Genomic DNA, 55,951 nt, shown 5'->3' with positions numbered 1-55,951 from the left:
GCCCGGCGTCCTCGTAGGTCGTGAGGAGGTCGGCCTCCTCGCCGGCGGCCAGCACCATCCCGTTCGACTCGACGCCGAACAGTTCGGCCTTCTCCATGTTCGCGAGCACGACGACCTTCGTGCCGGGGAGGTCGTCGACGTCGTGGAGCTGTTTGAGCCCCGCGACGATGGTCCGCGTCTCCGCGCCGAGGTCGACGCGGAGCTTCAGGAGGTCGTCGGCACCCTCGATCCCTTCCGCCTCCTCGATCCGGCCGATCCGGATGTCGAGGTCCTGGAACTGGTCGAAGCTGATGCGGTCGTCGCTGAGGGGGTCGATGTCGGTGGAGTCGTCGTCGGTCATGGTGTCGTCTGCGTCGTCGTCAGTTGTGTCGTCGTCGGTTGTGTCGCCGTCGCCTTCTCCGCCCGCCTCCGCCTCGGCGACGCGGGCTTCGAGCTTCTCGTTCAGCTCCTCGACGCGGTCGTCCTCGATCTTCTCGAACAGCTCCGTCGGCTCCGCGAGGTCGCCGGCGGGCTCCTCGCGGGCCGCTTCGACGGTCACGTCGTGGACGGAGCCGTCCTCGCCGAGCTGGTTCCAGAGCCGCTCGCACTTCTCCGGGGCGATCGGCTCGAAGAGGACCGCGATCGCCTTCGCGATCGCGACGCAGTCGTGGATGACCCGCGCGGCCTCCTCGGGGTCGTCGTCGACGAGGTTCCACGGCTCGCTGCGCTGGATGTACTCGTTGCCGAACCGGGCGAGGTTCGTGACAGCGTCGCCGAGCGCGCGCACGGAGTAGTCGTTGACGGCGGCCTCGACGTCGGCGATCGCCTCGTCGATCCGCTCCGCGACCTCGTCGGTGGTGGCGTCCGCGATGGGCGCCGCGTCGTAGTTGCGGTGCGCGAAGAGGAGCGAGCGGTAGAGGAAGTTGCCGACGGTGCCGACCAGCTCGGTGTTCACGCGGTCGCGGAACTTCTCCCACGAGAAGTCCACGTCCTGTTGGAACCCGCCGTTCGTCGCGAGGTAGTAGCGCAGCGGGTCGGGGTGGAACCCCTCGTCGAGGTACTCGTCGGCCCAGACGGCGCGGTCGCGGCTGGTGGAGAAGCCCTTGCCGCCGAGGGTGACGAACCCGCTCGCCATGACGGCGCGGGGTTCGGTGTGATCGGTCGCCTCCAGCATCGCGGGCCAGAATATCGTGTGGTGCTGGATGATGTCGCGGCCGATCACGTGGACGATCTCGCCGCCCTCGGGGTGGTCGTCGCTCGCGCCCTCTTTCCACGCGGCCTCCCAATCGAAGGCGTCGGCGCCGACGCGTTCGGTGTACTGCTTCGTCGAGGAGATGTACTCGATCGGAGCGTCGACCCAGACGTATAAGACGAGGTCCTGCGGGTTCTCTCCCGGATAGTCGATCCCCCAGTCCATGTCCCGGGTGATACACCAGTCTTGGAGCCCCTGTTCGATCCACTCGCGGGGCTGGTTCCGGGCGTTCGAGGTGCCTTCGAGCCGGTCGAGGAAGCCGGAGAGGTACTCGGAGAACTCGGAGACCGCGAAGAACTTGTGAGTGCGCTCGCGGTACTCGGCGGGGTTGCCGGTGATCGTCGACTCGGGATCTTCGACCTCGCCGGGTTCGAGGTGGCGCTGGCACCCCTCGTCGCACTCGTCGCCGCGGGCGTGCGCGCCGCAGTACGGGCACGTCCCTTCGACGTACCGGTCGGGGAGGTACTGGTCGTCGACCGGGTCGTACGCGACCATGATCTCCTTCTCGTAGACGTGGCCGGCCGACTCGAGGTCACTGACGAGCTGTTGGGTGACCGCGGTGTTCGTCTCGTCGTGGGTGTGCCCGTAGTTGTCGAACTCGACGTTGAACTTCGGGAACGTCGCGGCGTACTGCTCGTGCCAGTCGAGCGCGAACGATTCGGGGGAGACGCCGGCCTGTTCGGCGTTGACCGCGACGGGCGTCCCGTGCATGTCGGAGCCGGAGACGAACGCCGTCTGCTGGCCGAGTCGTTCGAGCGCGCGGCTGTACACGTCGCCGCCGACGTAGGTGCGCAGGTGGCCGATGTGGAGGTCGCCGTTGGCGTACGGCAGTCCACAGGTCACCACCGCCGGGTCGTCCGTAGGGAAGTCCTCGTGGCTCATGCGGTGTGTATGTCGTGTGTCGGTCGATCGGGCCTAAAGCCCGCTGGTTCCGGGCCGTCCGGTTTCTCATCGGTGGCGGAAGGTTCGAGATCACCGGCGCCGACGTGGACGGACGGTAGATCCGACGTTCGGCGACACTCGGTCAACCGAGTAGCCCTCAGACGATGTCTCGAACGATCGCCGCCGCGTCGGCCGCCGTCGGCGCGAGCACGTACACGATCGGCTCGATCCCGACCGCGCCGGTCTGATAGAGGACGAGCGCGTCGGAATCGCCGTCGAGGTCCGCCTCGTCGATGGCGGCGGCGACGGCCTCCCGCGTCGGCCGTTCGGGGTCGAACTCGACGGTCGGGTGCGACGCGCCGAGCCGCTCGATCGTCTCGGGGTCGTAGCGGACGTTCACCGCGCCGCGGGCGGTCACACCGGCGGCGCGGGCGGCGAGCAGCACCGTGGCGACGTACTCGCTCACGCCGAACTCCGGCTCGCCGGGCACCATCGCCTGCCCCTTCACGTCGACGAGCCGCCCGGGCACCGCCGCCACGTCGTCGACGGTCCGGGCGCCGGCGAGACACTCGGCGACGTTCGCCCCGACGTTGGGGATGAGCGCGGCGAACCCCGAGGCGTTCGTCAGCGTCCGGAGGCCGCGACGGACCGAGCCGAGGACGCGCTCGCGCTCGCGGAGCCCGCTGTCCGGGTCGTGGACGGAGAACTCCACGTCGGCGTCGGCGAGCGCGGGCATCGCCTCCTCGTGAAGGTCGGCGAGCAGGTCCCCGTCCTCCAACTGGCGGATCAGCACCTCGATCTCGACGAGCGCCGCGATCGGACTCAGGTCGCCGTCGGCGAGCCCTTCGCCCACGCGCTCGACGAGGTCGCGGACGCGCTCGTCGGCGACGACCCGCTCGTGGCGAGCCACGTCGCCGTGGGCGTACTTCGACACCGCCGACTGGGAGATGCCGAGCGCGTCGGCGACCTCTCGCTGGGTGAAGCCGCGGTCGCGGAGGTCCTCCGCCAGCATCGAGCGAACGGTGGGGAGGAACTCGTCGACGACGACCTCCTCGATGAACTTCACGGCTCGACTCCACCGCCGTCGCCGCCGTCGCCGTCGTCACCGCCGTCGAACTCCGGATCGGAGCCGATCCGGGACGCCTGCGGCCCGTCCTGGTCCTGATACTTCGAGCCGCGTTCCGCGCCGTAGGGGCGATCCGCGGGCGACTTGAGCTCTGTGAAGGTGAGCTGGGAGACGCGCATCCCCGGCGAGAGCGCGACGGGCGCGGTGCCGAGGTTGGAGAGCTCGAGCGTGATCTGTCCGTGATACCCCGGATCGCACAGCCCGGCGGTCGCGTGCACGACGATCGCGAGCCGACCGAGCGACGACCGACCCTCGACGTGTGCGACGAGGTCGTCGGGGATCTCGACGCGCTCCGTCGTCGTCCCGAGCACGAAGTCGCCCGGGTGGAGGATGAACTCGTCTCCCTCCGAGACGGTCGTCTCCGTGACGTACTCGCCGACCTCGTCGGCCTCGGTCGGGTGGATACACGGGATGTTGGTGCGCTGGAACTCCAGGAATCGCTCGCCGAGGCGCAGGTCGACGCTCGCGGGCTGGACCTGCTGATCGACGTCTGCCAACGGCTCGATGACGAGATCCCCGTCCGCGAGGCGGTCGAGGATGTCGGCGTCCGACAGGATCATGTCGGAATCGCGTCGGCGGGTGGGCTAAAAGCTCCCGAATGTGTCGCAGGACGGGTACCGAGGGAGCCGCCACGCCGGCCGCATCGATCGTGCTAGCGTCGTACTCGCCGGTGCCGAGCAGCGCCGCACGACGCCGCGTCTCGCTGTCACTCGCGTTCGGTTTCGGTTTCGGTCTCCAGATCGGCGTCGTCCTCGGTCTCTCGGTCGGCGTCGCCCGTCGCGTCCGTCTCGTCTGTCTCGCCCGCAGCCTCCTGTGCCTGCTTGCGCGCTCTGTCCGCGGCGAGTTCCTTGTCGATGTCGTCCTCGACGTACCCCATCGATTCCACGGTGACGACGTTGCCGCCGCCGGGGTTGACGACCATCACCTCCTCGCCCTCGGCGATCGTCCCCTCGATCGAGCGCGCGGAGTAGTAGGGGTTGAACCCGCCGCCGGAGAGTTTCACCTCCCCGCCCGCGGGCGTCACCGGCTCCGTCACGGTGCCGGTCTTCCCCTTCAGCGCGTCGCTGTCGCTCGTCTGTCGCTGTCCCTTCCCGCCGTACAGGTCGAACTCGTGGTAGCCGTAGAAGGCGACCGCGCCGAAGACGAGCGTCAACAGCGCCATTATCACCGTGAGAACCGCACCGGTGACGCCCAGCGACGCCAACAGGAGCCCGCCGAGTCCGGCCCCGATCAGCGCGATTCCGATGACGATGAAGTTCGCTCCCGGGGCGAGCGCCTCCGCCATCGAGAGCAGCAACCCGGCCGTCAACAGCAGGAGGGGGAGGGTGTCGGGTGCCAACAGCCCGGACTGCAAGAGCACGTCCATGTCCGGAGGTACGGCCGCGTGGTGATAAGTTATGGTGCGGCCCGCCACCGCGGCGCGACTCCCTCAGAACCCGAACAGCAGCACGACCACGGTGAGCACGACCCCGAGCACGACGAAGGCGGCGTGTTCGGCGTCGATCGAGCCGGGTTCGATCGGCTCCGTCTCGGGCGTCCCCGTGTCCTCGACGATGCCGTCGGGGCCGACGTCGTCGACGGCGAACCGCCACTGGCGCTCGTCGTCATCGGCGGCGGCGCTCCGGGTCCGGTTGGCCCGGCTGCGCGTGTCTCCGTCGCCGTCGTCTTCGCGGCTCATGGCCGGCGCTACGCGATTCGACGGTAAATGACTGGCGGGTGGTCGTCGATCTCGGTCCGATTCGGTTCCAGGGCCGGTCAGCGGCTCTGTGGCCGGGCCGCGTGGCCGGTTTCGTGACGAGCTATCGCTGCTGTGCCGCCGCGATCACGTCGCCGTCGTAGACGATCCCTCGCTCGCCGTCGAGGGTCACCACGGTGCCGTCGCCCACGTTCTCGGGCAGCTGCGCGCCCGAGACCATCGGCACGCCGAGTTCGCGGGCGACGACAGCCGGGTAGCCGGTCATCCCCTCGCGGGCGTCGATGATCCCGGCCACCGCGTCCAGATCGCCCGAGAACTCGCCTTCGAAGCCGGGCCCGAGCGCGACGATCGACCCCTCGGGGAGGTCGCTCAGGTCTCCGTCGGCGCTGCGGTAGACCGGCGCCGCGATCCGGCCGGCGACGACCGCCTTGCCCGTCACGAGGGTCTCGGCGGCGACGTGGACCTTGAGCGTGTTCGTCGTGTTCGTCCCCTCGAACTCGGTCAGCATCCCGGAGAGCACGACGAGCGTGTCCCCGGAGGCGGCCCCGCCGGTGTCGAGCGCGGCGTCGACCGCGTTGTCGAGGATCGTCTCCATGTCGCGGGCGTACTCCGTCAGGACCGGTCTGACGCCCCACGAGAGCGCGAGCTGTCGGCGGACGCGGTCGTCGGGCGTCGTCGCGACGACGGGAACGCCCGGCCGGAACATCGCGGTCTTGCGGGCGGTGTAGCCCGACTCCGAGACCGCGACGACCGTCGAGGCGCCGATGTCGCGCGCGAGGTAGCGGGCCGAGCGCGCGAGCGCCTCGGTCCGCGACCCCTCCGCCGCGGCCGGGACGCGCTGTTCGCGCGTCTCGGCGTACTCGTCGCTCGACTCGACCTGCCGCACGATCCGGTCCATCGTCTCCACCACGTTGACGGGGTCGTCGCCGATGGCGGTCTCGCCGGACAGCATCACCGCGTCGGTCCCGTCGAGGACCGCGTTCGCCACGTCGGAGGCCTCCGCCCGGGTCGGGCGGCGGGACGTGACCATCGAGTCGAGCATCTCCGTCGCCGTGATGACGGGGACGCCCGCGTTGACGCACTTGCGGATGATCCGCTTTTGGATCACCGGCACGTCCTCGAGCGGGCACTCCACGCCGAGGTCGCCGCGGGCGACCATCACGCCGTCCGCGGCGTCGACGATCCCGTCGAGGTTGTCGACCGCGCCGGCCCGTTCGATCTTCGCGATGACCGGGATGTCGTCGCCGCCGCGCGCCTCCAGCTCGTCGGCTATCTGATAGACGTCCTCGGCGTTTCGCACGAAGGAGGCCGCGACGAAGTCCGCGTCCGCTCGGGCGGCGAGATCGAGTTCGGCCTCGTCTTCCGCCGTGATGAGGTCGACGTCGATCGCGACGCCCGGCAGGTTCACGCCTTTCCGGGAGCTGAGCTGGCCGCCGGAGACGACCGTCGCGACGACCGACTCGCCCTCGACGCGCTCGACGCGACACTCGATCCGGCCGTCGTCGAGGAGGACCGTGTCCCCGGATCCGGCCGCCGCGATCGAGTGGGTGAGTCCGACGCGCTCGGGAGTGGCGTCGTCGCCCTCGACGAACGTCACCTCGGACCCCTCGGCGATCGCGATCGGCTCGTCGATCTCGGCGGTCCGGACCTCCGGACCCTTCAGGTCGACCATCACCGCGAGCGGGTCCTTCATGGCCTCGTCGACCGCGCGGGCCCGCTCGATGACCTCCTCGCGGTGGGCCGTCGTGCCGTGGCTGGCGTTCAGCCGAACGACGGACATCCCCGCCTCCGCGAGGCCGCGGATCGTGTCCCGGTCGTCGGACGCGGGACCGATCGTACAGACGATTTTGGCGTTGCGCATATCGCCGGATTCAGCGTACGGCCGCAAAAAGACACACGGTTGAGCCGGGAGCGAGCGAACGTTCGTGAGGAATATCGGGCGAGGAAGACCGGCCCGGACGGCCCGGACGGCCTCCCCGATACCGACGCGAGATCAACTCGGGAGTCCGACAGAGAGACCGACCGAAAGCGCGAGGGCGACGACGCCGGCCCCGAGGAAGAGCCGGTTCGCTCGGGGATCCGCTGCCGGCGTCACGTCGAGCGTGAAGTGGGCGTCCGAGAGGGGGCGAAACGGGCGGATCCCCATCGGCGTGATCACGTCGCCGGCGAGGTGCGATCCGAGGGTCGCGGCCGTCACGACGCCGGCGAAAACCGGGGTCCACGTCGGGAGCGACCCGCTAGCGGCGACGACCGGGACGCTTGCGGTACCCACCAGGCCGCCGCCGGCGACGACGAACGCGATCGTGTGCGTCGGGCCGCGGTGCGGAAGCGGGAGGCGCTCGTCGACGTCCGGGAGGGTCGCGAACGCGACCGCGATGGCGACGCCGACCAGCGCCAGTCCGGGTTCGCCGCTCCGGAGGGTGAGGCTCGCTACCGGCGCGTACGCGAGGAGGCCGAGCCCGACGTGTCCGCGGCGGTACATACGCGACGCTCCGGGAACGGGAAAAATAAACGCGTCGGCGAGGTCGCCTGGGAGCCGCCCCTCGACAGCGGCGCCGGCCGTGACTTGGCGCCCCCGACTCGTAGCCTTTTTACCCACGCTGGCGGTAGACGGACTCACTATGGCTGAGGACAAGGCACGAAGCACCGGCAGCGCGGGCCGATTCGGCGCTCGCTACGGCCGGGTCTCCCGCAAGCGGGTCCAGGACATCGAAGAGGAGATGCGCAGCGCGACCGTCGACGGCGACGACGTCAAGCGCGTGGGCACCGGCATCTGGGTCAACGAAGAGACCGGCGAGACGTTCACCGGCGGGGCGTACCGCCCCGAGACGCCCGGTGGCCGCACCGTCCGCCGCTCCATCCGCGCCGCGCTCGCCGACGAGGAATAGCCGCGATGAGTTACAAGTGCTCCCGCTGTAAGCGCGACGTCACCCTCGACGAGTACGGCGGCGTGCGCTGCCCGTACTGCGGCCACCGCGTCCTCTTAAAAGAGCGCGGCGGCGGCATGAAGGAAGTCAACGTCGAGTAGGCGTCCGGGCCCGATAGCGATCGTGACGGGACCCCGCGCACACGAGACGGTGCTTTCGTTTCAGTACCCCTCCGAGCGGCGCGCACGCCTCGTCGACGACGCGCTCGCCCCCGAAATCGGCGAGATCGACGACGCGCGCTCGGCCGCGACCGTCTCCCGCGACGGCGACGCGGTCCGCGTTCGGGTCGTCGCTGACGACCTCGTCGCCCTCCGCGCCGGCGTCAACAGTTGGTCGCGGCTGATCGAGGTCGCCGAGCGCATCGTGACGGCACACGAGTGACCTGAGTCCTGCCGAGAGTCAAGCCCGGCGGAAACCGAATCCAGCCCGAGGCCGAGCCTCGTCAGAGCCGCGCGGTCGATCGATCCGTCGGCGCGCCGCGCCTTCGGTATCGGTCCCCGATATCGAGACGCGAAACGGCGAGTACGTACGCTTGAGAGGCTGTAACGCACGCATCGACCGTGAGCCGAGAAGTCGGGGGTTTTTCTGTCCGGGTCGCCTCGTTGCGTCCATGCAAGGGAACATGCCGCCCGAGGCACAGGAGAAAATCGAGGAACTGCAGGACCTGCAGGAGACCGCACAGCAGGTCGCCGAGCAGAAGGAGCAGGCGCAGACCGCGCTCAACGAGTCGAAGACGGCCCTCACCGCCTTAGAGGACGTCGACGAGGACGCCGGAATGTACCGCGAGATCGGTGAGGTTCTCGTCGAGACGGACTACGAGTCCGCCTACGACGACCTCGAGAACAAGGTCGACTCGCTGGAAGTCCGCGTCGAGCAGCTCCAGAAGCAGGAGGAGCGCGTCGAAGAGCAGTTCGACGACCTCCAGAGCGAGCTCCAGCAGATGCTGCAGGGCGGCGCGGGCGGCGCCCCGGCGGGACCGGGCGGTCCGGGCGCGGGCGGCGCGTAAGCGAGCGATGAGCGACGACGCGGGCGACGACGCGCCGACGGACGGCGACGATCCCACCGACGAGGCGGTCGTCACCATCGCCGCCGAGGCGGCGGAGGGCGTCGTCTTCGCCTACTACGACCAGTCCGCGGTGAAAGACCTCGACGTCACCGTGACGTTCGAGGACGGCGTCTTAGACGTGGACGTCTACCTGAACGCCCCCGACGATCCCGACCCCGAGACCGTCGCCAACGAGGCGGTCGCGGCCGCCGGCGAGGCGGTCGACGAGCTGTTCGCGGAGTAGGGCGGGCGTTCTTTTTTGCGCGCGTGACGAACTGAACGCCGGGAACCGAGCGCTTTCGATCGTCGGTGACCGGCGTCTCTCGCCGCGAACAGCGGATTCGCTTCGACGGAGACCGCCGACCACCGGTACGTACTTCACGATTGATTGTGTACTGTTACCATATGTCATCTAGCTACGGCGGCATGTCGGCGTTCGATCGGCTCCGCGCGCGGCTCGACGGACGGCCCCACGTGTGCGAAGAGTGCGGATACGTCAACGAGGGAGGTGGCTGGGAGGCGGTGACGTCGGGTGCTGCCGTCGAGTACCGGTGGGCGTGTCCGAGCTGCGGGACCGAGCGCGTCCGACGATATCGGCTGTGAGGAGGGCGTCGGCCGAGCGTCGGCCCGGCGTCGACCCGGCGTCGACCCGGCGTCGACCCGGCGTTGACCCACAGTCGCTGCGAATCGTTAACACGAATCGACGCGTGGATCGCGCCACGATGTACGACGAGATCCTCTACCCGACCGACGGGAGCGCCGGGAGCGACGCCGCCGTCGCACACGCGGTCTCGCTCGCCGAGCTGGCCGACGCGCGGATCCACGCGCTGTTCGTCGTCGACGAACTGATCGCGGGCGCCGACCGATGGGACGCGGTCGTCGAACGCGAGGAAGAGCGCGGTGAACGTGCGCTCGACGCCGTCGCCGAGGCCGGCGCGAAGCGCGGGATCGACGTGGAACAGCACCTCCGGCGCGGTCGCCCGCACGAGGAGATCCTCGACGCCGCGACCGCCTACGACGCGGATCTGATCGTGATGGGCACCCACGGTCGGACCGGGATCGGCCGGTTTCTCGCGGCCGGGTCGGTCGCCGAGCGGGTCGTGAGACACAGCGAGCCGCCGGTGTTGACGGCGCGGGCGCGGGAGTGAGCGGGAGCGACCGAGCGAGCGGGAGCAAACGGACGAGCGGCTTAGGCCGACTCGCAGATCGTCACGAAGTTCTCGAACACTTCCTCGCCGCGTTCGGTGTGGGCGACCTCGGGGTGCCACTGGACGCCGTACAGCCCCGCCTCGACGTTCGACATCGCCTCGATGCCGCAGACGTCGGAGGTGGCGGTGTGGGTGAACCCCGCCGGCAGCTCCTTTACCTCGTCGGCATGGGAGGCCCAGACGCGAGTCTCGGGAGCGAGCGAGCCGACGAGCGGATCCTCGTCGTCGACGATCTCCACGTCGACGTCGGCGTAGCCGCCGTAGTCGCCGCCGCCGACCGCGCCGCCGCGTTCGAGCGCGATGAGCTGCATTCCGAGACAGATGCCGAAGACGGGAACGTCCAAGTCGAGGTAGTCGGGCGCGTTGCCGACGCGGTCCATGTCGGGGCCGCCCGAGAGGACGATCCCGTCGGCGTCGAGTTCGTCGGCGGGCGTGTCCGCCGAGACGATCTCGGTGTCGACGCCGATATCGCGGAGCGCGCGGCGCTCGAGGTGGGTGAACTGGCCGTGGAGGTCGATGACGACGATTCGAGTCATGGCGCCGATTGACGGCACCCGCACAAAAACGGCTCGGAACGAAACGCAGTATCGTGGTGTTTTTAGGCTGTTTCGGTCGCGTTCGATACACAAACGCGGATCGATCAGCATAACTCGAGGTGGAGCCTCCGACCTCAAGGAGCGAGAGTAGCGAGCGAGTAGGTCGGAGAGGAAACCGACAACGGAGACGCAACTGCACGACGGTAGCTACCTGACTCCCCAGCGTATAAGTACCGTTGGGTAGTAATCTGAAACATGGAGGTACGTCGAACCGCGCCAGTCAAACTCGTCGTTCCCGATGAGCGGTACGACGACCTCCACGAATCCGCGCGACAGTTCCTTCACTGTGCGAATCGTGCCGCTAAATTCTGTTGGGACGACAACTCCTACGCCAACTGCGTTACGGCGAACTCGACCGCACGGGACGCGCTCTACGAACAACTGCGAGAGGAAACTGATCTTACTGCGAACCTCGTTCAAGAGGCTATCCGTCGTGCCGTCCAAGCGACGAAAGGATGCGTCGAACGGTGGAAACAGGGCAAGCGGGTGAGCCAGCCGGAGTTCACGTCGTGGAGCATGGTCTACGACAAGCGAAGCGCGACGTTCTACCGCGACCGTGTGTCTCTCTCGACCGTCAACGGGCGCGTCGAGTGCGACTTTGAACTTCCGGCGGATAGCCCGACTCCCTACGAACAGTACGTTCTCTCAGAGGACTACGAGTTCCGTGCGAGCACACTGCAATACGACCTGGCGACTGACGAGTTCTACTTCCACATCACGACGCGAAAGTACGATACCGACGAGTCCGAGGTTTCGGAAGATGCCGAGTACCAAACAGTTCTTGGTATCGACCTCGGCGTCAACAGCCTCGCAGTAGCTTCGACCGGCACGTTCTGGCAGGGCGACGAATACGATCACTGGTGCCGTGAATTCGAGAAGCGACGTGGTGAGATGCAACAGCGTGGGACGCAAGCCGCGCACAAGGCCCTGCTTCGCCTCGGAAAGCGCGAAGAAGCGTGGCGGAAGCAGTACATCCACACGGTTGCCAATGAGATCGTTTCGGAAGCCGTCGAACACGACTGCGACGTAATCGCGTTCGAGGAGTTAACCGACATCCGCAAGCGTCTCCCGCAGGCGAAATGGCACCACATTTGGGCGTTCCGACGCCTGTACGAGTACGTCGAGTACAAGGCACCAGAGCAGGGCGTCTCCGTGAAGCAAGTTGAGCCGAACCATACGTCCCAGCGCTGTTCTCGGACGGGTTGTGGGTTCACGCACGAAGTGAACCGCCACGGAGAGCACTTCGAGTGCCAGAAATGCGGCTATGAGGTCAACGCGGATTACAACGCGGCGAAGAATATCGGGCTACGCTATGCCCGAAAGCGGAAACACAGACTCCGTTCCTCGCCCAAGTCGGGGAGCGGAGACGCACCAGTAGACGTGCGTGTAAATGGTGGGACGTTGAACGGCAAGAGTCACCAGCCTATTGCTGGCGACTGATTGCTGGGAGCCCACATCAAAGCCCTACCCTCAACGAGCGAACCCTGTATGGGGTGAGCGAAGTAGGGTAGGGTAGTTTACAGGTCGATCGGCTCGCTCTTGAGGAACTCCCTGAGCAGCACGGTCGCGTACGATCCGCTCGGGAGCGCGAACGCGAACCGCGGATCCCCGTCCTCGAACGTCACCTCGAGGTCGGTCCGCAGCGAGACGGCCCGCCGCGTGCCCGACGAGTCGAACTCGCCCGGAAGCTCGAAATCGGCGGGTTCTATCCCCGCGGCGTCGAGGACCTCGCGTTCGATTTCTCCGGGTTCGCCGCCGCCGAGTTCGGTCTCCGTCCCGACGAGCGGCGCGGTGACGAACGCCCGACCCCGCGCGCAGTGTCGCGAGACGATCGACACCCGATCCGCATCGACCCGCTGTGTCCGGTCCATGTCCGGCGCGTACAGCTCGTCCGGCGCGTCGCCGTCAGCGAAACACACCACGTCGCCGGCGACCGGCCGGTCGAAGGGGAGTCCGCGGCGCAGCCGCTCGCTCACGATGCGGTTGAACAGGAACGACTGCGCCGCGTTGACGAACAGCCGCTGGAGGTTCGACGGAACGGCCTCCAGCGCGTGCCACCAGTCCTCGTGGTCGCTGGGGGCACCCGGGGCGACGTCGCGGTCGGCGAGCCGGTGGACCATCGAGCGCTCGAACCGGAGCTTCCCGGGGATCGCGTCGAGGCAGGCGTTCCAGTCGCCGTCGCCGGTGCCGTCGACGCTGCCCTCGACGCCGGCGGGGTTCGACTCGTCCCCGTCGGTGCCGGTCTCGTCAGCGCGACCGATCCCGAACGCCGCGTCGACCCGGTCGCGCGCGGCGCGGGTGTCGTCGGGCTCGGTCTCCGCGGGGTTGCCCGCGTACAGTCGGACCGCCTCGCGGGGGTCGTTGCGGGCGATCGCGAGCCCGACGACGTGGGTGACGGGCCGCCGGCTGCCGAAGCGCTGCTGGCCGAAGTAGTTCGGAACGCCGACGATTGCGGGGGGTATCTCATCCGGGCGCACGGGCTCCTCGTCCGACTCGGCCCCGCCCGCGAACGAGCGCAGGTCTCGGACCACGTCGGCGACGCGCGCGGGCGCCTCATTGACCGCGTCGGCGACGCGGATCTCGAAGGCGTTGCCGGCGAGGTCACCGAACGAAAGCCCGCGACCGGCACGGCCGAGCGGCTCGATCTCGGCGCCGCGGATCGCGGGGAGGTCTTCCGGGTCGACCTCGCGGAGGGTGAACAGCTGGGTGGTGACGGCGCGTTTGTCCTTCGTCCCGGCCCACGAGACGCGCTCGCGGCTGATACCGAGCGCGTCGGAGATCCGGCGCGCGAAGTCGTTCGTGTCCCAGTCGCGGAGGGTGACGCGGACGACGAGTTCGGGGTAGCTCCCCCTGTCGGCGTCCATCGGTTCGGGCTCGAACGCCTCCAGCTCCCGGACGCGGAAGTCGTCCGGCGACTCGCGCAGGCGACCGCCGATCCCGTCGGCGACGCTGACGTAGTGGTCGATACCGACCGCTCGCTCGATCGGGTGCGCCTCGCGGAGGTCGGGTGGCGAGGACATCTAGTACAGCGAGAGGTCGCCGGTCACGCGGTCGACGCTCTCGTCGCGGGCGGGGCCGATCGCGAGCGCGGTGACGGTTCCCGGCTCCAGTTGCGTGTGTCCCGCGTCGCGAACGATCGCGTAGGGGAGCCCCTCCTTGTCGGCTTTGTCGGCCAGCTCGAACAGCTGGCTCTCGGAGTTCCCTTTTAAGACGATCTTCTTTTGGCCCGCTCCCTGCCACTTCTTGCGGGCGCGGCGCCCGGCGTCCTGGTACGCCGACAGCGAGGCGTGTGCGACCTGCGCCGCGAGCTTCCCCTCGCCCATACCGATGTCCGCGCGGGCGACGATGGCCTGTTTCATGTCCTCTTCCACCGCCGCCGCGGGTTTAGCTCTGTTCTCTCGCCGGGGCGGCCGGCGTGACGGCCCGGAAGAACCGACGTGACGACCCGGAAGAACCGACGTGACGACCCGGAAGAACCGACAGCGGCGCGCCGGCCCTCAGTCGTGCGGGTGGGCACGTTTGATGGCCGTCTCGACGTCGCCGATATCGCCGAGGAACGTCACGCGATCGCCGGCCTCCAAGACGGTGTCGCCGTGCGGGACGAACGTCTCGTCCTCGCGGCCGACCACCGCGATCAGGACGCTGTTGGGGATTTCGGCGGCGAGCTGTTTGACCGTCTTGCCGGCGAACGTCTCGGCGGTGATAGTCACCTCTTGGGCGTCGTGGCCGTCGCCGAGCTGGTTCATCCAGTGACTCAGCGTGGGGCGCTCGATCTCGTTGTCGAGCGACCACGCCATCGCCGAGGAGACGTCGATGGCGCGGACGTCCAGGGTCTCGAAGGCGTCGACGTTGTCCGGGTCGTTCACGCGCGCGATGACGGTCTCGATGTCGAACTTCGAGCGGGCGAGCTGTGAGACCAGGAGGTTCGCGTCGTCGTCGGGCGTCGCCGCGATGAGCAGCTTCGCGCTCTCGGCGCCGTGTTCGGCGAGCGCGTCCGCGTTCGTCCCGTCGCCCTCGACGGCCTGTAGCTCCTCCTTCTGTAGCTCCTCGACCGCCGCGGGGTCGCGATCGATGATCACGACGTTTTCGCCTCTGTTCTCCAGCCGTTTGGCGAGCGTCCGGCCGACCCGGCCCCCGCCGACGATGATAGTTTTCATTGGTTGCACATCGAGGACGTCAGCGATCTGTCTCGCGAGGCCCGCCTGCAACACCACGGTGATGAAGATGACGAGGAACACGGTCCCGGAGAGCGTCTGGGCGGCGTCGAACTGGCCGGCGTCCTGCAGTTGGATCGCGAACAGCGTCGCCACCGACGCCGGGATGATCCCGCGCGGCCCGACGGAGCTCAAAAAGAGCCGCTCGTTCCGCGTGAACGCCGACTCGCGGGCGAACGCGAACATCACGAGCGGACGGATAACGAGCGTCACCACGACGACGACGCCGATCCCGCCGAGGCCGAGCCCGAGCACGGTACCGAAGTCGATCAGCGCGGCCAGCGAGATGAAAATAAACGCCAGCGCGATGAGCGTGAGGTCGCGTCCGAAGTTCGACACCTCCTCGCGGTGAGGGAGATCGTCGACGTTCCCGAGGACGATCCCGGCCGCGGCCGCCGCGGCGACACCGGTCTCGGGCGCAATCGATTCGGCGAGCCCGTACGCGATGAACGCCCCGCCGAGCGTGACGAGCCGGACCATCCGCTTCGCGTCCGCTCCGGGCGCGTCCAGTTTCGTCAGCGTCAGATAGACGACGAACGCGACGACCATCCCGACTCCGGCGCCGGCGACGAGTCGCGTCAGGAAGCCGCCCGGGATCCCGGCCGCGTTGTCGGCGAGCACCATCGTCTCGAACACGACGATGGCGAGGATGGCCGCGGTGACGTCGTTGAAGATGCCCTCCGCCTCCAGCGTGGACGCGACGTGTTCGCGGACGTTGACCACTTCGAGGATCGGCGTGATGACGGTCGGGCCGGTCGCGATCAGAAGCGCACCGATCAGAAGCGCGATGCCCCAGCCGTCCGCGACGAACAGCCTGACGGCGAGCGCCGTTCCGCCGAACATGATCAGCGCGCCGAGGGTGACGACGCCCGCGATGGTTCGAGGAGCGTCCGCCAGCCTCGCTCTCCGGAGGTCGAACGCCCCGTCGAAAACGATGATCGCGACCGACAGCCCCACGACCGTCGTCAGCCCGTCACCGAACGTCTCGGCGGTGACGAAACCGAATCCCTCGGGGCCCATCAGGACCCCGACGACGATGAGGAACAGAACGCTCGGGACGCGCAACCGCGACGAGATGACCTGGAGCGCGATCCCGATGCCGAGGATCGCTGTAATAATCGGCAGTGTTCCACTCACGGTGCACAACTGTACACAAACAAGCTACTAAAGGGCTACTACTGTCCAGTATGGGTCGGCTACGCGTAGCATTGTTCATCCGTTCCCGGGTCCCGATCAGAGGACAGTATAAAAAGGAGAGACGACGGTCCGCGGGTCCTGTGGCCGACACCGACAGGGATCGCGAGTCCCGTGACGTCTCCGTTAGGGAACGAGCGACGGTCCCGTCTCGCGGACGCGACCGGACAGCGGTGAAACGGCGACCGGGGTGAAACGGCGACCCGGCGAGATTCTCTGCCGTCGAACGGACGATCAGCCGTCGATCGCCGGACGGACGATCAGTCGTCCGCCGGAGCCGCGCCGCCGGTCGCCGGCCCGAGTCCGGACGCCATGCCGGCGATCGTGCCCTCGTTGCTGGCGACCCAGTTCAGCAGGATGAACGCGAAGATGTATTTCGCGACGATGTCCATCCCGCTGTAGGCCCAGGACGTGATGGCGACGTCGAGCACCGCGATCCCCTCGGCGCCGAGCGCCCAGAAGATCGGGTAGCCGAGCCAGAGGACGACGGTGAGGATCTTCAGGGTGTTGAAGATCTCCGCGGTCCCCGCGACCTCAGCGTCCTGCGACCACTCGACGAGCAGGATGTAGAGGACGACGACGAAGAACGCGCAGCTGATGACGTACCAGAACCAGCGGAGCGCGTAGGAGGACGTGGTGAGCGCGGCCGCGAGACCGGTGATACACATCCCGATGTCTGCCACGATGGCCGTGAACAGCTTGGTCACGTTCGTCCCCGCGAGCAGCCCGAGCGCGAGGAGGATCATCGGCGTCGACAGCGCCCACGTGAGGTACCGACCCCACATCGTGAGCACCTCTTGTCCGGCGAGCGCGTGCCCCGGCGGCATTTCGAGGAAACTTATCGTGAGCCCCGACACGAGACCGGTGTAACTGGAGATGGACACCAGCGGCACCATCAGCGTCGCGACGAAGATCAGTTGGGCACGCGGGTCCTCCACGTTCCGCCCCATGTAGACGAACAGAAGGATCGATATCCCCGCGAGGGCGATGTTGGCCCAGAACGAGGCGTTCAAGAGCTGATTGTCTTGAACCGCCTGATACACCTCAGCTTGGGTCATTTCGAGGATGACTCCTTGCGCCAGTAGGTCGGCCGCTGCTGTTTCTATCATACGACACCGACGTGTACGATGTGTGTCGAGTAAACAACTGAACCTGACGAGTATGGCTCGAACGACGGACGGCAGAGCCCGCTGTGAAATCGACGGCCGGGACCCGATTCGCGTGCCGTTCCGCAGGTGGCGTCCGGGTCCGTTCTCGACCGGTGGGGTCAACCGCGATATTGAAACGACCGAAGCCCTGACTACGGGTATGCACCGCAGACGGTTCCTCGAACGCGCCGGGACCGCCGCGGCCGCGGTCGGGGGAACGACCGCGCTCGCCGGCTGTTCGACCGTCCTCGGCGACGAGGAGTACGACGTCGGCATGGTCGCCGACGGATACCGCCCGGACGAGTTGACCGTCTCCGTCGGCGACACGGTGGTCTGGAAGAACACGAGCTCGCGCACCCACACCGTCACGGCCTACGAGGGCGGCATCCCCGAGGAGGCCGACTACTTCGCGTCCGGCGGCTACGGCGACGAAGACACCGCCCGAGAAGCGTGGAGCGAGGAGTTCGGCGGCGCGTTGGAGACCGGCGACCGCTTCTCGCACACCTTCACCGTCCCCGGCCAGTACGAGTACGTCTGTGTCCCCCACGAGTTCGGCGGGATGTACGCGACCGTGATCGTGGAGGAGTGAGCGGCGTGTGCCGCCGAGACGGACACCGGCCGCGGACCGACCGACGAAACCCATTAGCGCGCGCGACCCTAACCGCCGGTGACTGACACATGGACGTATCGCTGCTCTTCGGGACGGACGTGCTGTTGTTCCTCGCCATCGGGCTGCTCGGGGGCGCCCACTGCATCGGTATGTGCGGCCCTCTCGTCACCGTCTACGCCGGGCGAATGCGTAGCGGCGGCGAGCGGACCGACGGCGGGACCGACACGTCGCCGGGGAGCGCCGGTGCGACCCCCACCGGCGGCGTCGACCGCCGCGGGAGCCACCTGACGACCTACGAGGTCCGCCAACACGCACTCTTCAACCTCGGCCGCGCCGCGAGCTACACGCTCATCGGGGCCGCGCTCGGCGCGCTCGGCGGCTTCGTCCTCGTCACGACGGCGACGCTGACCGGCGCGGCGACGACCGTCCGCGGCGTCGTCGGACTGGGCGTCGGCGCGCTCGTGATCCTCGTCGGGCTCCGCTACGTCCTCGGCGGGGCGACCGGCGGGGTCCACCTGCCGGGCCTCCAGCGCGTCACCGGCTGGCTGACCGGCCACGTGGACCGGCTCGCGAACGGCCCCGGAATCGTCGGGCTCGGGGCGGTCCACGGGCTGCTCCCCTGTCCGATCCTCTATCCCGCGTACCTGTACGCGTTCGCGAGCGGCTCGGCGGTGAGCGGCGGGATCGCGCTCGCGGCGCTCGGAATCGGGACGATGCCCGCAGTGTTCCTCTACGGCACCGTCATCGAGCACATCGACGCGGTCCACCGCCGACGGGTCCACCGACTGCTCGGCGTCGCGTTCGTCGCGCTCGGCTACGTCCTGTTCGCGCACGGGCTGATGTCCGTCGGGATCCACGTCCCGCACCCGAGCCTGCCGTTCTGGAACCCGCTCGACGTCGCCGGCGCGGGCGGCCACGGGGGGATGTGATCGTGGGCGCCGCCGACGCCGGAGACCCCTCCGACGCCGCCACCGACGACGCCCCCGCCTGCACCCTCTGTGAGCTCCCGACCGCCGGCGTCGACGTCAGCGACGACGACGGCAACCGCTTCTGCTGTACCGGCTGCCGAGACGTGTACGCCGCCCTCGGCGACGTCGACGTCGACGCCGCCGACGTTCGGGCGCGGCGGAACGGGAGCGGCGGGCGCGGCGAAAGCGAGAGCGGGGCGGGCGGACGCGGGAGCGGAGGCGACGAGGCCGCGTCGGTCCCCGCCGACCACGAGGCGACGTTCCTCGAAGTGGACGGGATGCACTGTGCGACCTGCGAGGCGTTCATCGAGACGGTCGCGACCCGGACCGAGGGCGTCAGCGCCGCGAGCGCGAGCTACGTCACGGACACGGTTCGGATCGACCACGACCCGAACGACGTCTCGATAGACGACCTCTCCGAGGCCGTGAGCGGGCTGGGGTACAGCGCGTACCCCCGCGACGACGCCTTCGCGCGCCGGCAGGCGGACAACATGGCGACGGCGCGGCTCGCGGCGGGGGTCATGGTCGGGATGGCGATCATGCTCCAATACATCGTCATCATCTACCCGACGTACTTCGCCTTCCCCTTCTACGACGAGCGGACGCTGGAGTACCTCAACGGGGCGATGGCCTCCTCCTCCGGGACGTACTTTTTCATCGTCATCGCGGTGCTCACGACCATCGTCCTGCTGTTCACGGGCAAGCCGATCCTCAGGGGCGCGTACGTCAGCGCGCGGACGCGCTCGCCGAACATGGACCTGCTCGTCGCCATCGCGGCGGTCAGCGCCTACCTCTACAGCACGCTCGCGGTGATCTTCGTCGAGTCGCCGTCGATCTACTACGACGTCACCGTGGCGATCATCGTGATCGTCACCGTCGGCAACCACTACGAGGACTCGATCAAAAAGCGGGCGACGGAGCTGCTCTCGGACCTGACGGCGGTGCAAGTCGACAGCGCCCGGCGGCTGGTCGGAGACGGCGACGCCGAGAGCGTCCCCATCGACGCGCTCGAACCGGACGACCGCCTCCTCGTGCGCGCCGGCGAGCGCGTCCCGGTCGACGGCGAGGCGGTCGACGGCGACGCCGCGGTCGACGAGTCGGTGATCACCGGCGAGTCGATGCCGGTCCGCAAGACGCCGGGCGACGCGGTCGTCGGCGGCTCCGTCGTCGCCGACGGGTCGCTGACGGTGGCGGTCGGCCCGGACGCGACCTCCAGTCTCGACCGGGTCGCAGAGCTGGTCTGGGACCTCCAGAGCGGGAACCACGGGGTCCAGAAGCTCGCCGACCGGCTCGCGACGATCTTCGTCCCGGCCGTGCTCGTCATCGCCGTCCTCGCCGCCGCCGCCAACCTCGCGCTCGGCAACGGCGTGACGGAGGCGATGCTCGTCGGGCTCACCGTGCTCATCGTCTCGTGTCCGTGCGCGCTCGGGCTCGCGACCCCGCTCGCGGTCGCCGCCGGGATCCGCGACGCGCTCGAACGCTCGATCGTGATCTTCGACGACACCGTCTTCGAGCGGCTCCGCGACGCCGACACCGTCGTCTTCGACAAGACGGGCACGCTCACGACCGGCGAGATGCGGGTCGTCGAGGCCGACGTCGACGCCGACCTCCTCGGGCTCGCCGCCGCACTCGAAGCGCGGTCCGCACACCCCGTCGGGCAGGCGATCGCGGCCGCGCGAGCCGAATCGCGGGTCGAGGCGCGCACCGAGTCGGACGAGGGCGCGCCGGCGGCGGTCGCGGACGGCGGCGTCTCCGCCGCTGACGCGGACGACGCCGACCGAGAACCGCTCTCCGTCGAGCGCTTCGAGAGCCACGCGCGCGGGGTCTCCGGCGTCGTCGACGGGGTCGAGGTCGTCGTCGGCCACCCCGACCTCTTCGACGAGCGCGGCTGGGACGTGCCGGACGCGATCCGCGAGACGGTCGCCGAGGCGCGCGACGTGGGGCGCGTCCCGGTCGCCGTCGGTCGCGACGGGGCCGCCGAGGGCGTCGTGGTGGTCGGCGACGAACTGCGCGAGGGGTGGGAGGAGACGGTCACCGCGCTCGCCGACTCGGGCGTCGACGTGGTCGTCCTGACGGGCGACGACGAGCGCGCCGCGACCGTCTTCCGCGAGCACGACGCGGTCTCGTCCGTCTTCGCCGGCGTCCCGCCGGAGGGGAAAGCGGAGACGGTCGAGCGGCTGAAAGCGAGCGGACTCACCGTCATGGTCGGCGACGGGACCAACGACGCGCCCGCGCTCGCGGCCGCCGACCTCGGGGTCGCGCTCGGCGGGGGGACCGCGATGGCGGCCGACGCCGCCGACGTGGCGATCGTCGACGACGACCTCGGCTCGGTGGCGACCGTCTTCGAACTCTCGCGGGCCGCCGGCCGGCGCGTCAAGGGGAACATCGGCTGGGCGTTCCTGTACAACGCGGTCGCTATTCCGCTGGCGGTGACCGGGCTGCTCAATCCGCTGTTCGCCGCGGTCGCGATGGGCCTGTCCAGCCTCCTCGTCGTGACGAACTCCTCGCGGGCGCTACTGGACGACTGAATCGGGCGATCGGGGAGGGCGATCGCGGCGACCGATCGAGGCGGGCGACGGGGGGCGAGGTTCGCGGGGACGCCCGCCGCGACCGCAAGGGACTTTCCGCTCACGCGAGTACGTTCGGGCATGTCACGACGAGAGCGGTCCGTCGACGTACCGACCCGAAACGGGATGCCGGTGCTCGGCCTCGGGACGTGGGAGAACGACGACCCGGCGCAGTGTGCCGAGTCGGTGACGACCGCCCTGAACGCGGGCTACCGGCACGTCGACACGGCCCAGATCTACGGCAACGAGGCCGCCGTCGGCGACGGGCTCGCCGCGGCCGACGTTGACCGCGACGACGTGTTTCTCGCCTCGAAGGTGTGGATCGACCAGCTCGCGCCCGAGGACGTGATCGAGTCCACCCGCGAGAGCCTCGACAAGCTCGGCACCGACTACGTCGACCTCATGTACGTCCACTGGCCGGCCGGCGAGTACGACCCCGCCGAGACGCTGCCGGCGTTCGCCGAGCTTCGCGACGAGGGGCTCGTCGACCGGATCGGCGTCTCCAACTTCGAGCCGGCGCACCTCGACGCCGCGACCGACGCGCTCGGCGAGGCGCCGTTCGCGAACCAAGTCGAGATGCACCCGCTGCTCCGTCAGGAGGAGCTGCGCGAGTACGCCGCCGCCAACGACGTCGAACTCGTCGCTTACTCGCCGCTGGCCCGCGGGAAGGTCCTCGACGACCCGGTGGTCACCGACGTCGCCGAGAAACACGGCGTCAGCGCGGCGCAGGTGAGCCTCGCGTGGCTCCGCGAGAAGGGCGTCACCGCCATCCCGAAGGCGACCGGCGAGGACCACATCGCCGACAACCTCGCGAGCCTCGGACTCGAACTCGACGCCGAGGACATCGAGGCGATTGACGGTATCGAGCGAACCGACCGGCAGGTGGACCCCGACTTCGGCCCGGACTGGTAGTCGGACCGATCGGGGTCCGCCCCGTCGGGAACCGAGACCGGCGCGTCGTCGACCCCGTCAGTTTCCGCCGACGTCCCGCTGTTGGAGCCCGGTCCACTCGTCGATCTCGAAGCTGTACCCGCGGACGCCGCGCGTCGGATGCGCGGACGAGAAGACGTTCGGATGCCACGCGTTCTCCATCGCGCTCCGAAGCTCGTCCCACTCCCCCTCTTCGACGGCGGTGATCCGGCCGGTCAGCGAGACGCTCTGCCAGTCGTACATCGACTCGGCGCGGTAGACGAGGAACCGACCCCGTCCCGCCTCGGTCACGAGCGTCTCTTTTCGGCTCTCGGCTCCGAACAGCAGGAAGACGAAATACAGCGTCGCGTCCCCGTCGAAACCGAACGAGATCGGGACGAGATACGGGAGGTCGCCGGTCGGGAGGCCGAGCGTTCCGACGCCCTCCGCTTCGAGGAGCTCCCGCATCTGACCCTCGCTCATCGAAGCCGCCGTGGACTCGGCGATCGCATCGATGCTCATGATAGTTAGTTATCGTCTTTCGTCATAAGGCTACTGCGGCCCGCCCTCCCGCCGGGGAGGTCCCGCCGCGGCGCGCGACGACGAGGGGGATCACCGATATCGCATCGGATCGGCTCTCCGGCTCGCGTCGGATCGGCTCTCCGGCTCGCGTCGGATCCCCGCCTCAGACGTGTTCGGCGAGGAATTCGACGATCTCGCGGTACGCCTCGATTCGGTTGTCGAGCTTCGAGAAGCCGTGCCCCTCGTCGTCGAAGATCAGCTTTCGGACGGGCACGTCCTGTTCGCGCGCCTTCTCGACGATCTGTTCGGCCTCGCCCACGGGCACCCGCGGGTCGTTCTCGCCGTGGAGCACGAACAGCGGCGACTCGATCGCCTCGATGTTGTTGATCGGCGAGATCGACTCGAGGAACTCCCGGTCGTCCGCGAGCGAGCCGTACTCGGCCTCGCGTAGCTCGCGGCGCCACTCGCCGGTGTTTTCGAGGAAGGTGACGAAGTTCGCGATGCCGACGATGTCGACGCCGGCGGCCCACAGCTCCGGGTATTCGGTCAGCGCCGCGAGCACCATGAACCCGCCGTAGGAGCCGCCCATCGCGACGACGCGGTCAGAGTCCACCTCGGGGTGGTCGTGGAGCCACTCGACGCCGTTCCGGATGTCGGCGACCGAGTCCATCCGCTTCTCCACGTCGTCGAGCGCGGAGTACGCCTTTCCGTACCCCGACGACCCGCGAACGTTCGGCTCGAAGACGGCGTACCCGCTGTTCAAGAGGTACTGCGTGACGGCGGCGAAGGACGGCCGGCGCTGCGACTCGGGACCGCCGTGGATGTCGACGACCACGGGGTAGCCGTCTTCGGGCGGTTCCGTCGCCGGGACCGAGAAGAACGCGGGGATCTCCCGGCCGTCGAACGTCGGGTAGTGGACGAGTTCGGGGTCGACGAACGTGTCCGGCGGGATGCCCGCGGTCGACGCGGCGGTCCAGCGCTCGGTCTCACCGGTCGTCGCGTCGACCACGTAGGCGTTCGCGTTGTGGGCGCTCCCGGCCGCGGTGATCGCGAAGCGGTCGCCGTCCGGCCCGAAGCTCACGCCGCCGGCGACGCCCTCGGGGAGGTCGGGGTCCGGGAGCGGGTCGATCCGGTCGGGCTCGACCAGTTCGCCGACCGTGATCTCGGTGTAGCCGTCAACGTTGCGCGAGTACACCACGCGGCGGGACGCCTCGTGGATCGCCACGCCGTCGACGTTCCAGCCGTCGTCGCCGCCGGGCTTCACGGGGGAATCGTCCTCCCCCTCGTTGTCCTCTCGCCCGCCCGCCCCGGACGCGACCACGGAGAACTCGCCGGTCGAGAGGTCGAGCCGCTCCAACCGGAGCGTGTCGCTGTCGCGGTCGGTGACGAGGTAGATCGCCTCGCCGTCGGGGCCCCACTCGGGGCTGCCGTAGCGGACCTTGCCCTCGTGCGGCGTATGGTGGGTCAGTTCGCCGGAGGCCAGTTCGAGGGTGTACAGGTCGTGATCGAACGAGGAGTGCGCCTCGTGGACGATCAGCCGGTCGTCGCTCGGGGACCACCCGGCGACGGAGAGCCACCCGTCTCCCTCGTGGATCAGCTCGGCGTCGTTTCCGGTCGCGTCCCGGTCCTGCACGTACACGTCGAAGACGGCCTCGTCCCGGCGGTTCGAGGCGAACGCGAAGCGATCCCCCTCGCTGTCCCAGCCGCCCCACCGGTGTTTCGCCGCGGGGCGGGCGGTGAGGTCCGTGATCTCGCCCGACTCGTAGTTGAGCAGGTACAGCTGTGCGCGCTCGTTTCCGCCCTCGTCCATGCCGAAGACGGCCTCCGCGCGCTCCGGCGAGGAGTCGACGAAGGAGACCGACTCCTCGAAGAACGTGTGCTGTTCGGGCCACCCGAGCGGCGCGCGGAGCGACCAGACCTGTCCGGTGCCGGTCGTGTTCAACAGGAAGGAGAGCCGTCCGTCGGGACCAAGGTCTGCGCCGCCGGCGCTGCGAACGTTGAGGTAGCGCTCGATGTCGTACCGGTGCATGGGGTGTGGTTCCCGCCGCGGTGTGAAACCGTTTCGGGTGCCAGTGGGTGTCAAACGATCGCCTGAGCGTCGGGCGCGCCGGACGAGCACCCGAACGTCGGCAAGGCCGGATCGGCTCGCCGAGCCCCGCGTCCCGCGGGCCGCACCGCGCCGATGCCGAGTCTTTTTATTCGCCCCAGTCGTCCGGTCGGCGTATGCGCGTCGCGTTCGTCTCGCTTTTCGCACCCGGCCACGGCGACACCCCGGCCCGGACCCGAACGCGACGGGTGGCCGAAGGCCTCGCCGACCGCGGCCACGAGGTGACGTGGCTCTGTGCCCGCTGGTGGGGCGGCGACCACGACCGCTTCGAGGAGAACGGGATCACCTATCTGTCGGTGACCGCCGAGCCGGCACCGGGGTCGTTCGCGGCGCGGCTCCCGCTCGCGCTCCGCCGGCTCTCGCCCGACGCGGTCCACGCGGTCAACACGCCGCCCACTCCGGGTCTCGCCGCGACCGTCGCCGGGACGCTCTCGCGGGTCCCCGTCGTCGTCGACTGGTGGCGGGACCACCCCGCGGACTCACACCGCCGGTACCGGCTGCTCGCGCGGAGCGCGGACGCTGTCACGACGCCCTCGCGAACGACCAAGACGCGCGTTCGCGAGTACGGCGCCGCCGGCGACGACGTGCGAGTCGTCCCCGAGAGCATCGACTTCGACCTCGTCGAGGACGCCGCCGTCGACGACCGGTTCGACGCCGTCTACGCGCGTCGGCTGGACCGCCACGCCAACGTCGAGACGTTCCTCCTCGGGCTCGCGGAGCTCCGCGGGCGCGACTGGACGGCGGCCGTCGTCGGCGACGGCCCCGAGCGCGCCCGGCTCGAAGCGATGGCGAGCGATCTCCGGATCGACGACCGGGTGTCGTTTCTCGGCGACCTGTCGCGCCGCGAGCGGGTGTCCTTATTTAAAGGAACGCACATCGTGGCCGCGACGGCGACGTGGGAGACGTTCGCGACGGAGCTGCTGTGGGCGCTCGCCTGCGGCTGCGTGGCGCTCGTCGAGTATCAGGCGGACTCCAGCGCCCACGAGCTCGTCGAGGGGCGCGAGCGCGGGCGGCTCGTCACGAGCCCGGCCGAGCTCGCGGACGAGTTCGTCGCGGTCGACGCGTTCGAACGGCGCACGATCGACCGCGACTTCGCGACGTACGACCACGACGCGGTGCTGGACCGGCATCTCGAGGTGTATCGGGCCCTCAGCGAGGGTACGTAAGCTTAAAAATGACCACCCGCGCGGACCGGTCTCGACGCGGTCGCGAGACACCTCAATAGTATAAAAGCGCTCGGCGGTGTGTGGATCGCTCGGCAGGGTAACACGCTCTGGAGCGTGAGAAACGCTCCGTGCCGCGGCGGCCGACTACTCCTCTTGAGTGATCGTCCCGCCGTACTTCATGAAGACGAACGCGAGCCCGAGCGTGCTCATCATCGCGATGAACGTCGCGATCCCGAGCGCGCGGGCGCCCTGCGGGACGAAGACGGCGTTGCTGCCGCCACCGCCGCCGGTCGACTCGGTCTCGATGTCCTCGCCGACGGCGAGGCCGCCGTGCATCCCGACCGCGTCGTGCGGCACGCAGTGGTAGTGCGTGATACCGACGTCTTCCTCGGTCGTCTCGTACTCGTAGGTGTACCCCTCCTCGTCGACCGGGTCACCGCTTTCGAGGCTGGCCGGGCCTTCGACGTTCTGCACGTTGTGTGCGCCGCCGTTGCCGGTCCACTCGAAGGTGATCGTCGTACCCGTGTCGACCCACAGGAGGGTCGGGGCAAAGGCGAGCCCGTCGTCGTTGGCGCCGACCTCGACGGTCACCTCGCTCTCACCGCGAGCGTCCAGATACTCCCCGAGGTTCCCACCGCTGGCCCCGCTCGGCCAGACCGGCTGTTCCTCCTGTGCTGCCGCCGTCCCAGCGGTCGCCGTCGCCGCTCCGGCAGCCGCGGCCGCACCGCCGGCGGTCCGCATGAACGTGCGCCGAGAGACGTCGTCCGTACTCATACAGCCGGCTTCGTGACGGTCCGTAGTGAATATGTTGATCCGAGCGCGGCCGGCGACGGGTCGACGCGGTCGATCGACCGTCGGCCTCGTCGCGCTCGGTCAGTCGTCGGCAGCGACGGGCTCCGCCGACAGCAGGTCCGCGTCGTCGAGCAGCGCGACCGTCGCCAGCCGGATCGCGTGAGGCCAGCCGAGGGGCGTCGCGCTGTCGGGCGTCCCGTCGTTGAAGAACTGCTCGGGCAGGTAGCTCGTCGGCTCGCACAGCGACCCGCCGGGCGAGACGTGCGCGAGGAGGTCGCGGGCGCGCTCCGCCATCCGGGCCGCCCGCGGGTCGTCGTGCGCGTCGAGCAGGACCGCGAGCTCGGCGCAGGCGTTCGCCCCCCACGCCGTCGACACGGTCCACACCTTCTCGGAGCCCTGTCCGGCTTGGCGCCAGCCGTCGCCCTCGTAGCGGATCAGTCCGGCGATGGCGTCGGTCTCGCGGGCCAGCCCGTCGACGACCGCCTCGACGTGCGAGACGAGCCGATCGAGCCGGTCGGCGTCGACGGCGCCGCCGGCCCCCGAATCGCTCCGGCCGAGCGCGTCGTACGACCGGTGCGCGCTCGCGAGCGACAGCGTCGAGGAGTCGAGCCGGTCGTCGATGTCGCCGTGGGGCGTCTCGCGGAGTGCGTAACAGCCGCGCTCGGGGACCCACAGGTCGTCGAGCGCGTCGTACACGCGAGTCGCCTGATCGGCGGCGTGTCCCGCGAGGTCGTCCGGGAGCCCCTCGACGCCGACGGCGTCGCCGGGCGCATCCGCGTCCCCGTCCGCATCGAGCGCGCTCGCGTCGAGCCCGTCGCCGTGGAGCGCGAGTTCGCTGTACGCCTCGAGGAACGTCGCGGTCGTGTGCGCGAAGCGTCCGGCGCTGTCCTCCCAGGCGTTCTGACAGACGACCGGTCGACCGTCCGCCTCCAGCGTCTCGTCGAGCCCGGCGAGCGCGGCGACGAGGGTCGCGTCGAGGTCGGCGACGTCTACGCCCTCGGCGCGCGCCTGCGCGAGGTACGCGATGACGCTGCCGGTCTGGTCGGCCTGGTAGTCGACGTCGGGGCCGTCTTCGATCCGGGCGTTCGCCCAGCCCGGCGCGAGCGCGCCGTCGCGGGGCCACACGCGGTGGGGCCACGAGCCGTCCGGGCGCTGAGTGGCGACGTACATCGTCGCCGAACGGGCGTGCCAGTCGTCGAGTCCGAGCCCGAGTCGCCCGTCGGCGCCGAGCAGGAAGGTCGATATCTCGGCGTCGTCGCGGAACCACGTGTAGCCGTAGCCGCCGGAGTGCACGTAGTACGGGTCGAAGTCCGGGCCGGCGATCCGCAGGCCGGATTCGGCCGAGAGCAGCGAGAGCACCCGGAGGTCGGCCGCGACCGACTCGCGCGCAGGCGTGGCGTCGGGGACCGACGGGGTCGTCTCGGCGGCGGCCGCCCTGAGGGCCTCGACGGAGTCGAGTTCGGCGAAGCGCTCGTCGAGGCTAGCGCGCGCGGCCTCGCGGGTCGTCTCGACGCGGTCGGTCAGGAGCGACCCGACGGTCGCGACGCCGTCCTCGAACGGCGCGTCAGCGATGACTTCGCCGGAGAGTCGCTCTTCCTCGTACCGGTCGCCGTCGCGGGCGCGGGGGAGGTCGGTCGGCGCGTCGTCGAGCAGTTCCTGGAACGTCGTCGGGAGCTGCCCGCGGAGGTCGGTGAACCCGGTGTCGCTCGCGAGGAAGTCGTGTTCGTCCGCGTGGTACACCTCGACGGCGTCCTCGTACCGAAGCTGGCCGATCCGGTCGTCGCGGCCGTCCGGCGCGAACCGGGCGTACACGACGAGCGAGCAGTCGTCCGGATCGAGGTTGGCGTGGCCGTCGTCCCCGGCGTCGAGCGTCGCGCGAGTGACGTGGGCGTCGCCGAGAGTGACGTCGTGGCGAGTCACCGTCGCCGCGTCGGTCTCGTGAACCGTCTCGATCAGGGTCGTGTCGCCGACGTAGCGCTGCTCGGTGGGGACCTCGTCGAGCCACGTGACGTCGCCGCCGACGGAGAGACCGAGTCGCGAGCGAACCAATCCGGTTCGTCCGGTCAGCGGGTAGCCGAAGTCGCGGAGTTCGCCGTCGGCATCGACGTGAACGAGGCGCCCCTCACCGCCGGAGAACCGACCGGTGGTGGTCCGGCGTTCGCCGGGGAACCAGGTCTCGTGGCCGGCGGTTCGCTTGTAGTCGTCGAGCGCGTCGCGGAGTTGCATTAGGCGGATACACGACCCCTCCGCGTATGAAGTTTTGGTGTAATTGTTTTTCACCTCTTTCCTGTACGGAAACCCTCAAGCCGCCGGAACGCTCGGTACGGACATGCACGAGCCCGGGCCGCCGCGGACGACGAGCGTCGGTGAGAGCGTCGAGTTGGCCCCTCGATCTCCCGACCCCGACGGGACCTACGAGTGGACGCTGCGCGACGCGCCCGCCGATAGCGCCGCCACAAGCGGTGAGACTCCGGCTCTCGTTGCCGGCGAGGCCCCGGTCCTCGTCGCCGGCGAAACCGGACGCTCGGACGACCCGGTGGTCCACCTCCGGCCGGACGCGCCCGGGACCTACGTCCTGACGCTCGACGCCCCCGACGGCACGCACCGGCAGCGCGTCCGCGCCTTCCCGGACGAGCGACGGGCGACGACGCTCCGCGTCCCGGCCGCCGACCTTCCCCTCGAGGACGTCGACCGCGTCTCCGTCATGTGGCCGCACAACGACCGCCTGCTCGCGCGCGACCGGCCCGAACGCGACGGCGACGACTGGGTCTTCGAGACGCGCGTTCCGCCCGGCCGTCACGGGTTCAGCTTCGTCGCCAACGACGATCCGGGGAACGAGCACCGCGACGCCGTCACGGTGCCGGGTCCGGGCCGTCCGCGGCTCTCACTCGACGCGCGGGTCGCGGCGGAGGACGACGGCGACGGCCCGGCGGTCGTCCTCACCGCCGAGGTCGAGGCGCCGCCCTCTCGGGAGACGTTCGACGCCTCGACAGACGCCGAGGGCGCCTCGGGTGGCGAGAGCGGCGCCGTCGGGGACACGGAAGACGTCACCGGAGATCCCGACCCCGTCGCCGAAAACTCCGACCCCGTCGACGAAGACCCCGACCCCGTCGCCGTCGAGTTCCTCGTCGACGACCGCGACGCGGATCCCGAGACGGTCGCTCGCGTCGAGTCGCTCGCGGACGGCGACACCCTCGCCGTGCCGCTCGCGGAGATTCCGGACGACCACGGCCTCCGGGTCCACGCGGTCCCGCACGCGGAGCGGTACGGTGCCGCGGACACGGTCCGGATCGAGCGGGAAGGCGACGGCGACGCGATCGCGGTGACGGACCCCCACGCGCCGCCCGCGTGGGGCGATTCGCCGACGATCTACGAGGTGTTCGTCCGGTCGTTCGCGGGCGACACCCTCCCGACCACGTTCCGCGAGATCGAGCGCCGAATCCCCTATCTGGAGAGCCTCGACGTCGACGCCCTCTGGCTGACGCCGGTGCTGGCCTCGCCGACCGAGCACGGCTACCACGTCACCGACTACTACGACACGGCCGCGGATCTGGGCTCGCGCGAGTCGTTCGAGTCGCTCGTCGACGCCTGCCACGAGGCCGGCGTTCGGGTGATATTCGATCTGGTCATCAACCACACCTCCCGCGACCACCCCGCCTTTCAGCTGCACGCCGCGGGCGTCGACGAGTACGCCGACCACTACCGCCGGGCCGACGCCGCCTTCGACGTGACGGGTACCGACTGGGCCGCGCTCGCCGACGGCGACATGCCGGAGTACTACTTCAACTGGCGGCGGATCCCCAACCTCAACTTCGACAGCCCGACCGTGCGCGCGTGGCTCCTCGACGTGGTCGACGAGTGGGCCGCCGTCGTCGACGGGTTTCGCGCCGACGTGGCGTGGGGCGTCCCCCACGGGTTCTGGAAGGAGGTCGCGGCGCGCGTGCCGGACGACTTCCTGCTGCTCGACGAGACGCTGCCGCACGACCCCTTCTACGGGGAGGGCGAGTTCGACCTCCACTACGACACCTCACTCTACGAGGTCCTCGGCGACGTGGGGGCCGGCGACGTGCCCGCCGACGCCATCGCCGGGGCGTTCGCCCGGGCCGAGTGGCTCGGCTTCGGCGACCCGGGCGTGCAGATGCGCTACGTCGAGAACCACGACGAGGAGCGGTACCTCGCCGAGCACGGACGAGACGCCCTCAAGGCTGCCGCCGCGGCCACCTTCACGCTCCCCGGCGCGCCGATGGTCTACGCCGGCCAGGAGCGCGGCAACGAGACGTACCGCGGACCCGTACGCTGGCACGACGGCGACAACGACCTGACCGACTTCCACCGGCGGCTCGCCGCGCTCCGCGAGCGCGAGCCCTGTCTGCGCGAGGGCGCGGTGGCGTTCGACGGCGCCGCGAGCGCGGTGTCGGTCGTCGACGGCGAAGCGGACCGCGTGACCGCGTACACCCGGACGACGGAGGCCGGCGAGTCCCTCCTCGTCGTCGTCAACTTCGCGGACGAACCGGCGACGGTGCGTGTCCCGGAAGCAGTCGAGACCGATCTGTTCGACGGCCGCGCGGTCGGCGCCGAGATCGAGATCGACGCCGTCGCCGTCCTCCGACCCATATAAGTGGGCACCGGGCGCTCTGTTCGGTATGGACGATCGGACGCTGAACGACCTCCTCCGCCGCTTCGGGCTCTCCGATAAGGAGGTCGACACCTACCTCAGTCTCTTGGAACACGGCGAGGCGAAAGCGAGCACCGTCGCCGACGCCGCCGGCGTGTCGAAACGCTACGTCTACAGCGTGAGCGAGTCGCTCGCGGAGCGCGGCTTCGTCGAGGTGAACGACCACGTCGTGCCGACGACGATCCGCGCGAACCCGCCGGACGAGGTCATCAACCGGCTCCGGTCGGACGTCGACGCGATCCGACCCGGCTTAGAGGAGCGCTTCTCGCGGGTCGAGCGCCGGGCCGAGCAGTTCGAGGTGATCAAGTCGCGCGTCACCGTCATCAAGCGGATCCGCTCGCTGCTCGACGACGCGACCGAGGAAGTGACCCTGTCGATCACGGCCAAACAGCTTCCGGAGGTGCGCGACGCGCTCGTGGAGGCGGTCGACCGCGGCGTGCTCGTGCTGCTCGTCGTCTCCGACGCGGCCGCGAAACCGGACGCGGAGCCGGGTTCAGGCACGGAGGCGGACGCCGAAGACGAGACCGACGCGACCGACTCGAACGTCGTCGCGAGCGGATTGGACGGCGTCGCGAGCGTCGTCCGAACGTGGAGCGAGGCGATGCCGACGCTACTCACCGTCGACTCCGCCGCCGGCGTCGTCGCGCCCCCCGAACTGCTGCGCCGGTCCAGCACCGACCGGCAGGCGATCGTCTTCGCGCAGGAGCAGCTCGCGCCCGTCATCGTCGGGTCCTTCCTCGGCAACTACTGGCCCGCCGCGACCGAGGTCGCGACCGCCGAGCCGGCGACGCTGCCGGTCGAGTACGCGAACTTCCGGCACACCGTCTTACAGGTGACCCTGCAGCTCCGGAGCGACGTCGTCCCGCGCGTGACCGTCGGCGGGCGGTGGACCGACAGCGGCGAGGAGGTCGAGATCACCGGCCGCGTCGTCGAGGCGAAGCAGGCGATGGTCGAGCCGACGAACAACGAGTTCCCGGTCCAGCACTCGCTCGTCGTCGAGACCGACGACGGACCCGTCACCGTGGGCGGACAGGGCGCGTTCGTGGAGGACGTCGAGGCCGACTTGGTGCGGATCGAAGCCGACGAGTAGGGGACCTCACCGCCAGTTTCGCGCGCTGCTCGGCCTCACTCTTCGACGCTCGGGTGCGTCTCCTGCGGATCGGGGTGGGGGGCCGCGAACCGCTCGCGCATCGCGGCGAGCGACGTTTCCTCGCGCTCGCGGCGTTCTTCCTCGTCGATCTCTTCACAGCCCGGCGGCACCTGCCGCCCGCGATCGGTGAAATACCCCTCGGGCGCGACCCAGTCGTGGTAGAACCCGCGGTCGTCCTCCTCTAAGAGCGTCACCCCGACCTCGGCGCCGTGGCCCGCACACACCGCCGCTTGGTGTGGCTTCTCCGCCAGCCGCCCGGCCGCGTACAGCCCGTCGACGCCGGTCCGCCCGCGCTCGTCGGTGTCGACGTACGACTTCCCGCGGTCGAGGATGCCGACCCCGTCGACGGCTTCGAGATACTCGACGTCGTTTTTCGTCGCGGCGATGACGTACCGCGTCCGGATCGGGTCACTGCGGGAGCCGCGATCGTCGTCGGTCTCGACGGCGAAGCGGGCGTCGCCGTCCGGATCGGAGCCGCCGACGTCACCGGCGTCGACGGTCGCGACCTGTGTGACTCGCGCGTCGAGCCGCTCCGCGCCGGCGTTCTCGGCCTGCTCGCCGAGGAGGTCGAGCAGCTGACGGGCGTTCACGCCGAAGGGGAAGCCTGGGAAGTTCTCCAGGTGGGCGTTCCGTCGGACGAGCGAGTCACCGGAATCGACGACGAGCGTGTCGAGCCCCTGTCGGGCCGTGAAGACGGCCGCCGAGAGGCCGGCGACGCCACCGCCGACGACGACCACGTCGCGCGGGCGGTGCGCGTCGCGTTCGGAATCGCCCGGCGTCTCGGTCTCGTTCATCGGTCAGCCCTCCGTTCGAACCGTCGGTATCGCGAGTCGGAGCGGTCGGTCGCCATGCTCGTCGGCGCGCGCGAACCGTCGTAGTCGCTTCGGTCTACACCGGATTTCTCCCGACCGCTCCGACTCGCTCCCGACCGCTCCGACTCGCTCCCGACCGCTCCGACTCGCTCCCGACCGCTCCCGTGCTCCCGTGGCCGGGATGCCGCGCGGTCATCGGCGCACCCGAACCGGTCGTTTCGCCGTGATAAACGGCTCGTCGCGATCGCTTGACGCGAACGCGAGGTCGCCGTCGTCACCGCGCTCGACCCGCCACGTCGGGAGGACCGGCACGTCGTACTCCGCCGGGTCGCCGAAGGCGGCCGCGACCGCCCACTCGCGGGCGCGCATCTACAGGTCTCCGTTGATGACGTCCGCGACGCGCTGGCGGTCGAACAGCTGCTCGGACGCCGGGATCTCCGGGTACGGTCCCGACTCGTACCGCGGCCACGCGCCGAACGCGTCGGGATAGAGCTGCTTCGCCGTCATCTCCAGCTGAAAGAGGTTGAGGATCGGCCCCTGGTACCGGGCGCCCTGCGGGTGGATGCGGTCGTTCTGAACCGCCGTGATCTCCGAGCTGACGGCGTCCTCCTCGAAGGCGGTCCGCCGCCCGGCCATGTCCGTTCCCGGCTCCATGCCGCCGAGGTATAAGATCACGTCGGGGTCGGCCTCGAGTATGGTCTCGAAATCGACGACCGTACCGGACTCGACGCTCCCCTCGAACGCGTCGCGCGGCCCGAGCGGGCGGGTGTGCGACGTGAGGAAGCCGGGGTTACTCAGGGTGTACGCGTAGATGCTCTCGATGTCGGCGGCGGCGATCATAACCGCGGTCGGGCGCTCCGATTCCGGCGGGAGGCGGTCCTCGATGGTCGAGAGGAGGTCCTCGTGGACCGCGGCGAGCGCCTCGTACCGCGCCCGCTCGTCGAACGCCTCGGCGACGCGCTCGAACTGCTCCCACAGGCCGTAGTACTCGTAGCCGTGGGCCCACTCATCGGCGGGCTCCTGGTGGCGGTCGCTGAGGGAGTTACCGAACCACGGCGAGACGTTCGTGGCGATCTCGTCGACGTCCGATCGGTCCCACCCCTCGACCTGCGTCACCCACGCCGGGTCCGCGAGGTGGATATCGCTGTCGAGCTCGTACAGCTTCTCCTTATCCGGCTCCCACGAGGAGTAGAGCCCCGACCAGTCGAGCGAGACGCCCGGCAGGCGCTCGACGTACTGGTTCCAGAGCCCGTCGTAGTAGTCCGGCGCGTGCATCGCCGTGATCCCGTCGCCGCGACCGAGCGCGAACGCCATGTCCGCGTGGTGGGTGAGCCGCGTGAACACCGTCTCCGGCGGCGACTCGAAGGTCACCTCACCCATCGGCGCGATCGACGCCGTGTAGCTCGCGGCGGCGTCGTCTTCGGACTGGGACTCCTCAGAGGCGTCGGCCGATCCGCCGTCGGCCGAACCGTTCCCGGTCGTGTCGCCGTCGGACGAGTCTGATTCCGCGCCGTCGCCGCCGGTACACCCGGCGAGGAGACCGCCGAGGGCGACAGTGCCACCGTACTTCGCGAACGCTCTGCGGGTCGGTGTTCCGTGTACCGCGTCGTCTCTGGCCATACTTTTAGGCTAGCCTAAACCAATATAGGCGTTATGATCTTTAGGCCGACCTAAATCGAACCGCGCGGATCGTCGAATCCGAACTCGTCGGCGGGCGCCGGCGACGGCCGCGGTCCCCGTCGAAGGGGTCCCCCGAGTCGCTCCGCGCCCACTCTCACTCTTCGTGTCGCGCCCGAAGCGGAGTGACGCGCGGGCCGTTCTCGGTCTGTACCACGTCGGCGTCGACGCGGAACACGTCCGCGAGCAGCTCTTCGGTGACGATCTCCTCGGGCGCGCCGCGGGCGCGGATCTCCCCGTCTTTGAGCGCGACCATTCGGTCGGCGAGCCGGGCGGCCTGCTCGATGTCGTGGAGGACGACGACGACGGTCACGTCGCTCTCGTCGCGCAGCGTCTCGACGATCTCCATCACCTCCATCTGGTGGTGCATATCGAGGAACGTCGTCGGCTCGTCGAGCAGGAGCACGTCGGTGTCCTGCGCGAGTACCATCGCGATCCACGCCAACTGCTTTTGCCCGCCGCTGAGGCTGCCGACCTCGCGCTCGCGCAGGTGACCGCAGCCGGCGAGTTCGATCGCTCGCTCGACCGCGTGCGCGTCCTCCTCGGTCGTCCGCTCGAAGAACCCGCGATGCGGGTACCGGCCGTGATACACGAGATCCTCGACCGTGATGCTGTTCGGTGAGGTGCTCTCCTGTGAGAGCAGCCCGAGCTTCCGGGCGAGCGCCTTCGTGTCCATCGCGTGCACGTCGCGGCCGTCGACCAGCACCGAGCCGTCCGCCGGTTCGAGCTGCGTCGCCAACCCCTTCAGCAGGGTGCTCTTCCCCGAGCCGTTCGGGCCGACGAGGGCGGTGACCGCGCCGGGTTCGGCCGCGATCGACTCGCCGTCGATGACGGGTCGCTCCGCGTTCGGATACCCCAACACGAGATCCTCGCCGTCGAGGTCGCTCGGGTCTGTCACAGCGGACTCGTCCGGAGCTGACCCCGAGGCGTTCACGCCGTTCGAGCCGTCAGGACCGGCCGATCCGTCCCGGCTGTTCGTCGCGTCGATCCCCGTCGTGTTCACGTGGTCTGTCGACATTCAGAGTTCACCCATGTTCTGCCGCTTCCGCATCAGATACAGGAAGTACGGGCCGCCGATCAGCCCGGTGACGATACCGACCGGGATCTGCGCGTCGGCGCCCGTGATCGCGCCCATTCCCAAGCGGGCGCCCACGTCGGCCGCCACCATCAGCGCCGGGCCGACGAACAGGCAGCCGACGATCACCCGCTTGTAGTCGCTGCCGACGAGATTCCGCACCATGTGGGGGACGATCAGCCCCACGAAACTGACGATCCCCGCCACCGCGATGCTGGCGGCCGCCGCCAGCACCGCGACGCCGGAGAGCGCGAATCGCACCTTCTCGATAGACATCCCCAGCGACTTCGCCGTCTGCTCGCCGAGGAGGAGGAGGTTCAGCTGTCGGGACCCCGCCAGCGAGAGCAGCACCGCGACGACCGTCCACGGGAGCGCCATCCGGACCTGCGCCCAGTCCGTCCCGGTCAGCGAGCCGGTGGTCCACTGGATCGCGGACTGAACGACGTTGATGTCGTCGGCGAAGAAGAACAGCGCCGTCTGGAGGCTGCCGAAGACGGTTCCGACGATCACGCCCGCGAGCACGAGCCGCACCGGGCTCGTCCCGTTCTTCCACGCGATCGCGTAGACGATCAGGAACGCGACCGCGCCGCCGAGCGCCGCGATGAGCGGGAGGAACGCCGAGAGCCCTCCGAACACCACGAGCGTCAGCAGGATCATCAGCCCCGCGCCCGAGGAGACGCCGAGGATGAACGGACTCGCCAACTCGTTTCTGGTGACCGCCTGAAAGATGGCCCCCGAGATACCGAGGTTCATCCCGACGACGACGGCGACGAACACCCGCGGGAGCCGGATGTTCCAGACGATGAGCGTCCCGTGCGCCAGCTCGGGTAGCTCTCCCTGAAAGCCGGTGATCGAGCGCATCAGCCCCTCGCCGACGAGGAAGTTCAGCAGCCAACGCGGGTCGAGGAGGACCGCGGGGTCGAGGACGGCGCGCCACGCCTCCCCCACCGTCATCGAGTACGTGCCGAAGCTCACCTGCACGAGCCCGCCGGCGACGACGACCGCGACGCTGGCGAGCGCGACCGTGATCAGTGCGGGGTCGAACAGCCACCCGATCCGCCCCTCCGACGCCCGGCGTGTAGCGCCCTCACCGGCGACCGACTGTCCGCCGCTCATCGCGACCCCTCAACGTACGCGGTGACGGCGTCGTCGTCCATCGCGTCCAGCAGCGTCTCGACGCCGTGAGCGTCGACGACGGCGTCCGGGTCGAGGTGACCGGCGAGCGCGCGCCGCCCCTCGGCCGCCCGCGCCTCGGCCTCGTCGGCGGCGACGTACGCCGACAGCGCCTCGTCGATCGCCGCCTCGCGGACCCGGGCGAACCCCTCCGTGTCCGGATCGACGGGGGCGTCGGCGTGCCGCTCGTCGAACCACTCGACCCACCGCTCGCGGTCGGTCCACTCCGCGTCGCGCTCGGCCTCGCGGCGCACCCAGTCGACGTCCTCGGCCGCCGCGGGCCACCAGCCGTCCGCGATCCGGGCGTCCGTGACCACCTTGCGGGCGACGCGGGCCCCGCGCCCGGCGGCCGTGATCGCCTGCCGGTCGGCCTCGGAGGGAGAGGCGACGTAGAGCCCGTCGACCGGCGTCGTCCCGTCGGGGTCGGCGTACTCCCGATCGAAGTGCTCGCGGGTCTCGTCGCCGTGGTCGTGGGTCTCGAACATCGCCGCGTCGTCGTCGAGCCCGCGGAGGTACTCGCCGTCGTACCGGGTCGCCGCCACCACGCGTCGGGCGGCGACCGGCTCGCCCTCCTGCGGAGTGACGCGGAAACGAGTCCCCTCTGCGTCGTCATCCGGTCGCCCCGTCGACTCGACCAGTTCGGCCGACTCGACCAGTTCGACCGACTCGACGAGGTCGTCGATAACCTCGCCGCCGGCACGCTCGACGTGATCGCGCATCAGATCGTAGAACGTCTCGACGTCGATCCCGGCCGGGAATCCGAGGAAGTTCCCGAGGTGTGCACAGCGCGCGATCGACGATCGACCGCGGTCGAACACGGCGACGTCGACCGCCTCGCGGGCGAGGAAGACGGCGGCCGAGCAGCCGGCGGGACCGCCGCCGACCACAACGACGTCGTAGTCGACCGCTCCGGCGTGCTCGTCGCGGTCGCCCTCGTCGCGGTCACCCCCGGCGCGGTCGCTCCCGGCGCTCATTCCGAACCACCGGCGATCGCGCCGTCGTACCCGATCGCGTCACGGCGCGTCGCGGCGCGTCGGTCCGTCTGCGTTGCCATATGATTTAGGCCACCCTAAAGTATTAAATCGCTTTCGAATCTTAGGCGGGCCTAAACACCCACGAAGCGCCAGTACGCGACGACGCTGCTCTCAGGCGACCGGTCGCTCACGGAACACAGCGAAGAAACGCGAAACGAGAGAGAATAGCGGCGACGGGAGGTGGGACGCGGACCGGAAGCAATTCCATATCGCGGAATGCGATTTATTGCGCTGCGAAATTCCGAACGGTCTCGAACGAGCCGTCGGCGAGAGCGGCCGCGATCGCGGCGGTGTCGGCGTCTCGCGGCACCTCGTGCGGGTACTTCCGGCCGAAGTACCGGAGCAGGTTCGTCACGTCGCGTTCCAGGAACTCGCGGGCGTTCTCGTGGGCGACGGGGACGGCCTGCGGCCAGTCGAAGATCGTGACGCCGCTTTCGGCGACCGCGACGTTGTGTTCGGACATGTCCGCGTGGACCCACCCGAGGTCGTAAGCGGTGACCAGCTCGCGGAGCACGAGATCGAGGACGCCGACCGCCTGTTCGGGGTCGAGTTTCGTACGGGCGAGCTCGACGCCGTCGAACTTGTCCATCACGATGGCGTGGCGGTTGTGATCGACCGGGCGCGGCACCGACACGTCGGGGTACATCGTCTCCATCGCTTCGTACTCGCGTTCGGCCGCCTTGCGCGCGGTGTACAGCCAGGAGACGTGGTCGCGATCCGCGGTGTACTCGCGCTCGCGGTTCACCTCCCGGAAGTTCGTGTAGCCCTCACGGTGGTACTTCAACGCGAGCGGCTTGAACGACTGGACCTCGTAGACGTCTCCTTCCTTGCCGAACCCCAGGGGTGAGCCCACGCCGTCGATGGTCTCGCGCTCGGAGAACGTCCGGAGCGCGAGCGCGTCGTACCCCTCGAAGGTGAGTTGGTAGCCCTCGTACTGGATCGTCTTCCGTTCGATCAGCTCGCGGTCGAGACACCGATCGATGCGGTAATCGACCTCCTCGCGCGTCAGATCGGCGTAGTCGGGAAGCTTGTCCCGGCGGACCCACTCGGAGAACCGCATCCCCTGCTCGACGCCCGAGAGGAGGTAGAAATCCTCCGGGTCGAGCTCGGCCATCTCGCCGGCGACGTTTCGGACCATACGGCCCCTACTCCGGCGATTCCTAAAAGGGACGCGCGTTCGAGATGCTGCGCATATAAATCATATACTGCGATATTAAATGTGTATCGCGCCGCGCTCCGCCGTTCGGCGGGCCGAGCGCAATCGCTTTCGGCCCGGCGCGCCGAGTGCGGGTATGACCGCACCCGCTGGCGACTGGCGGCTCATCCGGGAGGAGGCCCGTCCGGGGCCGATGCAGATGGCGCTCGACGAGGTCGCCGCCGAGACCGCGGCCGACGGCGGACCGTCGACGGTCCGAACGTACCGCTGGGAGCCGAGCTGTCTCACGCTCGGCTATCGACAGGATCCGGCGACCGTCGACTGGGCGTGCTGCGAGCGCGAGGGAATCGACGTGACGCGTCGGCAGACGGGCGGCGGCGGAATCTATCACGACGCGTACGGCGATATCGCCTACTCGATCACGGTGCCGGCCGCCGACGTGCCCGGCGAGCTGCTCGACTGCTACCATCTCCTGTGTGAACCCGTCCTCGACGCCTTCGACCGGCTCGGGATCGACGCCGACTACGTCGAAGCGTCGGTGCCGGAGCTGTACCACCCGGCCTGTTACCTCCGGGAATTGCACCCGGCACACGACGTGGTCGCCGCCGCCCCCGATGACGGAGGCGACCGACGCAAGATCGCCGGCAACGCGCAGTACCGCAAACGCGACGCGGTGGTCCAACACGGGTCGCTGACGTTCTCGGTCGACGCGGCGCGACACCTCGACGTCTTCGCCGATCCGCCGGTGACCCCGGAGGGCTTCCGCGACCGCGTCGTCGGGATGGACGAGTTGGTCGACGTCGACCGCGCGGACGCGGTGGCGGCCGTCGAGCGAGCACTGGCCGACTGGGTGACCGCCGGGTCGGCGGCGACGCTGGACGCGGACGGAGCGTGGACGGACGCGGAGCTTCAGCGGGCCGAAGAGCTCGTCGAAACGAAGTACCGCGATCGCGGGTGGGTCCGAACGCGACCGGGGAACGGTCGGTAGAATCGAGCGCCCGGTTCCGAAGGGGCTTTTTCAGTCGCTCTCGTGGTAGCGGTATGACTCTCAAGGTCGGCGCCCACGTCTCGATCTCCAGTTCGAGGGCGTCCAACGATCCCGAGACACCGCCGTACGGAAACATCGCGAACGCGGTGTTCAGACAGAAGCAGTTCGGCGGCAACTGCGGACAGATATTCACGCACTCCCCGCAGGTGTGGCAGGACCCGGACATCGGCGACGAGGAGGCCGAACAGTTCCGCGAGGGGACGAAAGCCGAGCTAGCGGGGCCGTGGGTGATCCACACGTCCTACCTCGTCAACCTCTGTACGCCGAAAGAGGGGCTCCGCGAGAAGTCGCTCGACTCGATGCAAAAGGAGGTCGACGCGGCGGCGGCGCTGGACATCCCGTACGTCAACGTCCACCTCGGTGCGCACACGGGCGCGGGGGTCGAGGGCGGCCTCGACAACGCCGCCTCGGTGATCGACGATATCGACGTGCCGGACGGCGTCACGATCCTCATCGAGAGCGACGCCGGCGCGGGGACGAAACTCGGCGGCGAGTTCGAACACCTCGCGGGAGTCATCGATCGGACGGAGACCGACATCGACGTCTGCGTCGACACCGCCCACGCGTTCGCCGCGGGGTACGACCTCTCGACGGCCGACGCGGTCGATCAGACGATCGGCGAGTTCGACGACGTGGTCGGCTTAGAACACCTCAAGTATATCCACCTCAACGACTCGAAACACGGCTGCGGCACCAACAAGGACGAACACGCCCACATCGGCGAGGGGCACATCGGCGAGGCGGGAATGGAGCGGATCATCAATCACCCGGATCTCGTCGACGTCCCGCTCGCGCTCGAAACGCCGACCGAGAACGGCAAGAGCTTCGCGTGGAACATCGATCGCGTCCGCGACCTCCGGGCGGAGTAACGGCGCGGCGAAGTGACCGAGTGACGGAGCGCAGCGAGAGCGCACCCAGGAGTGCGCCCGGAAGCACGCCCAGACGTGCGCCCGGGAGCGTCCGACGCGGCTTTATGTATCCGGAGCGCTGATCCACGAATATGACCACCACAGAGGCGCTGCTCCTCGGTCGACGGCGCGGGCTCGCCGTCACCATGGTCGTCGGCTTCGCCGCGGTCATCGCGGTGTCGCTGGCGGTGGCGCTCGTGGCGGAGCTGGCGGACCTCCCGACCGCCGCGGCGCTGACGGATCGCGTCATTCCGGTACTGGTGTTTTACGCGCCGGGGCCCATCGCGGCCGCCGGCGCCTACGCGCGATGCGGCGGTCCGGCGTGTCTGGCCGTGGGCGTCGTTCCCGCGCTGGTGTTCGCCGGACTCGTGCTCCTCGGCACGACGATCGGCGTGCCCGGCGTCGGCGAGGGCGGCGCGCCCGTAGAGGGCGTGGCGACCTCATTCGCGCTCGTCGGCCTGAGCGGGGCGTTCGTCGGCTACTGCGCCGGCGTCACCGCCGCGCTGCTGGTCGATCTGGTCGGCCGCGGACAGGTCACGGACGACTGACTCTCGGACGACTGACTCTCGGACGACCGACCTCGGGGCGGCGACGACGCGCCCCCGCGTTCGAAGCGAGCGATGACACGACGTTTATTTTCCCCCGTCTCGAACGCGGGGGCGTGCGACGCTTCTCCGCGGAGTACCTCGAACACACCCGCCGCGGCATGTGGGACGACGGTCGAGACGCGCTGGCCGACCTCGACTTGCATGGCCGGCGGACCGTCCTCGACGTCGGCTGCGGCACCGGCGAGTTGACCCGCGTGCTCGACGCGGAGACGCCGGCCGAAACGACCGTTATCGGCGTCGACGCCGACCTCGACCTCCTCGCCGTCGCCCGCGAGGAGACTGCGCTCTCCTACGTCGCCGGCGACGCCACCCGGCTTCCCGTCCCGGACGACGCCGTCGACCTCGTCGTCTGTCAGGCCCTGTTGAGCAACCTCCCCGACCCGGCCGCCGCGATCGCGGAGTTCGCGCGGGTCTCCACCGATCTCGTGGCCGCGATCGAGCCGGACAACGCCGACGTGACGGTGACCTCCACCGTCGACGCCGAGGAGCGGCTGGAGCGCGAGGCCCGGACGGCGTACCTCTCGGGGGTCGACACCGACGTGGCGCTCGGCGACCGGGTTCGGGACGCGTTCGCGGCGGCCGGACTCACGGACGTGCAGACCGGTCGGTACGTCCACGAGAAGCGGACCGCGCCGCCGTACGCCGAACCGTCGCTGTCGGCGGCGGCGCGGAAGGCCTCCGGCGCGGGGCTCGCGGATCACCGGGCGGAGTTGGTGGCGGCGACCTCCGTGGACGCCTACGACGACCTCCGGCGGCGCTGGCGCGAGATGGGCCGCGAGGTCGTCGACGCGATCGGCGCCGGCGAGTACGAGCGCGTCGAGCGCGTCCCCTTCGACGTGACCGTGGGTCGGGTGGCGTAGGCGATAGGCGATCGGCGGAGCGCTGCTGTAGGGAAAGGTGCCCGGTAGTCAGTACTCCGCCAGCCCGGCCTCGATCCGGTCGAACCCCTCCTCGATCCGGTCGACGGAGTTCGCGAAGGAGAGCCGGAGCCGCCCGGGAGCGGTGTCGCCGAAGCCGTCGCCGGGCGCGAGCACGACGCCGTGCTCCTCGAGGAGGTACTTCGCGATGTCGAGGGCGGGCGCGTCGATTCCCGGATCGAGGAAGGCGTAGAACGCGCCTTCCGGACGAGGACAGGAGAGCCCGTCGACGGCGTCGACCCGGTCGACGACGAGGTCGCGACGCTCCCGGAACGCGCGGTACATCTCCTCGAACGGTTCCTGCGGGCCGGTGAGCGCGGCGATCGCGGCGTGTTGGGCGACGCTCGACGCGCAGGCGGTGGTCGACTCGCGGACCGTGGTCACCTCGTCGATCAGGTGTCGATCGCCCGCGAGCCAGCCGAGCCGCCAGCCGGTCATGGCGTACGCCTTCGAGCAGGAGCCGACCGTCAACACGTGGTCCGGGTGGCCGGTGTACGCGGCGATCCCCTCGGTGGGGCCGTCGTACGTGAGTCCGAGGTACACCTCGTCGGCGATCACGTAGGCGTCGCGGTCGGCCGCGGCTTCGACGACCGCCCGGCACGCGTCGGGGTCGAAGACGCGGCCGGTCGGGTTCGACGGCGTCGTGAGCACGACCGCCGCGGTGTCGTCGCTCATCGCGTCGATCACGCGATCGGCGTCGAGGGCGAACCCCGTTTCCGCCGGCATGGGCACCTCGCGGAGGGTCCCGTCCGCGAGCGTCGCCTGCGTCTCGTAGTTGGGCCACGTCGGGCCCGGAACGAGCAGCTCCTCGCCGGGCGACACCGTCGCGAGAACCGCCAGGTGAAGCGCCTCCATCCCGCCGACGGTGACGACGACCTCGTCGGGGTCGTGTTCGACGCCGTACTCGCCCGCGAGCGTGTCGCTGATCGCCCGCCGACAGGCCGGCAGCCCCGCGTTGGAGGTGTAGTGCGTCGCGCCGTCTCGGGCGGCGCTCGCGGCCGCGTCGATCACGTGACCCGGCGTGTCGAAGTCCGGTTCGCCGACCTCTAACCGAACGAGATCGCCGTCGTGACGCTGTGCCAGGTCGAACATCACGCGGATCCGCGAGCGCTCTGCGTTCCGGACGCGGTCGGTGGGCGTGGGCATACCGTCCACACGGCGATCGGTCCCAAAAGCGGTCGGGTGGCGGCCAAACGCGGGCGGCGGAGACGGGCTCCCTCCGGATGCGCGTTTAAACCATGTCACCGCGCACCGACGCGCCCTCTTGTGCGGCGCGTTGCCGCTTGAGGGCGGCGGCGGCCTCGTTGGCGACGTCCTCGTCGGCGCCGAGCATGCCGATGGCCGCGGGGAGCGTCGGCATCGCGAGCGAGGCCTCGCGGAGCCGGTCGAACGCCTCGTCGTCGCGGGTGCCGTCGATCCACAGACAGACGCCGCGCGGGTCGAGCACCTCCGCGTAGGCGTCGCGGGCGATCGCCCCCTTCAGCCGCTGGCGGACGTTGTCCTCGAAGCTGGCGTTACACACTTCGAGGTGGATCGGCTCGTCGTCGGCGACGAGTTCGGCGGCGAGACACCGTTCGGGCGCGGCGTACCCGTTGTCGCTCACGCGCACGCGGTCCGGGTGCGCCTCGGCCCACTCGGCTCGCACGGAGGTGCCGACGCCCTTGATCCCGTACTCGGCCTCGAAGTCGGCCGCGGCCTCGGCGTCGCTGCCCATGATCACGTCCTTCGTGAGGTAGACGTCGAGTCGCTCGATCGGGTCGAGGCCGAGCGCGACGTCCCCGAACGCCCACACCTCGCGGACGGGGACCGGCATCGTCTCGCGCTCGACCCGATCGACGAGGGTCGCCAGCCGGTCGACGGCCTGCTCGCGGTTCATTGACGGTCCGTACGCGGGTCGCGGGCAAACCGGTTACGCTCGGATGCGGGGGAAACTGGGCCCTCGACGACCGCCGGCTCAGACGTCGTCGATTCGGTCGCCGACCGACTCCCAGTGGCTTCCCTTCCAGAACCAGCGCCTGCAGTCGCGACAGCGCCACGCGGGGCGTGGGTCGGCGTGGGGAACTGATTCGGTCGCCGACGGCGCCGCCACGTCGTCGGGCACGTAGTCGGGGCGGTCGCCGGGATCGACATCGACCCCGGCCGCATCGACTCGCTCGACCGGCCCGTTACAGGCGCCACACCGTCGCGGCTCCGCGGCAAGTTCGACGGGGTAGCCGGCGGCAGCGACCTCGCGAAGCTGATCGAGCACGTCGCGTTCGGTCAAGAGGAGGGCGTCGGCAGCGCGGGCGGCGAGTTCCCGATCGCGGGTGAACAGGGTCCGGTCCTCGGCGGCCGCGAGCGACAGGACCTGGTCGTCGGCTTCGACCCCGCGGTCGAGCGCGTACGCCGCGTCGTAGCCGCACATCCGGAGGTACGTGGCCAGCTTGCCGCACATCGCGTCGAGGAGGACGCGAGGCGGGTCGTCGGTCGGCATCAGTCGGCGAGGAACTCGCGCAGCCCGTCGGCCGAGCGCGCGTTGAGCACGTCGGCGGTCTCCGCCCAGCCGCGGCGAGCGGTGTGGACGCCGTAGCGGATATTGTCGAGTTCGCGGGGCGCGTGCGCGTCGGTGTTGACGGCGATCGTCGCGCCCGCGTCGACCGCGGCGCGCACGGCGTCGCCGTCGGCGTCGAGGCGCGCGGGGTTCGCGTTCACCTCGATCGCCGTTCCGGCGGCCGCGGCGGCCTCGACGACGGCCTCCACGTCGGGCGTGAGCCCCGGGCGGCTGTTGATGAGCCGGCCGGTCGGGTGGCCCAGCACGTCGACGTGCGGGTGTTCGACCGCCCGGATCAGCCGCTCCGTGGCGGCGTCGGAGTCCTGTCCGAGCGCGGAGTGCGGCGAGGCGACGACGAGATCGAGGTCGGCGAGCGTCTCGTCGGCGGTGGTGATCGCGCCCTCGGCGTCGATGTTGGCCTCGATCCCGTGGAACACCTCGACCGCGGCGCCGCCTTCGGTGGCCTCGTCGCCCGGCGCGCCGGCCGCGACGGCCCCGTCGACCTCGGCAACCGCCGCCGCGACCGCCTCGGCCTGCTCGGCGATCTCGGCCTCGTCGAGTCCGGTGTTCCCGAAGACCCCCGGGCCGGCGGCGTGGTCGCTAACGACGTGGTAGTCGTAGCCGCGGTCGGCCGCCGCCGCGATCATCTCCGCGATCGTGAACCCGCCGTCCGACCAGTCGGTGTGCGTGTGGAGGTCCCCGCGGATCGCGTCGGTCGCGACGAGGTCGGGGAGCGTTCCCGCGGCGGCCGCCTCGACCTCTCCGTTGTTCTCGCGGAGCTCCGGCGGGACGGGCTCCATACCGAGCGCCTCGTAGACGCCGTCTTCGGTCGCCCCGGCGACGCGCTCGCCGACGCGCTGGCCGCCGTCGGAGTTCGCGTCCTCGGTGTCCTCGGAGCCTTCGGCGTCCGCGTCGGAGTCGGCGTCGAGGGCCGCGTCGTCGACGCCGCTCACGTCGAACAGGCCGTACTCGTTGAGCTTGAGCCCGCGGTCGATAGCTCGGTTGCGGACCGCGACGTTGTGGGCGCGCGAGCCGGTGAAGTACTGGAGGGCGGCACCGAATTCGTCGGGATCGACGACCCGGAGATCGACTCGCGTGCCGCTCGCCCGGACGCTCGCCTTGCCGGTTCCCGCCTCGATCGTCGCGTCCGCCTCGGGCCACTCCGTGAACGCCTCGACGATCGGCTCGCGGGACTCGCTGGCGACGAGGAGGTCGATGTCGCCGATCGTCTCCTTCCACCGCCGGATCGAGCCGCACACCTCGGCGGCGTCGGCCGCGTCGAGGTCGGCGAGGTACGCGAGCGCCGCGTCGGCGACGGGGCGGGCGTCGCCGAGCCGGGTGCGCTTGCGGGACTCCCGCGCGAACGGGATGTTGTCGAGGATGTTCGACTCGGTCTTGGCGCCGAAGCCGGAAACCTCCTGAATATCGCCCGCCTCGGCGGCCGCCTCTAACTCGTCGAGCGTGGTTATCCCCAGCGCCTCGTAGAGGCTCCCGACCGTCTTCGGACCGACGCCCTCGACCGCGGTGAGCCCCGCCATGTCGACCGGGAGCTCCGAGCGGAGCGCCTCCAGCTCCTGGATCGCGCCGGTTTCGACGTACTCGACGATCTTCGCGGCGATCGCGTCGCCGACGCGGTCGATCTCGGCGACCGCGTCTTCGCCCTCGCCGGCGAGGTTCTCGACCGGCGCGGCGTGCTCGCGGACGTTCTCGGCGGCGCGACGGTAGGCGGTGGGCTTGTACTCGACGCCCGTCGCTTCGAGCAGGTCGGCGAACTCTTCGAGGAGGGCGGCGACCTCGTCGTTCCGGCTCATTGGACCGGAGTTCGGCCGGGCGCTCCTTATACTGCCCGCCGACCGTCCGTCGGCCCGGGATCGCCGGCGTGCCGCCGAAGGAGGAACACGACGGCGGCCCCGACCAGCACGAGCCCGCCCGCGGCGCCGAACGCGACGGCGTAGCTCACGACGGCGAGCCACCCGCCGAAGACGCTCCCGACCCCGCCGGCGAGCGCGCCGAGCGCGGCGTACATTCCCAGCGCCTCTCCGCGGATCGCCGCCGGCGCGAGCCGAGTAACGAGCGTGCCTGCGGTCACCGCGATCACCGCCCACGTCACGCCGATCAGGGTGAACACCGCGGCCGCCACACCGAACCCGAGCGCGGCCGCGCCCCACGCCGTGCCGACGAGCGCGACCGCCGGGAGGGCGATCGCGCGCGTCGACAGGGACGCGACCTGCAGGAGCGCGACGTCGCGGTCGGCGCTCAGCCGCCCGGCGGCACCGAAGAAGACGGCGGCGCCGAGGCTGTTGACGAGGTACAGCGCGAACACGCCGTCGGAGCCGAACCCGACCTCGGTCAGGAACGCCGGTAGCGGCGCGAAAAAGGCCGAGAACCCGGCGAAGAAACAGAACACGGCCGCGAAGTACGCCGCGAGCACCGGGGTGAACCGCTCGACGAACCGTCGCGGGTGAAGCCCGCGAAAGTCGGTCCGGCCCGGCGTGAACGGGAACGTGGCCGACCGGACGCTGAACCGGTCGGCGGCCCGAATGGCGCGCCGGACCCGAGTCCCGGACGCGCGTCGGTCCGCACCGGGGGACGGGTCGGCGGGGAGCGTCCGGATCCCGAGCCCCAGTCCGAGCACCGCACACGCGGTGAGGGGGACGAACAGCCATCGGATCACCGCGTCGGCGGGGAGGAACCGCGCCCCGAGCGCGGTCCAGACGGCTCCCAACAGCAGGCCGAGGGCCCAGCCGACGCCCTGGTACTGATTCAACAGCGCGATCCGTTCGCTCCACGCGCGCTCCGGGACGTCGGCGACCGCCAGCAGCGTCAATACGGGCGTGGCGGCCGCGAACGCGAACCAGATCGCGCCGTTGGCGACGATCACCGGAGCGACGCCGTCGAAGAGCGGGAGGACCCCGACCGAGACGGCGATAAGCGCCAGCATCGCGAGCACGATGCCGCGTCGGTTCCCGGTCCGGTCGGCGATCCGCCCCGCGCCGAGGGCGGCGGGGAGCCCGACGACCGCCGCGACCGCGGCGAGCACGCCCAGCACGAACGGGCCGCCGCCGAGTTCGACGACGTACAACGGGACGACGAGAGAGGCGCCGCCGAGCGCGACCGATCCGAGTCCCCAGCCGTACAGCCAGCGTTCCGCCATGCAGCCGGATACCGTAACCAGCCCGATAGACACACCGATCGGCCGACAGCAGACAGTCAACCGGCTCCGCGAAGGCCGCGCCGACTACTCCGTCAGCCACAGCCCGCCGGCGACGAGCGCCGCCGTGCCCATCGATCCCGCGAGCAGCGCGAACGCAGGGCGGAACCCGGCGACGTCGGCGATGGAGCCCACGACCACGGGCGCCAGCGCGCCCGCGCCCATCAGCAGGGTGCGAACGACGCCGAGCCCGCCCCCGGCGAGCCAGTCCGGCAGCACCTCGATCAGGTAGACGCTCCGGACGGGCTGGAAGCCGTGGGACCCGATCCCGAAGGCGGCGACGACGACGGCGGTGCCGATCGTGCCCACTCCGACGCCGGGGAGCGCCGTCAGCGCCACGAGCGCCGTCGCCGCCAGGCCGAGAGTCGCCACCATCACCGGGAACCGTCCGATCCGATCAGAGAGCTCACCGGTCACGAGCTGGGCGAGCGTCACCGCGAACACGAGCGAGTACAGCAGGTTCGCCGTCGTCGTCGGCAGCCCCACCTCTCGGGAGAGGTACAGCGGGAGGAACGCGACGAGCCCGTTGTGCGCGAACCCGAACCCGACCGTCACCAGCACGAACGCCGAGAATCTGGGGTTCCGGAACAGCCGAAGGTAATCGATCGCGCCGGGCTGCGGGCCGTCGTCGTCCTCGGTGTCGGCGTCCGACGGGAGTCGACCGGGGATCCGTATCCCGAAGGCGAGCGCGAGCGCGACGGCGGCGATCCCGGTGAGAAGAAAGAGGGCGCGCCAGTCGGCGCCCGGCAGCCGGTCGAGCAGGACCGCGAGCGACGGCGGCGCGGAGAGGACCAGCACGACCGCCGCGGGGGCGACGATTCCGCTCAGCGCGCCGAGCGTGTCGTGGATGCCGAGCATCCGACCGGTCCGGGAGGGGTAGACGCGCGCGAGCAGCCGCACGGCGACCGTCTTGTGAAGCCCCGTGCCGGTGCCGATGACGACCATGGCGACGACGAGCGCCGCGAACGGGGAGTCGACGACGAGCGCGAGCGCGCCGAGTCCGGCGACCGACGCGCCGGCGACGATCACGCGGACCGGACCGATCCGGTCGGCGACGGCGCCGCTGGGGAACTGCATCAGCGCGTACGCGATCATGAATCCCGTGAACGCGGCGCCGACGACGGCGTTGCTCACGCCGTAGGTCGCCTGTAAGGACTCGAACAGCGGCGGGAAGAGGTACCGCACGAACTTGCCGAGAAACCAGATGAGAGAGACGAGGATCAGCACGTCGTAGTTGCCGATCCGCCTGAGAGTCATCGACCGTGGGTTGCCCGGTCACCCGTATAAAGGGCCGGAACCGCCCGGACTCTGCCGGTACGTGTCGCTCTCGGGATGAGAGTGGTACTTGCTATCATCGAGGTATAACTTCGCGGTGGCGCGCGCCTCCGAGTGGCCGCCGATGGCGGCCACGAGGAGCGCCGCGCGAGGGATGCGGCGAGCGATGTAGGCGACCGAAGGGAGCCTCAAGCGAGCCGCGAGGCTGGGGAGGCGTGAGGTGCGGGGCTGTGCGTGTCGGGCGTGTCGGTCGTGACTTCGAAAGTCGGAGTCACCGAGATCCGATCCGCTATTGATAAGCGATCGGCACGACGGCATGTGTCGTTTATAAATAACCGTCAGAATCACCGTCAGAATCACCCGCAGACGACCCTGCAGGCGACCCCGAAGACCGCCTCCAACGGACGACTTAGAACGGTCCCTTCCCGCCGCCCATCATGTCGCCGAGGCCGCCGCCGCCCTCGCCGCCCATCTTCTTCATCATGCGCTGCATGTCGCCCTCGCCCATCCCCTGGAACTGGCTGATCGTCTGCTCCATCATGGAGTGCTGCTCTAAGAGCTGTCGGACGGTCTCCTCGTCGGTGCCGGAGCCGCGGGCGATCCGCTCGGTGCGTGACTGGCCGACGACACGGGGGTTCGTCAGCTCCTCGTCGGTCATCGAGTCCATGATGCGCTCGAACTTCCGCATCCGGTCTTGGGTGACGTCCATCGCGTCGTCGGGGAGCTGGTCCATCATCCCGCCGCCGAGTCCGGGGATCATGTCCATCACCTGATCGAGGGGACCCATCCGGTTCATCGCGTCCATCTGCTTTTTCATGTCCTTCAGGGTGAACTCCCCTTTCAGCATGTCCTCGGGGTCCCAGTCTTCGTCCTCGTCTTGCGCCTCCTGCATCGCGCGCTCGACGCGCTCGGAGAGCTGCTTGAGGTCGCCCATCCCGAGGAGCCGGGAGATGAACCCGGAGGGCTCGAACCGCTCGATGTCCTGGACCGTCTCGCCGGTCCCGAGGAAGGCGATGGAGGAGTCGGTCTCGTTGACCGCGGTGAGCGCGCCCCCACCCTTCGCCGTCCCGTCGAGTTTGGTGATCATCACGCCCTCGATGCCGATCGACTGCTCGAACTGGCGGGCCTGCTCTTTGGCGCCCTGTCCGATCGCGGCGTCGAGCACGAGCAGCGAGCGGTCGGGGTCGACCGCGCGTTCGATCTCCTCGATCTCCGCGATGAGGTCGTCTTCGAGCGCGTGTCGCCCCGCCGTGTCGACGATGTGGACGTCGGCGTCGGCGGTCGCGTCGAGGCCCTTCCGGGCGATGTCGACGGGGTCGTCGTTGTCGGGGTCGCCGTAGAACTCGACCTCGGCGCGCTCGCACATCTGTTTCGCCTGGTCGTACGCGCCCGGCCGGAAGGTGTCCGTCTGGATGACGGCGGGGCGGAGCCCCTTCTTCGAGAACCACCAGGCCATCTTGGCGGCGGAGGTCGTCTTCCCCGACCCCTGCAGGCCGGCGAGCAGGATCGTCTGGTTCTCTAAGGGGAGGTCCGTGGAGTCGCCGACGAGCGCCACCATCTCCTCGTAGACGATCTTGAGGACGTGGTCTTTCGCCGTGGTGCCGCCGGGCGGCTCCTCTTCGAGCGCGCGAGTCTTGATCGAGTCCGACAGCTCCATCACGAGGGAGACGTCGACGTCGGCGGAGAGGAGCGAGCGCTGGATCTCTTTGACGATCTCCTCGACGTCGCTCTCCGAGAGCCGGCTTTTCCCCTGGAGCTTGTCGAGGCTGCTCCGGAGGGACGTACCGAGGTCGTCGAGTACCATTTACCGGACGTAGGCGGGCGACGCGGTAAAGCTTTGTTCGTCGGCGGTCGCCGCGGTCGGTGCAGTCGGGCGGCCGCCGGGCGCGGCGCCGACCGTCAGAGTCGGTCAGCGACGTAGCGCTCGATCCGGTCGACGAGCGCCGGGCGGAACGTCCAGAACCCGTCCCAGACGTTCGGCTCGTCTTCGAGCGCGAGCAGCGCGACGCGGTCGCCGTCGACGTCCGCGGGCGGCGTGAACACGACGAACCACGACCGACGGTAGGGGAACGAGGTGCCGGTGTGGACCGTCACCGGCAGCGCCGACAGCGACGCCGCGTCGCCGACGCCGTACACGTGGACGTCGACGTCGGTGTCGGCGAGCGCCGCGTACACGTCGCGGGTGCCGCGCTCGTCGTTGATCCGCGAGAGCCGCTGGAACGACGCGCGAAGCGTCCCGCGACCGTGTTCGGCGGCGATGCGTTCGATGACGCGCGAAACGACGATCAGAAGCAGCTTCTCTTTGTTCGACGCCGGGTAGCCGCGGAGTCGAAACGGGACCTCCTCCAGCCCGCGAAGCACGTCCGGGAGCGCGACCTCCCCGAGGGCGACCGCCCCCGTCTTGTACAGGTCGGAGTTGATGAGCAGGACCGATTCGAGCAGTTCGTCGAGCGTCGACCGCGCGACGACCGCGTCGTCCTCGACGAGCGCGATCATGTCGTCGGGCTCGTCGGCCGCCTCGGTCTCGGTGATCGACACCGGCTGGTCGTCGAGCAGCGAGTCGAACAGGTTCCGGACCGGGTCCGGCGACGACCGGTTCACCACGACGAGGGTGCGGTCCGGCGTGACGAGCTCGTCGAAGAACGAGCGGAGCGACTCAGTCATGGATCACCCGTCGACCGTCCGATACAAAAATCGTTACTCACGCGTCGATCCCGCTACGGCTCCCGCTCGCCGTCGACGAGGCGAGCGCCCGACGGGTGCGTCTGACAGACCGCGGGGTCGTAGCCGGCGTCCGAGAGCCCGGTTCCGAGCGCGAAGACGGTGCGACCGAGCATCGCCATGGCGGCTTCCCCGGTGGCGTCCGCGACCGCGTCGATCGCCTCGGCGACCTCGGGGACGAGGAGGTCGGCGTCGGCCGCGAACTCGCGGGCCGCGGTCATCAGCGTCGGGAGCCGCGGGTCCTCGCGGAGCCGGTCGAGGGCGCGCTCGCCGGCCGCAGAGAGCGCGGTCGTGTCGCCGCTCAGCACCGCCTCGGTCGACAGTTCGCCGAAGGTGACGTACTCCACGCGCGCCTGAGAGGGGACGCCGTCGAGCGCGCCGAAACCGGGCGCACCGGGCTCGACCCGGATCGGAATCCCGCCGCGCGCCTGTGCGACCACGTCGCCGAGGCCGGTCCCGCGGCTCACCTCCGCCTCGTGGGCGATCCGGATCAGCTCGTTCTCCGAGCGCCCGCGGTCGAACGCCTCGTTGGCGGCGAGGGCGGTGCCGAGCGCCGCCGCCCCGGAGACGCCGAAGCCGGCGCCGATCGGGATGTCGGTCTCGACGTCGACGGTTACGGTCGGGCGGGACGCCGCGCCGGCGTTCGGAGGGCTCCCGTCCGCCGCCGCGACGCCGAGCACGGCCAGCACCTCGTCGACCGCACCGATCGTTCCCGGTTCGCCGTCGATGGTCGTGACCGCACCGCTGAGACCGGCCGTCAGATCGGAGGCTGCGCGCTCGCCGGGCGCCGACACGCGAACCGTGACGCCGTCGGACAGCGTCAGCCCCGCCCCGCGCGATCCGGCGGCCGCCGGCCGCTCGTTCGGGTGTGCGCTGAAGAAGGCGGTGACGTGTCCGGGGGCGAACGCGGTCGCCCGCTGCCTGCTCATGGCCGGTCGGACGGGAGCCCGTCGATTAACCGTTGTTATCCGCGGCCGGCGGCGGGGCCCGGCCCGCCTCGAAACCGGCTGCACCCGGTTTGGCCACGTATAAATAGCACCCACCCAAAAGCCGGGCGTATGCGAACGCAGCTTCGTCCCGTCCTCGCCGCCGTGTTGGCGATGCTGTTTCCCGGGCTCGGACACCTCCTCTTGCGGCGGTGGGGCCGGGCGCTGCTGTGGCACCTCACGATCGTCGGCGGCGGCGTGGCGCTGTTTTACCTGTACGACGTGACCGTCGACACGACCCTGTCGGACCCGGGCGCGGCCGCGACGGCGCTCCCGACCGACGTGGCGCTCCCGCTCGCGATCCTGTACGGGCTGTCGGCGATCGACGCCTACCTCGTCGGGCGGGCCGACATCGCGGAGCGCGAGCGCGCCGACGCCGCCGCGGAAGCGGTTCGGCGCCGCGCCGCCAGCGGGGACACCGACGCCGGGACCGCCTCGTCCGTCCCGGTCGCGGCGCTCTCCGGCGCCGACGGGGAGTCGCTGACCGTCGAGTGTCCGACGTGCGGAAAAGACACCGACGCCGACCTCGACTTCTGTCACTGGTGTACGGAGCCGCTCCCGTGGGCGGACGACGAGGAGTGACGGCCGGAGCGCCGGGCGCGGTCGAGATAGTGTCGGGGCGTCGCCCGGGCACCGTCGAGACACCGAGAGACTCGCGTCGTCCGACCGCCGAGGTCGTTTCTCACCGCTGAGAACTGCGCGCGAACGCTCATATACGGCGGTGATAACGGGTGTCGTACGAATGCGAACGACGGACGGACCATGAGCCGGAATCCACAGCGGTACGACGTTCGGGAGCTGCGCCGGATCGCGGCGGCATCGCGAGACGGCGTCGACGGAGCGCCACGAGAGCGGTCGCGCGGTCGGCCGACTCGGGATCGGAACCGGAACCGAGCGGAGCGAGCCGCCCGCTCGGCCGCGTTCACCGAGTTGCTCCAGCGGCAGCGGGGGCGGCGGCTGTCCGCGCCCGACGACGGCACGCGACTCGGTCCCACCGAGGACCGCCCGTACCTGCGAGCGATTCCGGCGTCGCCGGAGGCCGAATACGAGGTCGGCGAGTGGCTCGGCTACCTCGTCGACGTCGGCGGTCACGTGCGGGCCCGCGACGCGCTGGCGTACTACACCGAGTTGGGCTGGGTCGGCCCCGACGCCGCCGACGCGCTGACACGCCGACTGGAGGGGTTCGACGCCCCGCGCCGCGACCGGCCGTTCACGCCCGCGGACCACCGGATCAGCCTCGTCTCCGTCGTTCGGATCGCGTCGTGTGCGATCGGCGCCGAGTGAGCGGTCCCTTTTAAATGTCGAAGAGGCGATCGGCGTCGGTCGCCTGTCGGCGGTAGATGCCGCGTCCCTTCAGCCGCGGGACCTCGTGGCGGTGGAGCGTTTCGGCGTCGCAGTCGTAGACGAGCGGGAAGACGTTGGTTCGGCGGCGGGCGACGGTGTACGAGCGCGCGGCCTCGACGAGCGCCGGATCGGGGTCCGGAACCGCGGCGGTGACGTAGCCGAGCGGGGTGACCGGCCCGCGGTGGTCGTCTACGCGCTCGACGAGCACGTCGCGGAACTTGTCGGCGGCGGCGGTGAGGTCGCCCGGCGCGAGCGCGGCGTCCTCGATGAGCGTCGCGAGCACGGCCACCTCGCCGACGGACGGGTCGTCCTCGCGGATCTCCCACACGGGGTCGAAGCCGCCGGTCGACTCGTCGACGACGTCGAAGCCGTGTTCGCGGCGGTTCCGGACGACGAGATCGCGGTACTGAGTCTGATCCATACAGTGGTCACGAACCGCATGGTAAAAAATGACACACATGGCGGCGGGGGGAGGGGGGCAGTCGCACTTCCCCTCGCGCTTCGCGACGCCGACCGATCGCGAGCCGGCGAGACGGAGGTCAGAAAAGACAGCGGTGTCGGAAAATGTCGACTGCCGTCGAAGCGTATCGAGTGTCGTCGAGCGCGAGCGAGCACTGCCGCTCGGCGCGTGGGTCTGATAAAGAAAACCGCAGTGGGTCGGCCCGCGTGGGCCGATAGTTAGGTGTCGCGCGTCGCGGTCCGCGTAGCGAGGTTACTCGTTACGGCGGGTCGCGAGGAGCGCG

54 protein-coding genes (1 of these 54 cut by a window edge) are annotated in these 55,951 nt (G+C 69.9%); 21 read left to right on the top strand and 33 right to left on the bottom strand.

What is annotated here, in order from left to right; all coding sequences use genetic code 11:
* From metG to C461_RS01845, 7 genes are all read right to left on the bottom strand, one after another.
* On the bottom strand, positions 1–2,113 hold the 5' portion of the coding sequence (metG, locus tag C461_RS01875; protein ID WP_007998150.1) for a methionine--tRNA ligase. Its footprint begins 20 nt before the window's first position; only the first 2,113 of its 2,133 coding nucleotides appear in the window; its start codon is at positions 2,111–2,113; the stop codon falls past the left edge of the window.
* Between the two features lie 157 nt (positions 2,114–2,270).
* The gene (locus C461_RS01870) at positions 2,271–3,179 is read right to left on the bottom strand and encodes a thiamine-phosphate synthase family protein (protein WP_007998149.1); all 909 of its coding nucleotides are present in this window, start codon (positions 3,177–3,179) and stop codon (positions 2,271–2,273) included.
* Positions 3,176–3,799, bottom strand: a complete 624-nt coding sequence (dcd, locus tag C461_RS01865; protein WP_007998148.1) for a dCTP deaminase — start codon at positions 3,797–3,799, stop codon at positions 3,176–3,178. Before dcd ends, C461_RS01870 begins: the two co-directional genes overlap by 4 nt.
* Positions 3,800–3,945: 146 nt before the next feature.
* The gene (locus C461_RS01860) at positions 3,946–4,605 is read right to left on the bottom strand and encodes an NfeD family protein (RefSeq protein WP_007998147.1); all 660 of its coding nucleotides are present in this window, start codon (positions 4,603–4,605) and stop codon (positions 3,946–3,948) included.
* Positions 4,606–4,668: 63 nt separating this feature from the next.
* Positions 4,669–4,917 carry a DUF7312 domain-containing protein gene (locus C461_RS01855; protein WP_007998146.1) on the bottom strand — a complete coding sequence of 83 codons (249 nt, stop codon included), beginning with the start codon at positions 4,915–4,917 and terminating at the stop codon, positions 4,669–4,671.
* Between the two features lie 121 nt (positions 4,918–5,038).
* On the bottom strand, positions 5,039–6,796 hold the full coding sequence (gene pyk / locus C461_RS01850; RefSeq protein WP_007998144.1) for a pyruvate kinase: 1,758 nt from the start codon (positions 6,794–6,796) through the stop codon (positions 5,039–5,041).
* A gap of 132 nt (positions 6,797–6,928) precedes the next feature.
* Positions 6,929–7,417: a metal-dependent hydrolase gene (locus C461_RS01845; RefSeq protein WP_007998141.1), complete on the bottom strand. Its 489-nt coding sequence runs from the start codon at positions 7,415–7,417 to the stop codon at positions 6,929–6,931.
* Between the two features lie 139 nt (positions 7,418–7,556).
* On the opposite strand from C461_RS01845, the gene C461_RS01840 reads away from it, so the two are divergent.
* The 7 genes from C461_RS01840 to C461_RS01810 all read left to right on the top strand — a co-directional run bounded on the left by C461_RS01840 (position 7,557) and on the right by C461_RS01810 (position 10,055).
* Positions 7,557–7,823 carry a hypothetical protein gene (locus C461_RS01840; RefSeq protein ID WP_007998137.1) on the top strand — a complete coding sequence of 89 codons (267 nt, stop codon included), beginning with the start codon at positions 7,557–7,559 and terminating at the stop codon, positions 7,821–7,823.
* 5 nt (positions 7,824–7,828) lie between these two features.
* Positions 7,829–7,963: a DNA-directed RNA polymerase subunit P gene (locus tag C461_RS01835; RefSeq protein WP_007998131.1), complete on the top strand. Its 135-nt coding sequence runs from the start codon at positions 7,829–7,831 to the stop codon at positions 7,961–7,963.
* A 22-nt stretch (positions 7,964–7,985) separates the two neighbouring features.
* Positions 7,986–8,243, top strand: coding sequence for a KEOPS complex subunit Pcc1 (locus C461_RS01830; protein WP_007998130.1), 258 nt, complete (start codon positions 7,986–7,988; stop codon positions 8,241–8,243).
* A gap of 241 nt (positions 8,244–8,484) precedes the next feature.
* Positions 8,485–8,868 (top strand): prefoldin subunit beta, encoded by a 384-nt coding sequence (locus tag C461_RS01825; protein ID WP_007998129.1) that lies wholly within the window; start codon positions 8,485–8,487, stop codon positions 8,866–8,868.
* A 7-nt stretch (positions 8,869–8,875) separates the two neighbouring features.
* Entirely contained in the window at positions 8,876–9,151 is a 276-nt protein-coding gene (locus tag C461_RS01820) for a DUF3194 domain-containing protein (RefSeq protein WP_007998128.1), read from the top strand.
* A gap of 161 nt (positions 9,152–9,312) precedes the next feature.
* Positions 9,313–9,510: an HVO_0649 family zinc finger protein gene (locus C461_RS01815; RefSeq protein ID WP_049906205.1), complete on the top strand. Its 198-nt coding sequence runs from the start codon at positions 9,313–9,315 to the stop codon at positions 9,508–9,510.
* Positions 9,511–9,629: 119 nt separating this feature from the next.
* A complete protein-coding gene (locus C461_RS01810) occupies positions 9,630–10,055 on the top strand; it encodes a universal stress protein (RefSeq protein WP_049906204.1) in 426 nt (141 codons plus the stop codon).
* Between the two features lie 41 nt (positions 10,056–10,096).
* Here the strand turns inward: C461_RS01810 and C461_RS01805 are convergent, their stop codons facing one another.
* Positions 10,097–10,651: a GMP synthase subunit A gene (locus C461_RS01805; RefSeq protein ID WP_007998124.1), complete on the bottom strand. Its 555-nt coding sequence runs from the start codon at positions 10,649–10,651 to the stop codon at positions 10,097–10,099.
* Between the two features lie 255 nt (positions 10,652–10,906).
* Here C461_RS01805 and C461_RS01800 point away from each other — a divergent pair, with 255 nt between their 5' ends.
* Complete coding sequence (locus C461_RS01800; protein WP_007998123.1) at positions 10,907–12,151, top strand: RNA-guided endonuclease InsQ/TnpB family protein; 1,245 nt, start codon at positions 10,907–10,909, stop codon at positions 12,149–12,151.
* 77 nt (positions 12,152–12,228) lie between these two features.
* Here the strand turns inward: C461_RS01800 and truD are convergent, their stop codons facing one another.
* The 4 genes from truD to C461_RS01780 form a co-directional block, all read right to left on the bottom strand.
* The gene (truD, locus tag C461_RS01795) at positions 12,229–13,731 is read right to left on the bottom strand and encodes a tRNA pseudouridine(13) synthase TruD (protein ID WP_007998122.1); all 1,503 of its coding nucleotides are present in this window, start codon (positions 13,729–13,731) and stop codon (positions 12,229–12,231) included.
* Entirely contained in the window at positions 13,732–14,070 is a 339-nt protein-coding gene (gene pth2 / locus C461_RS01790) for a peptidyl-tRNA hydrolase Pth2 (protein WP_007998121.1), read from the bottom strand. It lies immediately after the preceding gene.
* A 138-nt stretch (positions 14,071–14,208) separates the two neighbouring features.
* Positions 14,209–16,062, bottom strand: a complete 1,854-nt coding sequence (locus C461_RS01785) for a cation:proton antiporter domain-containing protein (protein WP_007998120.1) — start codon at positions 16,060–16,062, stop codon at positions 14,209–14,211.
* Between the two features lie 317 nt (positions 16,063–16,379).
* On the bottom strand, positions 16,380–17,177 hold the full coding sequence (locus C461_RS01780) for a bacteriorhodopsin (protein WP_007998119.1): 798 nt from the start codon (positions 17,175–17,177) through the stop codon (positions 16,380–16,382).
* A 250-nt stretch (positions 17,178–17,427) separates the two neighbouring features.
* Between C461_RS01780 and C461_RS01775 the strand changes: the two genes are divergently transcribed.
* The 4 genes from C461_RS01775 (at position 17,428) to C461_RS01760 (ending at position 22,324) form a co-directional block, all read left to right on the top strand.
* Positions 17,428–17,856, top strand: coding sequence for a cupredoxin domain-containing protein (locus C461_RS01775; RefSeq protein WP_007998118.1), 429 nt, complete (start codon positions 17,428–17,430; stop codon positions 17,854–17,856).
* A gap of 89 nt (positions 17,857–17,945) precedes the next feature.
* Positions 17,946–18,806 (top strand): sulfite exporter TauE/SafE family protein, encoded by an 861-nt coding sequence (locus C461_RS01770; protein ID WP_007998117.1) that lies wholly within the window; start codon positions 17,946–17,948, stop codon positions 18,804–18,806.
* The gene (locus C461_RS01765; RefSeq protein ID WP_007998116.1) at positions 18,803–21,373 is read left to right on the top strand and encodes a heavy metal translocating P-type ATPase; all 2,571 of its coding nucleotides are present in this window, start codon (positions 18,803–18,805) and stop codon (positions 21,371–21,373) included. The genes C461_RS01770 and C461_RS01765 overlap by 4 nt, the downstream gene beginning before the upstream one ends.
* Positions 21,374–21,538: 165 nt before the next feature.
* The gene (locus C461_RS01760) at positions 21,539–22,324 is read left to right on the top strand and encodes an aldo/keto reductase (protein WP_007998114.1); all 786 of its coding nucleotides are present in this window, start codon (positions 21,539–21,541) and stop codon (positions 22,322–22,324) included.
* A gap of 57 nt (positions 22,325–22,381) precedes the next feature.
* Here C461_RS01760 and C461_RS01755 read toward each other — a convergent pair whose 3' ends face one another.
* Both C461_RS01755 and C461_RS01750 read right to left on the bottom strand, forming a co-directional pair.
* A complete protein-coding gene (locus C461_RS01755) occupies positions 22,382–22,843 on the bottom strand; it encodes a pyridoxamine 5'-phosphate oxidase family protein (RefSeq protein ID WP_007998112.1) in 462 nt (153 codons plus the stop codon).
* A gap of 163 nt (positions 22,844–23,006) precedes the next feature.
* Positions 23,007–24,872, bottom strand: a complete 1,866-nt coding sequence (locus C461_RS01750) for a S9 family peptidase (protein WP_007998110.1) — start codon at positions 24,870–24,872, stop codon at positions 23,007–23,009.
* A 194-nt stretch (positions 24,873–25,066) separates the two neighbouring features.
* Between C461_RS01750 and C461_RS01745 the strand changes: the two genes are divergently transcribed.
* Positions 25,067–26,116 carry a glycosyltransferase gene (locus tag C461_RS01745; protein ID WP_007998109.1) on the top strand — a complete coding sequence of 350 codons (1,050 nt, stop codon included), beginning with the start codon at positions 25,067–25,069 and terminating at the stop codon, positions 26,114–26,116.
* 144 nt (positions 26,117–26,260) lie between these two features.
* On the opposite strand, the gene C461_RS01740 is transcribed toward C461_RS01745, so the two are convergent.
* Together C461_RS01740 and C461_RS01735 are read right to left on the bottom strand one after the other, a co-directional pair.
* The gene (locus C461_RS01740; protein WP_007998107.1) at positions 26,261–26,890 is read right to left on the bottom strand and encodes a halocyanin domain-containing protein; all 630 of its coding nucleotides are present in this window, start codon (positions 26,888–26,890) and stop codon (positions 26,261–26,263) included.
* A gap of 99 nt (positions 26,891–26,989) precedes the next feature.
* On the bottom strand, positions 26,990–29,134 hold the full coding sequence (locus C461_RS01735; protein ID WP_007998105.1) for a hypothetical protein: 2,145 nt from the start codon (positions 29,132–29,134) through the stop codon (positions 26,990–26,992).
* Between the two features lie 103 nt (positions 29,135–29,237).
* Here C461_RS01735 and C461_RS01730 point away from each other — a divergent pair, with 103 nt between their 5' ends.
* Entirely contained in the window at positions 29,238–31,526 is a 2,289-nt protein-coding gene (locus C461_RS01730; RefSeq protein WP_007998103.1) for an alpha-amylase family glycosyl hydrolase, read from the top strand.
* A gap of 25 nt (positions 31,527–31,551) precedes the next feature.
* On the top strand, positions 31,552–32,673 hold the full coding sequence (locus C461_RS01725) for a TrmB family transcriptional regulator (protein ID WP_007998101.1): 1,122 nt from the start codon (positions 31,552–31,554) through the stop codon (positions 32,671–32,673).
* Positions 32,674–32,708: 35 nt separating this feature from the next.
* Here the strand turns inward: C461_RS01725 and C461_RS01720 are convergent, their stop codons facing one another.
* The 7 genes from C461_RS01720 to C461_RS01695 form a co-directional block, all read right to left on the bottom strand.
* Positions 32,709–33,527, bottom strand: coding sequence for an FAD-dependent oxidoreductase (locus C461_RS01720; protein WP_007998099.1), 819 nt, complete (start codon positions 33,525–33,527; stop codon positions 32,709–32,711).
* Positions 33,528–33,737: 210 nt separating this feature from the next.
* Positions 33,738–33,914: a hypothetical protein gene (locus tag C461_RS15735; RefSeq protein WP_007998098.1), complete on the bottom strand. Its 177-nt coding sequence runs from the start codon at positions 33,912–33,914 to the stop codon at positions 33,738–33,740.
* On the bottom strand, positions 33,915–35,165 hold the full coding sequence (locus C461_RS01715) for an ABC transporter substrate-binding protein (protein WP_007998093.1): 1,251 nt from the start codon (positions 35,163–35,165) through the stop codon (positions 33,915–33,917).
* 154 nt (positions 35,166–35,319) lie between these two features.
* A complete protein-coding gene (locus C461_RS01710) occupies positions 35,320–36,240 on the bottom strand; it encodes an ABC transporter ATP-binding protein (RefSeq protein WP_007998091.1) in 921 nt (306 codons plus the stop codon).
* Positions 36,241–37,413 (bottom strand): FecCD family ABC transporter permease, encoded by a 1,173-nt coding sequence (locus C461_RS01705; RefSeq protein WP_007998090.1) that lies wholly within the window; start codon positions 37,411–37,413, stop codon positions 36,241–36,243.
* On the bottom strand, positions 37,410–38,444 hold the full coding sequence (locus C461_RS01700; RefSeq protein WP_007998089.1) for an FAD-dependent oxidoreductase: 1,035 nt from the start codon (positions 38,442–38,444) through the stop codon (positions 37,410–37,412). The genes C461_RS01705 and C461_RS01700 overlap by 4 nt, the downstream gene beginning before the upstream one ends.
* A gap of 283 nt (positions 38,445–38,727) precedes the next feature.
* Positions 38,728–39,642: a serine/threonine-protein kinase RIO2 gene (locus C461_RS01695; RefSeq protein WP_007998088.1), complete on the bottom strand. Its 915-nt coding sequence runs from the start codon at positions 39,640–39,642 to the stop codon at positions 38,728–38,730.
* 154 nt (positions 39,643–39,796) lie between these two features.
* Here C461_RS01695 and C461_RS01690 point away from each other — a divergent pair, with 154 nt between their 5' ends.
* The 4 genes from C461_RS01690 to C461_RS01675 all read left to right on the top strand — a co-directional run bounded on the left by C461_RS01690 (position 39,797) and on the right by C461_RS01675 (position 43,084).
* A complete protein-coding gene (locus C461_RS01690; protein WP_007998087.1) occupies positions 39,797–40,648 on the top strand; it encodes a lipoate--protein ligase family protein in 852 nt (283 codons plus the stop codon).
* 53 nt (positions 40,649–40,701) lie between these two features.
* Positions 40,702–41,577 carry a deoxyribonuclease IV gene (locus tag C461_RS01685; protein WP_007998085.1) on the top strand — a complete coding sequence of 292 codons (876 nt, stop codon included), beginning with the start codon at positions 40,702–40,704 and terminating at the stop codon, positions 41,575–41,577.
* A gap of 131 nt (positions 41,578–41,708) precedes the next feature.
* Complete coding sequence (locus C461_RS01680; RefSeq protein WP_007998083.1) at positions 41,709–42,164, top strand: hypothetical protein; 456 nt, start codon at positions 41,709–41,711, stop codon at positions 42,162–42,164.
* Between the two features lie 113 nt (positions 42,165–42,277).
* Positions 42,278–43,084 (top strand): class I SAM-dependent methyltransferase, encoded by an 807-nt coding sequence (locus C461_RS01675; protein WP_007998082.1) that lies wholly within the window; start codon positions 42,278–42,280, stop codon positions 43,082–43,084.
* Between the two features lie 48 nt (positions 43,085–43,132).
* Here the strand turns inward: C461_RS01675 and C461_RS01670 are convergent, their stop codons facing one another.
* From C461_RS01670 to C461_RS01625, 9 genes are all read right to left on the bottom strand, one after another.
* A complete protein-coding gene (locus C461_RS01670; protein WP_007998081.1) occupies positions 43,133–44,287 on the bottom strand; it encodes a pyridoxal phosphate-dependent aminotransferase in 1,155 nt (384 codons plus the stop codon).
* A gap of 85 nt (positions 44,288–44,372) precedes the next feature.
* On the bottom strand, positions 44,373–45,017 hold the full coding sequence (locus C461_RS01665) for a DUF7095 family protein (RefSeq protein WP_007998078.1): 645 nt from the start codon (positions 45,015–45,017) through the stop codon (positions 44,373–44,375).
* A gap of 78 nt (positions 45,018–45,095) precedes the next feature.
* The gene (locus tag C461_RS01660) at positions 45,096–45,614 is read right to left on the bottom strand and encodes a Mut7-C RNAse domain-containing protein (protein ID WP_007998077.1); all 519 of its coding nucleotides are present in this window, start codon (positions 45,612–45,614) and stop codon (positions 45,096–45,098) included.
* Positions 45,614–47,482 carry a helix-hairpin-helix domain-containing protein gene (locus C461_RS01655; RefSeq protein WP_007998076.1) on the bottom strand — a complete coding sequence of 623 codons (1,869 nt, stop codon included), beginning with the start codon at positions 47,480–47,482 and terminating at the stop codon, positions 45,614–45,616. The genes C461_RS01660 and C461_RS01655 overlap by 1 nt, the downstream gene beginning before the upstream one ends.
* A 26-nt stretch (positions 47,483–47,508) precedes the next feature.
* Positions 47,509–48,825, bottom strand: coding sequence for an MFS transporter (locus tag C461_RS01650; RefSeq protein ID WP_007998075.1), 1,317 nt, complete (start codon positions 48,823–48,825; stop codon positions 47,509–47,511).
* Between the two features lie 84 nt (positions 48,826–48,909).
* A complete protein-coding gene (locus tag C461_RS01645; RefSeq protein ID WP_007998074.1) occupies positions 48,910–50,139 on the bottom strand; it encodes an MFS transporter in 1,230 nt (409 codons plus the stop codon).
* Between the two features lie 427 nt (positions 50,140–50,566).
* Positions 50,567–51,961, bottom strand: a complete 1,395-nt coding sequence (locus C461_RS01635; RefSeq protein ID WP_007998072.1) for a signal recognition particle protein Srp54 — start codon at positions 51,959–51,961, stop codon at positions 50,567–50,569.
* Positions 51,962–52,056: 95 nt separating this feature from the next.
* Entirely contained in the window at positions 52,057–52,821 is a 765-nt protein-coding gene (locus C461_RS01630; RefSeq protein ID WP_007998070.1) for a DICT sensory domain-containing protein, read from the bottom strand.
* Positions 52,822–52,874: 53 nt separating this feature from the next.
* On the bottom strand, positions 52,875–53,807 hold the full coding sequence (locus tag C461_RS01625) for a pantoate kinase (protein WP_007998068.1): 933 nt from the start codon (positions 53,805–53,807) through the stop codon (positions 52,875–52,877).
* Positions 53,808–53,936: 129 nt separating this feature from the next.
* Here C461_RS01625 and C461_RS01620 point away from each other — a divergent pair, with 129 nt between their 5' ends.
* Positions 53,937–54,446 (top strand): DUF6677 family protein, encoded by a 510-nt coding sequence (locus tag C461_RS01620; RefSeq protein ID WP_007998066.1) that lies wholly within the window; start codon positions 53,937–53,939, stop codon positions 54,444–54,446.
* Positions 54,447–54,626: 180 nt separating this feature from the next.
* Positions 54,627–55,148: a FlaD/FlaE family flagellar protein gene (locus C461_RS01615; protein WP_007998064.1), complete on the top strand. Its 522-nt coding sequence runs from the start codon at positions 54,627–54,629 to the stop codon at positions 55,146–55,148.
* A gap of 10 nt (positions 55,149–55,158) precedes the next feature.
* Here the strand turns inward: C461_RS01615 and C461_RS01610 are convergent, their stop codons facing one another.
* Entirely contained in the window at positions 55,159–55,629 is a 471-nt protein-coding gene (locus C461_RS01610; RefSeq protein ID WP_007998062.1) for a hypothetical protein, read from the bottom strand.
* Positions 55,630–55,951 lie beyond the last annotated feature (322 nt).

The organism is Halorubrum aidingense JCM 13560 (genome assembly GCF_000336995.1).
Taxonomy (GTDB): Archaea; Halobacteriota; Halobacteria; order Halobacteriales; family Haloferacaceae; genus Halorubrum; species Halorubrum aidingense.
This window is presented reverse-complemented; position numbering and strand designations above follow the sequence as displayed.

What these genes read in the sequence shown, in the direction of transcription:
- dcd (WP_007998148.1), bottom strand. Translation starts at nt 3,799, where the DNA reads ATGATCCTGTCGGACGCCGACATCCTCGACCGCCTCGCGGACGGGGAT.
- C461_RS01860 (WP_007998147.1), bottom strand. Translation starts at nt 4,605, where the DNA reads ATGGACGTGCTCTTGCAGTCCGGGCTGTTGGCACCCGACACCCTCCCC.
- C461_RS01855 (WP_007998146.1), bottom strand. Translation starts at nt 4,917, where the DNA reads ATGAGCCGCGAAGACGACGGCGACGGAGACACGCGCAGCCGGGCCAAC.
- pyk (WP_007998144.1), bottom strand. Translation starts at nt 6,796, where the DNA reads ATGCGCAACGCCAAAATCGTCTGTACGATCGGTCCCGCGTCCGACGAC.
- C461_RS01845 (WP_007998141.1), bottom strand. Translation starts at nt 7,417, where the DNA reads ATGTACCGCCGCGGACACGTCGGGCTCGGCCTCCTCGCGTACGCGCCG.
- C461_RS01840 (WP_007998137.1), top strand. Translation starts at nt 7,557, where the DNA reads ATGGCTGAGGACAAGGCACGAAGCACCGGCAGCGCGGGCCGATTCGGC.
- C461_RS01835 (WP_007998131.1), top strand. Translation starts at nt 7,829, where the DNA reads ATGAGTTACAAGTGCTCCCGCTGTAAGCGCGACGTCACCCTCGACGAG.
- C461_RS01825 (WP_007998129.1), top strand. Translation starts at nt 8,485, where the DNA reads ATGCCGCCCGAGGCACAGGAGAAAATCGAGGAACTGCAGGACCTGCAG.
- C461_RS01820 (WP_007998128.1), top strand. Translation starts at nt 8,876, where the DNA reads ATGAGCGACGACGCGGGCGACGACGCGCCGACGGACGGCGACGATCCC.
- C461_RS01815 (WP_049906205.1), top strand. Translation starts at nt 9,313, where the DNA reads ATGTCATCTAGCTACGGCGGCATGTCGGCGTTCGATCGGCTCCGCGCG.
- C461_RS01810 (WP_049906204.1), top strand. Translation starts at nt 9,630, where the DNA reads ATGTACGACGAGATCCTCTACCCGACCGACGGGAGCGCCGGGAGCGAC.
- C461_RS01805 (WP_007998124.1), bottom strand. Translation starts at nt 10,651, where the DNA reads ATGACTCGAATCGTCGTCATCGACCTCCACGGCCAGTTCACCCACCTC.
- C461_RS01800 (WP_007998123.1), top strand. Translation starts at nt 10,907, where the DNA reads ATGGAGGTACGTCGAACCGCGCCAGTCAAACTCGTCGTTCCCGATGAG.
- truD (WP_007998122.1), bottom strand. Translation starts at nt 13,731, where the DNA reads ATGTCCTCGCCACCCGACCTCCGCGAGGCGCACCCGATCGAGCGAGCG.
- pth2 (WP_007998121.1), bottom strand. Translation starts at nt 14,070, where the DNA reads ATGAAACAGGCCATCGTCGCCCGCGCGGACATCGGTATGGGCGAGGGG.
- C461_RS01780 (WP_007998119.1), bottom strand. Translation starts at nt 17,177, where the DNA reads ATGACCCAAGCTGAGGTGTATCAGGCGGTTCAAGACAATCAGCTCTTG.
- C461_RS01775 (WP_007998118.1), top strand. Translation starts at nt 17,428, where the DNA reads ATGCACCGCAGACGGTTCCTCGAACGCGCCGGGACCGCCGCGGCCGCG.
- C461_RS01770 (WP_007998117.1), top strand. Translation starts at nt 17,946, where the DNA reads ATGGACGTATCGCTGCTCTTCGGGACGGACGTGCTGTTGTTCCTCGCC.
- C461_RS01760 (WP_007998114.1), top strand. Translation starts at nt 21,539, where the DNA reads ATGCCGGTGCTCGGCCTCGGGACGTGGGAGAACGACGACCCGGCGCAG.
- C461_RS01755 (WP_007998112.1), bottom strand. Translation starts at nt 22,843, where the DNA reads ATGAGCATCGATGCGATCGCCGAGTCCACGGCGGCTTCGATGAGCGAG.
- C461_RS01750 (WP_007998110.1), bottom strand. Translation starts at nt 24,872, where the DNA reads ATGCACCGGTACGACATCGAGCGCTACCTCAACGTTCGCAGCGCCGGC.
- C461_RS01745 (WP_007998109.1), top strand. Translation starts at nt 25,067, where the DNA reads ATGCGCGTCGCGTTCGTCTCGCTTTTCGCACCCGGCCACGGCGACACC.
- C461_RS01740 (WP_007998107.1), bottom strand. Translation starts at nt 26,890, where the DNA reads ATGAGTACGGACGACGTCTCTCGGCGCACGTTCATGCGGACCGCCGGC.
- C461_RS01735 (WP_007998105.1), bottom strand. Translation starts at nt 29,134, where the DNA reads ATGCAACTCCGCGACGCGCTCGACGACTACAAGCGAACCGCCGGCCAC.
- C461_RS01730 (WP_007998103.1), top strand. Translation starts at nt 29,238, where the DNA reads ATGCACGAGCCCGGGCCGCCGCGGACGACGAGCGTCGGTGAGAGCGTC.
- C461_RS01725 (WP_007998101.1), top strand. Translation starts at nt 31,552, where the DNA reads ATGGACGATCGGACGCTGAACGACCTCCTCCGCCGCTTCGGGCTCTCC.
- C461_RS01720 (WP_007998099.1), bottom strand. Translation starts at nt 33,527, where the DNA reads ATGAACGAGACCGAGACGCCGGGCGATTCCGAACGCGACGCGCACCGC.
- C461_RS15735 (WP_007998098.1), bottom strand. Translation starts at nt 33,914, where the DNA reads ATGCGCGCCCGCGAGTGGGCGGTCGCGGCCGCCTTCGGCGACCCGGCG.
- C461_RS01715 (WP_007998093.1), bottom strand. Translation starts at nt 35,165, where the DNA reads ATGGCCAGAGACGACGCGGTACACGGAACACCGACCCGCAGAGCGTTC.
- C461_RS01710 (WP_007998091.1), bottom strand. Translation starts at nt 36,240, where the DNA reads ATGTCGACAGACCACGTGAACACGACGGGGATCGACGCGACGAACAGC.
- C461_RS01705 (WP_007998090.1), bottom strand. Translation starts at nt 37,413, where the DNA reads ATGAGCGGCGGACAGTCGGTCGCCGGTGAGGGCGCTACACGCCGGGCG.
- C461_RS01700 (WP_007998089.1), bottom strand. Translation starts at nt 38,444, where the DNA reads ATGAGCGCCGGGAGCGACCGCGCCGGGGGTGACCGCGACGAGGGCGAC.
- C461_RS01695 (WP_007998088.1), bottom strand. Translation starts at nt 39,642, where the DNA reads ATGGTCCGAAACGTCGCCGGCGAGATGGCCGAGCTCGACCCGGAGGAT.
- C461_RS01690 (WP_007998087.1), top strand. Translation starts at nt 39,797, where the DNA reads ATGACCGCACCCGCTGGCGACTGGCGGCTCATCCGGGAGGAGGCCCGT.
- C461_RS01685 (WP_007998085.1), top strand. Translation starts at nt 40,702, where the DNA reads ATGACTCTCAAGGTCGGCGCCCACGTCTCGATCTCCAGTTCGAGGGCG.
- C461_RS01680 (WP_007998083.1), top strand. Translation starts at nt 41,709, where the DNA reads ATGACCACCACAGAGGCGCTGCTCCTCGGTCGACGGCGCGGGCTCGCC.
- C461_RS01670 (WP_007998081.1), bottom strand. Translation starts at nt 44,287, where the DNA reads ATGCCCACGCCCACCGACCGCGTCCGGAACGCAGAGCGCTCGCGGATC.
- C461_RS01665 (WP_007998078.1), bottom strand. Translation starts at nt 45,017, where the DNA reads ATGAACCGCGAGCAGGCCGTCGACCGGCTGGCGACCCTCGTCGATCGG.
- C461_RS01660 (WP_007998077.1), bottom strand. Translation starts at nt 45,614, where the DNA reads ATGCCGACCGACGACCCGCCTCGCGTCCTCCTCGACGCGATGTGCGGC.
- C461_RS01655 (WP_007998076.1), bottom strand. Translation starts at nt 47,482, where the DNA reads ATGAGCCGGAACGACGAGGTCGCCGCCCTCCTCGAAGAGTTCGCCGAC.
- C461_RS01650 (WP_007998075.1), bottom strand. Translation starts at nt 48,825, where the DNA reads ATGGCGGAACGCTGGCTGTACGGCTGGGGACTCGGATCGGTCGCGCTC.
- C461_RS01645 (WP_007998074.1), bottom strand. Translation starts at nt 50,139, where the DNA reads ATGACTCTCAGGCGGATCGGCAACTACGACGTGCTGATCCTCGTCTCT.
- C461_RS01635 (WP_007998072.1), bottom strand. Translation starts at nt 51,961, where the DNA reads ATGGTACTCGACGACCTCGGTACGTCCCTCCGGAGCAGCCTCGACAAG.
- C461_RS01630 (WP_007998070.1), bottom strand. Translation starts at nt 52,821, where the DNA reads ATGACTGAGTCGCTCCGCTCGTTCTTCGACGAGCTCGTCACGCCGGAC.
- C461_RS01625 (WP_007998068.1), bottom strand. Translation starts at nt 53,807, where the DNA reads ATGAGCAGGCAGCGGGCGACCGCGTTCGCCCCCGGACACGTCACCGCC.
- C461_RS01620 (WP_007998066.1), top strand. Translation starts at nt 53,937, where the DNA reads ATGCGAACGCAGCTTCGTCCCGTCCTCGCCGCCGTGTTGGCGATGCTG.
- C461_RS01615 (WP_007998064.1), top strand. Translation starts at nt 54,627, where the DNA reads ATGAGCCGGAATCCACAGCGGTACGACGTTCGGGAGCTGCGCCGGATC.
- C461_RS01610 (WP_007998062.1), bottom strand. Translation starts at nt 55,629, where the DNA reads ATGGATCAGACTCAGTACCGCGATCTCGTCGTCCGGAACCGCCGCGAA.